The 54,435-nt window shown below is 60.3% G+C and carries 59 protein-coding genes and 1 riboswitch; of the genes, 35 read left to right on the top strand and 24 right to left on the bottom strand.

Translation table 11 applies throughout. From position 1 onward, the window contains the following. Window positions 1-95: 95 nt before the first annotated feature. The 7 genes from hutI (at window position 96) to ACW9UQ_RS04495 (ending at window position 8,466) form a co-directional block, all read left to right on the top strand. Complete coding sequence (gene hutI / locus ACW9UQ_RS04525; RefSeq protein ID WP_458929835.1) at window positions 96-1,256, top strand: imidazolonepropionase; 1,161 nt, start codon at window positions 96-98, stop codon at window positions 1,254-1,256. Then, window positions 1,250-2,773, top strand: a complete 1,524-nt coding sequence (hutH, locus tag ACW9UQ_RS04520) for a histidine ammonia-lyase (protein ID WP_458929811.1) — start codon at window positions 1,250-1,252, stop codon at window positions 2,771-2,773. Before hutI ends, hutH begins: the two co-directional genes overlap by 7 nt. Continuing rightward, on the top strand, window positions 2,770-3,558 hold the full coding sequence (hutG, locus tag ACW9UQ_RS04515) for an N-formylglutamate deformylase (protein ID WP_458929810.1): 789 nt from the start codon (window positions 2,770-2,772) through the stop codon (window positions 3,556-3,558). Before hutH ends, hutG begins: the two co-directional genes overlap by 4 nt. Continuing rightward, window positions 3,558-5,231, top strand: coding sequence for a urocanate hydratase (gene hutU, locus ACW9UQ_RS04510; RefSeq protein ID WP_458929809.1), 1,674 nt, complete (start codon window positions 3,558-3,560; stop codon window positions 5,229-5,231). The genes hutG and hutU overlap by 1 nt, the downstream gene beginning before the upstream one ends. A 41-nt stretch (window positions 5,232-5,272) precedes the next feature. Next, window positions 5,273-6,358: a TRAP transporter substrate-binding protein gene (locus ACW9UQ_RS04505; protein WP_458929808.1), complete on the top strand. Its 1,086-nt coding sequence runs from the start codon at window positions 5,273-5,275 to the stop codon at window positions 6,356-6,358. Window positions 6,359-6,439: 81 nt separating this feature from the next. Beyond that, window positions 6,440-6,919: a TRAP transporter small permease subunit gene (locus tag ACW9UQ_RS04500; RefSeq protein WP_458929834.1), complete on the top strand. Its 480-nt coding sequence runs from the start codon at window positions 6,440-6,442 to the stop codon at window positions 6,917-6,919. After that, window positions 6,916-8,466, top strand: coding sequence for a TRAP transporter large permease (locus ACW9UQ_RS04495; RefSeq protein ID WP_458929807.1), 1,551 nt, complete (start codon window positions 6,916-6,918; stop codon window positions 8,464-8,466). Before ACW9UQ_RS04500 ends, ACW9UQ_RS04495 begins: the two co-directional genes overlap by 4 nt. Window positions 8,467-8,493: 27 nt before the next feature. On the opposite strand, the gene ACW9UQ_RS04490 is transcribed toward ACW9UQ_RS04495, so the two are convergent. The 7 genes from ACW9UQ_RS04490 to ACW9UQ_RS04460 are packed head-to-tail and all read right to left on the bottom strand — an operon-like array spanning window position 8,494 to window position 15,689. After that, window positions 8,494-9,624, bottom strand: coding sequence for a RuBisCO large subunit C-terminal-like domain-containing protein (locus ACW9UQ_RS04490; RefSeq protein WP_458929806.1), 1,131 nt, complete (start codon window positions 9,622-9,624; stop codon window positions 8,494-8,496). Then, complete coding sequence (locus ACW9UQ_RS04485; RefSeq protein WP_458929805.1) at window positions 9,624-10,628, bottom strand: transketolase family protein; 1,005 nt, start codon at window positions 10,626-10,628, stop codon at window positions 9,624-9,626. Before ACW9UQ_RS04485 ends, ACW9UQ_RS04490 begins: the two co-directional genes overlap by 1 nt. 12 nt (window positions 10,629-10,640) lie before the next feature. Then, window positions 10,641-11,564, bottom strand: a complete 924-nt coding sequence (locus tag ACW9UQ_RS04480) for a transketolase (protein ID WP_458929804.1) — start codon at window positions 11,562-11,564, stop codon at window positions 10,641-10,643. Window positions 11,565-11,601: 37 nt separating this feature from the next. Beyond that, the gene (locus ACW9UQ_RS04475; RefSeq protein ID WP_458929803.1) at window positions 11,602-12,045 is read right to left on the bottom strand and encodes an RbsD/FucU family protein; all 444 of its coding nucleotides are present in this window, start codon (window positions 12,043-12,045) and stop codon (window positions 11,602-11,604) included. Between the two features lie 59 nt (window positions 12,046-12,104). Beyond that, window positions 12,105-13,127: a substrate-binding domain-containing protein gene (locus ACW9UQ_RS04470; protein WP_458929802.1), complete on the bottom strand. Its 1,023-nt coding sequence runs from the start codon at window positions 13,125-13,127 to the stop codon at window positions 12,105-12,107. A 43-nt stretch (window positions 13,128-13,170) separates the two neighbouring features. Further along, window positions 13,171-14,181 (bottom strand): ABC transporter permease, encoded by a 1,011-nt coding sequence (locus tag ACW9UQ_RS04465; protein ID WP_458929801.1) that lies wholly within the window; start codon window positions 14,179-14,181, stop codon window positions 13,171-13,173. Next, on the bottom strand, window positions 14,178-15,689 hold the full coding sequence (locus tag ACW9UQ_RS04460) for a sugar ABC transporter ATP-binding protein (protein WP_458929800.1): 1,512 nt from the start codon (window positions 15,687-15,689) through the stop codon (window positions 14,178-14,180). The genes ACW9UQ_RS04465 and ACW9UQ_RS04460 overlap by 4 nt, the downstream gene beginning before the upstream one ends. Window positions 15,690-15,827: 138 nt before the next feature. On the opposite strand from ACW9UQ_RS04460, the gene mtnK reads away from it, so the two are divergent. The 4 genes from mtnK to ACW9UQ_RS04440 are packed head-to-tail and all read left to right on the top strand — an operon-like array spanning window position 15,828 to window position 19,846. After that, window positions 15,828-17,087, top strand: a complete 1,260-nt coding sequence (mtnK, locus tag ACW9UQ_RS04455) for an S-methyl-5-thioribose kinase (protein WP_458929799.1) — start codon at window positions 15,828-15,830, stop codon at window positions 17,085-17,087. Continuing rightward, window positions 17,084-18,187, top strand: coding sequence for an S-methyl-5-thioribose-1-phosphate isomerase (gene mtnA / locus ACW9UQ_RS04450; RefSeq protein WP_458929798.1), 1,104 nt, complete (start codon window positions 17,084-17,086; stop codon window positions 18,185-18,187). The genes mtnK and mtnA overlap by 4 nt, the downstream gene beginning before the upstream one ends. Window positions 18,188-18,194: 7 nt before the next feature. Beyond that, the gene (locus ACW9UQ_RS04445; RefSeq protein ID WP_458929797.1) at window positions 18,195-19,193 is read left to right on the top strand and encodes a sugar-binding transcriptional regulator; all 999 of its coding nucleotides are present in this window, start codon (window positions 18,195-18,197) and stop codon (window positions 19,191-19,193) included. Beyond that, window positions 19,190-19,846, top strand: coding sequence for a class II aldolase/adducin family protein (locus ACW9UQ_RS04440; RefSeq protein WP_458929796.1), 657 nt, complete (start codon window positions 19,190-19,192; stop codon window positions 19,844-19,846). The genes ACW9UQ_RS04445 and ACW9UQ_RS04440 overlap by 4 nt, the downstream gene beginning before the upstream one ends. 73 nt (window positions 19,847-19,919) lie before the next feature. Here ACW9UQ_RS04440 and ACW9UQ_RS04435 read toward each other — a convergent pair whose 3' ends face one another. Then, entirely contained in the window at window positions 19,920-20,597 is a 678-nt protein-coding gene (locus ACW9UQ_RS04435; protein ID WP_458929795.1) for an ArsR/SmtB family transcription factor, read from the bottom strand. Between the two features lie 72 nt (window positions 20,598-20,669). Between ACW9UQ_RS04435 and ACW9UQ_RS04430 the strand changes: the two genes are divergently transcribed. Next, a complete protein-coding gene (locus tag ACW9UQ_RS04430) occupies window positions 20,670-20,993 on the top strand; it encodes an NIPSNAP family protein (RefSeq protein ID WP_458929794.1) in 324 nt (107 codons plus the stop codon). Beyond that, entirely contained in the window at window positions 20,990-21,349 is a 360-nt protein-coding gene (locus tag ACW9UQ_RS04425) for an antibiotic biosynthesis monooxygenase family protein (protein ID WP_458929793.1), read from the top strand. Before ACW9UQ_RS04430 ends, ACW9UQ_RS04425 begins: the two co-directional genes overlap by 4 nt. Here ACW9UQ_RS04425 and ald read toward each other — a convergent pair. Both ald and pyrF read right to left on the bottom strand, forming a co-directional pair. Further along, entirely contained in the window at window positions 21,346-22,458 is a 1,113-nt protein-coding gene (ald, locus tag ACW9UQ_RS04420) for an alanine dehydrogenase (protein WP_458929792.1), read from the bottom strand. The two genes, ACW9UQ_RS04425 and ald, sit on opposite strands and share 4 nt — an antisense overlap. Before the next feature lie 174 nt (window positions 22,459-22,632). After that, window positions 22,633-23,319 carry an orotidine-5'-phosphate decarboxylase gene (gene pyrF / locus ACW9UQ_RS04415; protein WP_458929791.1) on the bottom strand — a complete coding sequence of 229 codons (687 nt, stop codon included), beginning with the start codon at window positions 23,317-23,319 and terminating at the stop codon, window positions 22,633-22,635. A gap of 124 nt (window positions 23,320-23,443) precedes the next feature. Here pyrF and ACW9UQ_RS04410 point away from each other — a divergent pair, with 124 nt between their 5' ends. The 6 genes from ACW9UQ_RS04410 to clpB all read left to right on the top strand — a co-directional run bounded on the left by ACW9UQ_RS04410 (window position 23,444) and on the right by clpB (window position 29,774). Beyond that, complete coding sequence (locus tag ACW9UQ_RS04410; protein ID WP_458929790.1) at window positions 23,444-24,016, top strand: phosphatase PAP2 family protein; 573 nt, start codon at window positions 23,444-23,446, stop codon at window positions 24,014-24,016. After that, window positions 23,974-24,624 (top strand): outer membrane protein, encoded by a 651-nt coding sequence (locus ACW9UQ_RS04405; protein WP_458929789.1) that lies wholly within the window; start codon window positions 23,974-23,976, stop codon window positions 24,622-24,624. The genes ACW9UQ_RS04410 and ACW9UQ_RS04405 overlap by 43 nt, the downstream gene beginning before the upstream one ends. A 54-nt stretch (window positions 24,625-24,678) precedes the next feature. Next, window positions 24,679-24,984: a hypothetical protein gene (locus ACW9UQ_RS04400; protein WP_458929788.1), complete on the top strand. Its 306-nt coding sequence runs from the start codon at window positions 24,679-24,681 to the stop codon at window positions 24,982-24,984. An 82-nt stretch (window positions 24,985-25,066) separates the two neighbouring features. Beyond that, window positions 25,067-25,660: an OsmC-related (seleno)protein gene (locus ACW9UQ_RS04395; RefSeq protein ID WP_458929787.1), complete on the top strand. Its 594-nt coding sequence runs from the start codon at window positions 25,067-25,069 to the stop codon at window positions 25,658-25,660. A gap of 49 nt (window positions 25,661-25,709) precedes the next feature. Beyond that, window positions 25,710-25,855, top strand: a riboswitch (FMN riboswitch). A gap of 83 nt (window positions 25,856-25,938) precedes the next feature. Then, on the top strand, window positions 25,939-26,823 hold the full coding sequence (locus ACW9UQ_RS04390) for a DMT family transporter (protein WP_458929786.1): 885 nt from the start codon (window positions 25,939-25,941) through the stop codon (window positions 26,821-26,823). Between the two features lie 341 nt (window positions 26,824-27,164). Continuing rightward, window positions 27,165-29,774: an ATP-dependent chaperone ClpB gene (gene clpB, locus ACW9UQ_RS04385; RefSeq protein WP_458929785.1), complete on the top strand. Its 2,610-nt coding sequence runs from the start codon at window positions 27,165-27,167 to the stop codon at window positions 29,772-29,774. 193 nt (window positions 29,775-29,967) lie between these two features. Here clpB and ACW9UQ_RS04380 read toward each other — a convergent pair whose 3' ends face one another. Genes ACW9UQ_RS04380 through ACW9UQ_RS04355 form a run of 6 tightly spaced genes read right to left on the bottom strand, consistent with a single transcriptional unit; the run spans window position 29,968 to window position 34,814 of the window. After that, window positions 29,968-30,723 (bottom strand): HesA/MoeB/ThiF family protein, encoded by a 756-nt coding sequence (locus ACW9UQ_RS04380; protein WP_458929784.1) that lies wholly within the window; start codon window positions 30,721-30,723, stop codon window positions 29,968-29,970. After that, the gene (locus ACW9UQ_RS04375) at window positions 30,720-31,391 is read right to left on the bottom strand and encodes a GNAT family N-acetyltransferase (RefSeq protein WP_458929783.1); all 672 of its coding nucleotides are present in this window, start codon (window positions 31,389-31,391) and stop codon (window positions 30,720-30,722) included. The genes ACW9UQ_RS04380 and ACW9UQ_RS04375 overlap by 4 nt, the downstream gene beginning before the upstream one ends. A gap of 1 nt (window position 31,392) precedes the next feature. Then, entirely contained in the window at window positions 31,393-31,872 is a 480-nt protein-coding gene (gene dut / locus ACW9UQ_RS04370; protein ID WP_458929782.1) for a dUTP diphosphatase, read from the bottom strand. Then, window positions 31,869-33,062: a bifunctional phosphopantothenoylcysteine decarboxylase/phosphopantothenate--cysteine ligase CoaBC gene (coaBC, locus tag ACW9UQ_RS04365; protein ID WP_458929781.1), complete on the bottom strand. Its 1,194-nt coding sequence runs from the start codon at window positions 33,060-33,062 to the stop codon at window positions 31,869-31,871. Before coaBC ends, dut begins: the two co-directional genes overlap by 4 nt. Before the next feature lie 60 nt (window positions 33,063-33,122). Next, the gene (locus tag ACW9UQ_RS04360) at window positions 33,123-33,932 is read right to left on the bottom strand and encodes a ChaN family lipoprotein (protein WP_458929780.1); all 810 of its coding nucleotides are present in this window, start codon (window positions 33,930-33,932) and stop codon (window positions 33,123-33,125) included. Beyond that, window positions 33,933-34,814: an RNA polymerase factor sigma-32 gene (locus ACW9UQ_RS04355; RefSeq protein WP_458929779.1), complete on the bottom strand. Its 882-nt coding sequence runs from the start codon at window positions 34,812-34,814 to the stop codon at window positions 33,933-33,935. Window positions 34,815-35,012: 198 nt separating this feature from the next. Here ACW9UQ_RS04355 and ACW9UQ_RS04350 point away from each other — a divergent pair, with 198 nt between their 5' ends. Both ACW9UQ_RS04350 and ACW9UQ_RS04345 read left to right on the top strand, forming a co-directional pair. Further along, on the top strand, window positions 35,013-35,876 hold the full coding sequence (locus ACW9UQ_RS04350; RefSeq protein WP_458929778.1) for a glutathione S-transferase: 864 nt from the start codon (window positions 35,013-35,015) through the stop codon (window positions 35,874-35,876). 112 nt (window positions 35,877-35,988) lie between these two features. Next, window positions 35,989-37,509, top strand: coding sequence for a YifB family Mg chelatase-like AAA ATPase (locus ACW9UQ_RS04345; protein ID WP_458929777.1), 1,521 nt, complete (start codon window positions 35,989-35,991; stop codon window positions 37,507-37,509). On the opposite strand, the gene ACW9UQ_RS04340 is transcribed toward ACW9UQ_RS04345, so the two are convergent. The 4 genes from ACW9UQ_RS04340 to ACW9UQ_RS04325 all read right to left on the bottom strand — a co-directional run bounded on the left by ACW9UQ_RS04340 (window position 37,473) and on the right by ACW9UQ_RS04325 (window position 40,647). Further along, window positions 37,473-38,393 (bottom strand): alpha/beta hydrolase, encoded by a 921-nt coding sequence (locus ACW9UQ_RS04340; protein ID WP_458929776.1) that lies wholly within the window; start codon window positions 38,391-38,393, stop codon window positions 37,473-37,475. The two genes, ACW9UQ_RS04345 and ACW9UQ_RS04340, sit on opposite strands and share 37 nt — an antisense overlap. Continuing rightward, the gene (gshB, locus tag ACW9UQ_RS04335; RefSeq protein ID WP_458929775.1) at window positions 38,390-39,328 is read right to left on the bottom strand and encodes a glutathione synthase; all 939 of its coding nucleotides are present in this window, start codon (window positions 39,326-39,328) and stop codon (window positions 38,390-38,392) included. The genes ACW9UQ_RS04340 and gshB overlap by 4 nt, the downstream gene beginning before the upstream one ends. 72 nt (window positions 39,329-39,400) lie before the next feature. Beyond that, window positions 39,401-39,664, bottom strand: a complete 264-nt coding sequence (locus ACW9UQ_RS04330) for a hypothetical protein (protein ID WP_458929774.1) — start codon at window positions 39,662-39,664, stop codon at window positions 39,401-39,403. Next, window positions 39,661-40,647 (bottom strand): 2-hydroxyacid dehydrogenase, encoded by a 987-nt coding sequence (locus ACW9UQ_RS04325; RefSeq protein ID WP_458929773.1) that lies wholly within the window; start codon window positions 40,645-40,647, stop codon window positions 39,661-39,663. Before ACW9UQ_RS04325 ends, ACW9UQ_RS04330 begins: the two co-directional genes overlap by 4 nt. A 93-nt stretch (window positions 40,648-40,740) precedes the next feature. On the opposite strand from ACW9UQ_RS04325, the gene ACW9UQ_RS04320 reads away from it, so the two are divergent. Further along, on the top strand, window positions 40,741-41,235 hold the full coding sequence (locus ACW9UQ_RS04320) for an SH3 domain-containing protein (RefSeq protein WP_458929772.1): 495 nt from the start codon (window positions 40,741-40,743) through the stop codon (window positions 41,233-41,235). 45 nt (window positions 41,236-41,280) lie between these two features. Here ACW9UQ_RS04320 and ACW9UQ_RS04315 read toward each other — a convergent pair whose 3' ends face one another. The 3 genes from ACW9UQ_RS04315 to ACW9UQ_RS04305 form a co-directional block, all read right to left on the bottom strand. Next, complete coding sequence (locus ACW9UQ_RS04315) at window positions 41,281-42,480, bottom strand: hypothetical protein (RefSeq protein WP_458929771.1); 1,200 nt, start codon at window positions 42,478-42,480, stop codon at window positions 41,281-41,283. 33 nt (window positions 42,481-42,513) lie between these two features. Further along, window positions 42,514-43,476 (bottom strand): malate dehydrogenase, encoded by a 963-nt coding sequence (mdh, locus tag ACW9UQ_RS04310; protein WP_458929770.1) that lies wholly within the window; start codon window positions 43,474-43,476, stop codon window positions 42,514-42,516. 393 nt (window positions 43,477-43,869) lie between these two features. Next, entirely contained in the window at window positions 43,870-44,172 is a 303-nt protein-coding gene (locus ACW9UQ_RS04305; RefSeq protein WP_458929769.1) for a hypothetical protein, read from the bottom strand. 292 nt (window positions 44,173-44,464) lie between these two features. Between ACW9UQ_RS04305 and ACW9UQ_RS04300 the strand changes: the two genes are divergently transcribed. The 13 genes from ACW9UQ_RS04300 to ACW9UQ_RS04240 all read left to right on the top strand — a co-directional run bounded on the left by ACW9UQ_RS04300 (window position 44,465) and on the right by ACW9UQ_RS04240 (window position 53,672). Continuing rightward, complete coding sequence (locus ACW9UQ_RS04300; RefSeq protein ID WP_458929768.1) at window positions 44,465-45,331, top strand: HpcH/HpaI aldolase/citrate lyase family protein; 867 nt, start codon at window positions 44,465-44,467, stop codon at window positions 45,329-45,331. Between the two features lie 6 nt (window positions 45,332-45,337). Continuing rightward, complete coding sequence (locus ACW9UQ_RS04295; RefSeq protein WP_458929767.1) at window positions 45,338-45,898, top strand: NnrU family protein; 561 nt, start codon at window positions 45,338-45,340, stop codon at window positions 45,896-45,898. Beyond that, window positions 45,899-46,102 carry a DUF1737 domain-containing protein gene (locus tag ACW9UQ_RS04290; protein WP_458929766.1) on the top strand — a complete coding sequence of 68 codons (204 nt, stop codon included), beginning with the start codon at window positions 45,899-45,901 and terminating at the stop codon, window positions 46,100-46,102. Beyond that, entirely contained in the window at window positions 46,099-47,133 is a 1,035-nt protein-coding gene (locus ACW9UQ_RS04285; RefSeq protein ID WP_458929765.1) for a MaoC family dehydratase, read from the top strand. The genes ACW9UQ_RS04290 and ACW9UQ_RS04285 overlap by 4 nt, the downstream gene beginning before the upstream one ends. 147 nt (window positions 47,134-47,280) lie before the next feature. After that, on the top strand, window positions 47,281-47,769 hold the full coding sequence (locus tag ACW9UQ_RS04280; RefSeq protein ID WP_458929764.1) for a hypothetical protein: 489 nt from the start codon (window positions 47,281-47,283) through the stop codon (window positions 47,767-47,769). Between the two features lie 232 nt (window positions 47,770-48,001). Beyond that, window positions 48,002-48,388, top strand: a complete 387-nt coding sequence (gene sdhC / locus ACW9UQ_RS04275) for a succinate dehydrogenase, cytochrome b556 subunit (RefSeq protein ID WP_458929763.1) — start codon at window positions 48,002-48,004, stop codon at window positions 48,386-48,388. 14 nt (window positions 48,389-48,402) lie between these two features. Then, window positions 48,403-48,783, top strand: coding sequence for a succinate dehydrogenase, hydrophobic membrane anchor protein (gene sdhD, locus ACW9UQ_RS04270; RefSeq protein ID WP_458929762.1), 381 nt, complete (start codon window positions 48,403-48,405; stop codon window positions 48,781-48,783). Window positions 48,784-48,794: 11 nt separating this feature from the next. Beyond that, window positions 48,795-50,603 (top strand): succinate dehydrogenase flavoprotein subunit, encoded by a 1,809-nt coding sequence (gene sdhA / locus ACW9UQ_RS04265; RefSeq protein WP_458929761.1) that lies wholly within the window; start codon window positions 48,795-48,797, stop codon window positions 50,601-50,603. A gap of 32 nt (window positions 50,604-50,635) precedes the next feature. Next, window positions 50,636-51,616 carry a hypothetical protein gene (locus tag ACW9UQ_RS04260; RefSeq protein ID WP_458929760.1) on the top strand — a complete coding sequence of 327 codons (981 nt, stop codon included), beginning with the start codon at window positions 50,636-50,638 and terminating at the stop codon, window positions 51,614-51,616. Window positions 51,617-51,690: 74 nt separating this feature from the next. Next, window positions 51,691-51,945, top strand: a complete 255-nt coding sequence (locus tag ACW9UQ_RS04255) for a hypothetical protein (protein WP_458929759.1) — start codon at window positions 51,691-51,693, stop codon at window positions 51,943-51,945. Between the two features lie 10 nt (window positions 51,946-51,955). Continuing rightward, window positions 51,956-52,366 (top strand): hypothetical protein, encoded by a 411-nt coding sequence (locus tag ACW9UQ_RS04250; RefSeq protein ID WP_458929758.1) that lies wholly within the window; start codon window positions 51,956-51,958, stop codon window positions 52,364-52,366. 30 nt (window positions 52,367-52,396) lie between these two features. Next, complete coding sequence (locus ACW9UQ_RS04245; protein WP_458929757.1) at window positions 52,397-53,176, top strand: succinate dehydrogenase iron-sulfur subunit; 780 nt, start codon at window positions 52,397-52,399, stop codon at window positions 53,174-53,176. Between the two features lie 166 nt (window positions 53,177-53,342). Next, window positions 53,343-53,672, top strand: coding sequence for a hypothetical protein (locus tag ACW9UQ_RS04240; protein ID WP_458929756.1), 330 nt, complete (start codon window positions 53,343-53,345; stop codon window positions 53,670-53,672). A gap of 240 nt (window positions 53,673-53,912) precedes the next feature. Here ACW9UQ_RS04240 and ACW9UQ_RS04235 read toward each other — a convergent pair whose 3' ends face one another. After that, the gene (locus ACW9UQ_RS04235) at window positions 53,913-54,317 is read right to left on the bottom strand and encodes a hypothetical protein (protein ID WP_458929755.1); all 405 of its coding nucleotides are present in this window, start codon (window positions 54,315-54,317) and stop codon (window positions 53,913-53,915) included. Window positions 54,318-54,435: the final 118 nt, after the last annotated feature.

The following is a 54,435-nucleotide window of genomic DNA, read 5'->3' as shown; positions in this document are numbered from 1 at the left end:
ACATAATATGTGCGTACTTAATACGGTTTTACGTAGCGTTAATCAAGTGACCTGTCCTCGTGCCCACTGTTCTGACCCATATCGATATCGCCACCATGGACCCTGCGCACGGCGCGGCCTACGGGCTGCTGCGCGATGCGGCATTGGTGGTCGAGGACGGCCGGATTGCTTGGGTTGGGGCCCGCGCGGACTGCCCGGACAGCGGCAACAGCACTGATCTTGGCGGACGGCTGATCACGCCTGCGCTGATTGATTGCCATACCCATCTGGTGCATGGCGGCAATCGCGCGGCAGAATTTGAAATGCGTCTGAACGGTGCGACTTATGAAGAAGTGGCCAGGGCCGGGGGCGGCATCGTCTCGACCGTGCAGGCGACCCGCGCGGCGTCCGAGGCTGATCTGCTGGCCCGTGCTCTTGCCAGTGTTGACCGTTTCATCGCCGAGGGTGTGGCGTCGGTCGAGATCAAATCCGGTTATGGTCTGGATATCGAGACCGAGCTGAAAATGCTGCGGGTCGCCCGGCAGGTCGCGGCGTCGCGCGATATCACCGTCAGAACAAGCTTTCTGGGTGCCCATGCCGTTCCCGCCGGGGCAGAGGCGGACGCGTATATCGACACGGTCTGTATCCCCGCCCTCCATGCCGCTCATGCGATGGGTCTGGTCGATGCGGTTGATGGCTTCTGCGAGGGGATCGCGTTCTCGCCCGATCAGATTGCCCGTGTGTTTGATGCTGCGCAGGCACTTGGTCTGCCGGTCAAGTTGCATGCCGAACAGCTGAGCCATATCGGCGGCACGGCCCTTGCCGCGCGGTTCAATGCGCTTTCGGCGGATCATGTGGAATACGCGACCGAAACGGATGCGCATCTGCTGGCCGAGGCGGGAAGTGTTGCGGTTCTGTTGCCCGGGGCGTTCTATACGCTGCACGAAACTCAGGCCCCGCCGGTCGCGGCGTTTCGCGCCCATGGCGTACCGATGGCGGTGGCGACAGATTTGAACCCGGGGTCGTCGCCGATGGGCTCTTTGCTGCTGGCGATGAACATGGCCTGCACCCTGTTCCGCTTGACCCCGGAAGAGGCCCTTGCAGGCACAACCCGCCATGCCGCCCGCGCCCTTGGGTTTCAGGATCGCGGTGTGGTCAGGCAGGGCACGCGCGCTGATCTGGCGGTTTGGGATGTCGAAAGCCCGGCAGAGCTGAGCTATCGCATCGGCGTCAATCCATTGCACACACGCATATATGAAGGAAAAGGCCCATGGTAACGCTGTCGCCCGGCCAGGTTTCACTGGATCAGTTAGAGGATATCTGGCGCGGCACAGGGGAAGTTGGACTTGATCCTGCGGCCCGGGCCGGGGTCGACGCATCCGCCGCATTGGTGGCGCAGGCGGCGGAGGGCAGCGTGCCTGTTTATGGTGTTAACACCGGCTTTGGTAAGCTGGCCTCGGTTAGTATTCCGGCCAGTGATACGGCGACCCTGCAACGCAATCTGATCCGCTCGCATTGCGCCGGGGTCGGCCCGGCGTTGGAGGCGGATACCACACGGCTGATGATGGCGTTGAAGCTGATCTCGCTGGGGCGCGGCGCATCTGGTGTGCGTTGGGATATTTGTGCATTGCTTGAGGGGATGCTGGCCACAGGTGTGGTGCCGGTTATTCCGGTGCAGGGCTCTGTCGGGGCATCGGGCGATCTGGCCCCGCTGGCGCATCTGGCGCTGGTGATGATCGGTGAGGGGAAGGCGCTGGTCAGCGGCGAAAGGATGGACGGCGCACAGGCGCTACGCCAGGCCGGTCTTACGCCCGTCACGCTTGGCCCGAAAGAGGGGCTGGCGCTGATCAATGGCACGCAGTTTTCCACCGCGCAGGCGTTGGCCGCATGGTTCGCTACGCGACGGCTTTTGCGCGGGGCGCTGGTGACCTCGGCCCTTTCTACGGATGCGATCATGGGCTCAACCGCGCCGTTTGAGCCTGCAATCCACGCGCTGCGCGGCCATGCGGGCCAGATCGAGGTGGCGTCCGAGATGCGCCGCCTGATGGAGGGAAGTGAAATCCGCGAAAGCCACCGGGAAGACGATGCAAGGGTGCAGGATCCCTATTGCATTCGGTGTCAGCCGCAGGTGACGGGTGCGGCGCTGGACCTGCTGCGTCAGGCGGCCCGCACGCTTGAGGTTGAGGCGAATGCCGTCACCGACAACCCGCTGGTCATTACCGATAGCGGTGACATCCTGTCGGGTGGCAATTTCCACGCCGAGCCGGTCGCCTTTGCCGCTGACCAGATGGCGCTGGCCCTGGCCGAAATCGGTGCCATCGCGCAGCGGCGGGTGGCGCTTATGGTGGACCCCGCGCTCAGCCATGATCTGCCGCCGTTCCTGACACCTGACCCGGGCCTGAATTCCGGCCTGATGATTGCCGAGGTCACCTCGGCCGCGCTGATGAGCGAGAACAAGCATCTGGCCAATCCCTGCTCGACCGACTCGACCCCAACCAGCGCCAATCAAGAGGATCATGTCAGCATGGCCGCCCATGGTGCGCGCCGGCTGATACGCATGGTCGACAATCTGTCTATGATCCTGGGGGTGGAGGCAATCTGCGCCGCCGAGGGTGTCGGCCATCGCGCGCCCTTGGCGACCTCACCCGCCTTGCAGCGGGCGATAGACGCCCTTCGCACCCGCGTCGCCGTTCTGGGCGAGGATCGTGTGGTATCTGGCGATATCGAAGCTGCGGCTGCCCTGATCCAGAGCGATCACCTGGCGCAGGCGGCGGGTGTGGAGCTGCACCCGTGAGTTTTCTGGAGATCACACAAGGCGACAGCCCGCTGATCCTCGGTTTGCCGCATACCGGAACGGAATTGCCAGAACAGGTGGCTGAGGCGTTGAACGAGCGGGGACGCGCACTGGCTGATACCGACTGGCATATTCATCAGCTGTATGACGGGCTGGTGCCGGATGTTACGACCGTCCGAACTTGCATCCATCGTTATGCAATCGACGTCAATCGCGACCCGGCGGGTGTCAGCCTGTACCCCGGACAGAACACCACAAGCCTTTGTCCGCTGACGGATTTTGACGGTCAGCCGATCTATGAAGCTGACCGGGAACTGGATGCGGCTGAGATGGAGCGGCGGCGTCAGGCCTATCACGCGCCCTATCACGCAGAGCTCGAAGCAGAGATGCAGCGCGTGTCTGCCCGGCACGGCTTTGCGGTGCTGTATGATTGTCATTCGATCCGTGGACATATCCCGTTCCTGTTCGAGGGGACCCTGCCGGATTTCAACATCGGCACCAATGATGGCAAGACCTGCGCTCAGACCATCACCAGCGGCGTGCGGGCCATCTGTGACGGGGCGGATGGCTATACCAGTGTGTTGAACGGGCGCTTTCGGGGCGGCTGGACGACACGCCATTATGGACGGCCCGAACAGGGATGGCACGCTATTCAGATGGAACTGGCGCAATCCACCTATCTGCAGTCCGAAATGCCGCCCTGGACCTATGACCCGGGCAAATCTGACCAGCTGCGCAGCTATTTGCGCCCGATCCTGCAGTTTCTAACCGAATGGAGACCCTGATGCCTGATCCGCGAAAGAACATCCGTGAGATCTACCCGCCGACCGGTCCCGAGCTGAACGCCAAAAGCTGGCAGACCGAAGCGCCGCTGCGGATGTTGATGAACAATCTGCATCCCGATGTGGCAGAGAACCCGCATGAACTGGTGGTCTATGGCGGGATCGGGCGCGCGGCCCGGACCTGGGACGATTTCGACAACATTGTTGCCGGGCTGAAAGATCTGGAAGCGGACGAAACCCTGATCGTGCAGTCCGGCAAACCGGTTGCCATCATCCGCACCCATGAGAATGCCCCGCGTGTGCTGATCGCGAATTCCAACATCGTGCCGCATTGGGCCAATTGGGATCACTTCAACGAACTCGATCGCAAGGGCCTGATGATGTATGGCCAGATGACCGCCGGGTCGTGGATATACATTGGCACCCAAGGCATCGTGCAGGGCACCTATGAAACCTTTGCTGAAGCCGGGCGTCAGCACTATGACGGCGATCTGAAAGGACGCTGGATCCTGACCGGCGGGTTGGGCGGCATGGGCGGCGCGCAGCCGCTGGCGGCGGTTTTTGCCGGGGCCTGCTGTCTTGCGGTGGAATGCAACCTTGACAGCATCGATTTTCGTCTGCGCACCAAGTATCTGGACGAAAAGGCCGATAATCTGGACGACGCACTGGCCATGATCGAGCGTTGGACCAAGGCCGGAGAGGCGAAATCCGTTGGCCTTCTTGGCAATGCTGCCGAGATATTCCCCGAGATATACGCCCGCGGCGTCCGCCCTGACATTGTGACGGACCAGACCTCGGCCCATGACCCGATCAACGGATATCTTCCGCTTGGCTGGACTCTTGGGGAATGGCGCAGCCGCCGTGAAAGCGATCCGAAAGCGGTGGAACAGGCCGCGCGGGCCAGCATGAAACAGCATGTCGCCGCGATGGTGGATTTCTGGAATGACGGTGTGCCAACCCTGGACTATGGCAACAACATCCGGCAGGTCGCCCAGGATGAGGGGCTGGAAAACGCCTTTGCCTTTCCCGGTTTTGTCCCGGCCTATATCCGTCCGCTATTCTGCCGCGGCATAGGCCCGTTCCGCTGGTGCGCGCTATCCGGCGATCCCGAGGATATCTACAAGACAGATCAGGCGATGAAGGAGCTGTTTCCGGACAACGCGCATCTGCATAATTGGCTGGATATGGCACGGGATCGGATTGCCTTTCAGGGGCTGCCCGCCCGGATTTGCTGGATCGGGCTGGGGGATCGTCACCGTGCCGGGCTGAAGTTCAACGAGATGGTGGCCAGCGGTGAATTAAGCGCTCCGGTTGTAATTGGGCGGGACCATCTTGACAGCGGCTCTGTTGCGTCGCCCAATCGGGAAACCGAGGCGATGAAGGACGGTTCGGATGCGGTCAGTGACTGGCCGTTGCTGAATGCACTTGTGAACACGGCCAGCGGGGCGACATGGGTCAGCCTGCACCATGGCGGCGGGGTCGGTATCGGCTTTAGCCAGCATGCCGGTGTTGTGATCGTCGCTGACGGAACCGACGCCGCTGCCCGCAAGCTGGAGCGGGTCTTGTGGAACGATCCGGCCAGTGGCGTCTGGCGCCACGCTGATGCCGGGTATGAGGAGGCCATAGATTGCGCCCGTGCGCACGGGTTGCGTCTGCCGGGGATATTGGGGACCTGATCCCGGCCATCGTTAAACGTAGCAGAAGGGAGAGACCGCATATGAAACGCAGAGACTTTATTCGCGTCGGCACGGCGGGTGCCGCAGCAACAGCCCTGGCAAGCCCGGCCATCGCGCAGGATAAGCGACAATGGCAGATGGTCACCGCATGGCCCAAAAACCTGCCCGGACCGGGTGTGGCTGCCCAGATGCTGGCCGACCGCATCACCGCATTGTCCGGTGGTCGGATCGAGGTAAAGCTGTTCGCCTCGGGCGAATTGGTGCCGGGCCGCGGTGTCTTTGATGCCGTCAGCGAAGGCACGGCGGAGCTTTACCACGCGGTTCCGGCCTATTGGGGCTCCAAGTCAAAGGGCATTCTGTTGTTCGGATCGCAGCCCTTTGGCCTGCGCGCTGACGAACAGTTCGGCTGGCTCTATCATGGTGGGGGGCAGGCGCTTTATGACGAGATGTATGGCCGCTTTGGCATCAAACCGTTCCTTTGTGGCAATTCCGGTCCGCAATGGGCCGGGTGGTTCAAAAATGAGATCAACTCGGTCGAAGACCTTAAGGGCATGCGCTATCGCACCACTGGCCTGGCTTCAGAGATGGCCTCCAAACTTGGTATGGCGGCGCAGGCGATGAGCGGCCCGGATATGTTTCAGGCGCTGCAGACCGGTGCTTTGGACGCGGGCGAGTTCATCGGTCCCTGGACCGACAGCGCGCTTGGCTATGTCCAGGTGGCGAAAAACTACTACTGGCCCGGCGTTGGCGAGCCGTCCTCGGCTGAGGAATGCGGCGTGAACGCTGATGCCTATAATGACCTGCCCGATGATCTGAAACAGGCGGTCAGTCTGGCCTGCGAAAGCCTCTATAACCCGGTCTGGACCGAATACACCACCAAGCACGCCGCCGCCTTGCAAAAGATGGTCGCGGATGAGGGGGTTCAGGTCAAAAAGCTGCCCGATGACGTGATCGCGGCGATGGGTCAGGCCGCCAAAGAGGTGATTGATGAGTTGCGTCAGGACGAGGACGACCTGGTCAAGCGCATCACCGAAAGCTTTGTCGCCTACCGCGACAGCGTCGGGGGATACATGACCTATGCCGATAACGGCCAGATGAACGCCCGTGCCTCGGTCATGGGTTACTAAGGCTTTGGTCCGGCCGGGTGCAACTGTAGCGCCCGGCCGGACTGCCAGGTAACGGGAACGCGTGTGCAGAAATTTGCCAACATGATTGATGCGATCAACCGCCTGATCGGCCAGGCGGTGCGCTGGCTTGCGCTGTTGATGATGCTGGTCCAGTTCGCCATCGTTGTCGGGCGCTATGTTTTTGGGGTGAATGTCATCGCGGCACAGGAAAGCGTGCTTTATATGCACGCGACCCTGTTCATGCTGGCCGCGGGCTATGTCCTGCTGGTCGATGGCCATGTTCGGGTGGATGTGTTCTATGCTCGGCTTGGTTCGGCGGGGCAGCGGCGAGTCGACATTTTTGGCCATCTGTTTCTGCTGATCCCGTCAATGCTGGCCCTGCTGTACTGGTCCTGGCCGACAGTGCGCAATTCATGGGCCATCCTTGAAGGCCCGATATCCGTTGGTGGCATCAAGGCGGTCTTCCTGTTGAAATCGCTGATCCCAGCTTTCTGTATCCTGTTGCTGATCCAGTCGCTGTCATCCCTGATCCGGCTGTTTGCGGGGCCAGCTGAGACGTGACCGAGTATCTTGATCTGCTGATGTTCGCAGCGCTGATTGTGGCGGTGCTTTCGGGATTTCCGGTGGCGTTCTCGATCGCGGGGGTAGCGATCGGCTTTGCCTATCTTGGCTGGGCAACCGGGGTGATGAAGATCAGCTTGCTTGGGGCGCTAAGCCAGCGGGTGTTTGGCCTGATCTCGAACGAGGTTCTGATCGCCATCCCGCTGTTTGTGCTGATGGGCGCTGTGCTTGAGAAAAGCCGCATCGCCGAGGATCTGCTGACCATGATGGGCCGCGCGTTTGGCGGTCTGCGGGGTGGGCTGGGGATTTCTGTCGTGCTGGTGGGTGCATTGTTGGCCGCTTCCACCGGGATTGTCGGGGCCACCGTGGTGGCCATGGGCATGATCGCGCTGCCGACCATGTTGCGCAGTGGTTATGATCCGCGTGTTGCCTCGGGGATTGTCTGCACCGCCGGAACGCTTGGCCAGATCATCCCGCCATCGACCCTGCTGATCATCCTGTCGGATGTCATGTCGAATGCCTACCAGCAGGCACAGTACGAGCAGGGGAAGTTCTCGGTCGAGGCGTTATCGGTCGGGCAGTTCTTTGCCGCGGCTTTGATCCCGGGACTGGTCCTTGTGGGGCTTTACCTGATCTATATCGTGCTGCGCGGACGGTTGCGCCCGCAGGACATGCCGCCCTCCCCCGATACGCAAGGACCGCCGACAATCAAGGAGGTGATTTCAGCCGTCGCCCCGCCCGTCATCCTGATCATCGCGGTTCTTGGTGCGATCCTTGGCGGCGTCGCAACCCCGACCGAGGCGGCCTCAGTCGGTGCGGTGGGGGCATTGCTGCTGGCCGGGTTGCGGTTGCAGTCCGGCGCGCGCCTGATCCTTGTCGGTGCGCTTTCGCTGGTCTTGCTTGGGATAGCCTCGGGCCTGTACCCGGTCCGGTTCCAGCGTAACGATCTTGGAGTGGCCCAGATGGTCGCTGGCGGGGTATATGTGGTGTTGGCGCTTCTGGGATTGGCCGCCATCGTGCAAACCTTGCGCGTTGGTCTGCGCGAGCGGGTTCTGCAACCGGCGCTCGATGCGACCATGACCATGACGGCGATGATCTTCGCCACCATTCTGGCTGCGGGTTTTTTCTCACTGGTGTTTATCGGGCTGGGCGGCGAGGACCGCGTTGCCGCCATCCTTGGTAACCTGCCGGGCGGGGCTACCGGTGCGTTGATCTTTGTCCTGCTGTTCGTCTTTGTCCTGGGGTTCTTTCTGGACTTTGTCGAGATTTCGGTGATCGTGCTGCCCCTCGTTGCACCGGCGCTGATCCTGATGGGGCATGACCCGATCTGGCTGGGCATCCTGCTGGCCGTCAACCTGCAAACCAGCTTTCTGACGCCGCCTTTCGGGTTTTCGCTTTTCTATCTGCGCGGTGTCGCGCCCAAAAGCGTTACGACAACGCAAATTTATGCGGGGGTTGCGCCGTTTATAGGGCTGCAGCTGGTTGGGATCGGGTTAATTTATGCCCTGCCGGTTTTGGCGACATGGTTGCCATCTGTGCTGTTCTGATCTGCCGTCTGTGGGGTCTTACACGCGCTACGCGGGGCTAAGCACCGCACGCATCTCGCGGATGGCATCGCCGATCCGTTCGCCATATCGCAGCAGGCTGCCGCCCAGCAGATAGACGCAATCCGGCCCGTAAAGCTGCATCATGTCGGGCAAACGCTCGATCGACATGCCGCCGCCGGGGCTGGGAAGGATGGAGCGGCCGATGCCATCGGGGGTATGACAGGCGGCGACGATTTGTTGGCACTCTGCAACCGAAAAGCCAAAGCGTCCGCCGTGATTGGGAAAGACCGAGATATCGGCACCGGCCAGCCGCATCATCTGCCCGAACAGCATGCCGTGGCTGTAGCCATGATCAGGCGACAGAACATAAGGACCCAAATGACTGGGATGCGCCATGATCGGCAGATCGAAATCCGGGTCCTGCGCCAGCCGGTTCATGGCGTCAAAGCCATAAAGCCCCGGGATCAGCAATGCGCCATCGGCACCCGCCTCTTTGGCAAAAAGCGCAAGATCACGCACTTGATCACCATGCCCACCGATATTCGGCAGATAGAGGGCGCGTGACCTTTCCCCCTCGGCGGCGCGTTCTTCGTTGGCGCGCGCGACGGCCCGGGCGCAGGCGCTGACCCGCGCGCGGAACGGGGCAGCGTCTTGATTGGCCAATCCGTGGTCTTCCTTGACGATATCGGCACCCGCCCTCGCGGTCAGATAGCAAAGGCGCGCAAGCGCTTCGGTGGAGGATCCCTGCGGCTTGATCACCGGGCAGACATAGCCGCCAGTGGTGCGCCCAGTCAGGCGGCGCAAACCCTCCACGCCATAGCGCGCGCCGGGGAAGCGTCTGGTAAGGTCGGGGTTCGGGGTCAGCTCCACGGCCTTCACCCCTTTCAGGATAGAGGCATTGCCCAGCACAACATTCAACAGTTGCGGCAATTCCCGCCCGACCGCATCGATGTGATAGGCGATCCGGGCGGTCCACGCCGCGTCATCCGCGGCCTCTACCGTCTCGACTCGGCCCAGGATCGTATCCTCGATATAACCGGCGGGCACCACGTCGCGGGGGATTTCGAGGGTGTCTTCCAAGGCAATGGCATCGGCCAGAGCCTCGGCATCTTCGCGTGTTTCAGCCACCAGACGATAGGTGACGACAAAGCGGTCCATCACAGGGCCTCGGCCTTGACGAGGGAATGGACGTCATCAATGCGGGCGGCAGACAGATCATCCTCGGTAATACCGAAATCCTGCCCCATCAGATACTCGATCCCGCGCACCAGCGCGGTGGCATCCAGACCGTAATGCTGCATCAGATAGGGGCGAGAGCCGCCATGGGCATAAGTATCCTTCAACCCCAGCCGCACCAGCCGCTTTCCGACACCGGCATCGGCCATGGTTTCGGCCACAAGGCTGCCAATGCCGCCCTCGGTCACATGGTTTTCCAGCGTCACAACGCCGTGCTTCACGCTGCCGATATGGTCCAGCAGCGCCGCTGCGTCGAAGGGCTTTATCGTGTGCAGATGCAGGTGCCGGATGCTCAGCCCGGCCTTGGCGAAGGCCGCGCGGGCGCGCATTGCCTCTTCGGTGCAAATGCCTGCTGTGACCACCAGAACGTCGTCACCTTCGGACAAGACCCGCATTTCACCAACCTTGATCGGCGTATCGAACAGCCGTGGGACAGAGCCGCGCAACACCCGGCACCAGACAGGGCCGTCAATGCTGTCGGCGGCTTCGCAAATGCTCTCGACCTCGGTCGCATCGCCGGTTTCCAGAATGGTCATGTTGGGGATGGAGCGCATGACGCTGATATCCTCAATCGACTGATGCGTCATACCGCCGGGCGTCGTGACACCTGGCAAAAAGCCCATCAGCCGCACCTTGCGCCTTGGGTAGGCGACGGAGGCCATCAACTGATCATACGGACGGCGGTACATGAAGACGCTGAAGGTATGAATAAAGGGCCGGAACCCGGCCAGGCCCAGCCCACCGGCAAAGCTCATCATATTCTGTTCTGCCATGCCAAGGCTTATGAACTGATCCGGATGCCGGTCGCGGAACCCGTCCACCTCACACGAGGAGGTCAGATCGGCGCTCAGGCACAGGATATCGGGATTTCCCGCGGCGAATTTCTCGAATGCGGCGGCATAGGGGCGGTTGACCATTTCGACCATGTTGAGCCTTCGTCAGTGCGCGTAGTCAATGGGATCGACGCCCAGATCGGCGGCGATGGACGTGTTGAAACGGGCGCGTTCGTCAGCGGATTTGAAGCGCACGTAATGCAGGCGCGGGAAGCGTTCCTCAAGGATTGGCATGGTGTGGAACGGGCTGGTCCGGGCCAGAATGATCAGCGGTTTTCCGTCATGCGGTTCAGCTGCGGCATCGCGAATGGCACCAAGGTCATGACCATCCACTTCGATACAAGCAGCCCCGAAGGTCAGGAATTTCTGCCGGATATCGCCAACCTCCATCACGCTGGACATCGCGCCATCGCATTGCTGGTCATTAACATCCATGATCGCCTTGACCTCGACCCCATGATGGGCACAGGCCTGAACGGCCTCCCATGTCTGGCCTTCCTGCACTTCGCCATCGGACATGAAAACCCAGGTTTTGCCGGTCTCGCCCCGGCGTTTACGGCCATAGGCAAGACCTGCGGCTGTGGACAGCCCAATGCCCAGCGTGCCGTTATGCACCTCCATCCCCGGAGAATGCTCGGCCCCGATCATCTCGACGCTGGAGCCATCCTTGTTGAACATCTCAAGGCCCTCGGGTGCCATCCGCCCGACCTCAATCAGGGTGGCGTAGGCGACCAGCGCGTAATGCGCAGGGGCGATAAACAGCCGATCGTATTCCGGAGCCGCCGGGCCGTTGTAGCCTGCGCCAGTGTGGTAATCGGGATTGTCGGCAGAGGGGACACCGGCAAATGGCTTTGGGATCAACGGCAGTGTTGGCGCGCCAAGATTAAGCGCCTCGTTATAGAGCCAGGCCAGCTGCTCGGCGGCAGAACATGCCTGACTGAGATAGCCGCCATTATTGCGGATCGTGTGTTCAAACACCCGGCGGCGGATGCCTTTGGCGACATCCTCGGTCTGTCTTTCGTTGCGCATGCGGCAGGTCTCCTCAAGAGCGGCAGGGCGCGCTGGGTCAGAAAATGACGCCTTTGCGCAGGATAAAGCAGCCAAAGGGCCGCGCTTCGCTGCAATGCACGACGGCAAAGCAGGTGGCGGCGTGGCGATAAAATGCGTGCCGTTCGATACTCGACAGTTTTGCGCCCTCGGGCAGGCGCGGGGTCAGGACATCCCAGACGGCGGTATGCACGTCGCTCATTTTATCTGGGGCATCGTCGATTTGCATGCGCAGGGCGGCATAGTCGTGAAAGCCGTCCAGAGGCATCAGCTTGGTAATCAGGTTGGCCACCATAGCCGCGTCATGACCGGGATACGTGATCACACCACAGATTTGACAGCCATGCGCGCTGCGCGCTGCCGGATAATTCGCATCCGCAATCACAACCTCATCGCCATGGCCCATACGTGCCAAAGCGGCCAGAAGGTCAGGTGTGGTCAGCGGGTCAATTCCGTTCAGCATCCGAGGTCTTTCCTGTAAGGTCGCCCGCCCCCCGGGGAAAAGGGGCGGGCGCGCTCGCTTCAGCGGGATGGCAGCGGCATCCAGTCAGCCATCGCCACGTCAGCGTGTTGGAACTGGGGCATCTTCGCGCCCAGATCATCCATGTTCTTGATGTCCTGTTCGTTCAGGAAATCCTGAGTGATCAGGGTTGGCGGAACCACCACTTGCTTGCCCGGATCCTCACCGGCCAGCATCAGCGCTAGTGCACGCACCGAAACCTCGCCGACCACTGCCGGGTTGGTGGCAACGGTTGCAACCCAGGCAGAGCCGGGTTCGCGCATGGCCGAGATATCAGCGGTTGAGACATCGGCAGAGTAGATGTCGATATCGTCGGTCAATCCGGCCTCATCCACAGCGATCTTCACACCCTTGGCGAATTCATCATAAGGGGCGAAAACCACGTTGATATTCGGGTTTGCCTGCAGCACAGCGCGCGCCTGGTTGGCGACCGAGTTGGCAATCGGGTTGTCGAGCGTGCCGAACATCGCAGCCTCGGTGATGTCGGGATTGGCTTCCTTGACCTCTTCCCAGGCGACATGCCTTCGATCCAACGGGGCTATGCCCGGGACATAGACATAACCGGCGGTGAAATCAGTGCCGTTGTCCTTGACCGCTTGCTCCAGCGCCAGCTTGCCAAGCATATAATCAGACTGTTCGATCTGCGGGATCGCATCATTTTCGACATTCACATCAAAGGCCACAACCTTGATGCCCGCATCCACCGCCCGTTGGGCTGCGTCTTTCATGGATTCAGTCAGACCATGCTGAATGATGATCCCATCCACACCGAGCGAGATCGCCTGATCCACCATATCCGCCTGCAAGGCAGCATCCTGACGGCTGTCCAGCACGCGCAATTCGACACCCAGTGCTTCGGCTTGTGTCTCAACGCCTGACAGATAGGCCTGAAAGAAGTCACCGGTCGATAGATACCGAACCAATGCGATGGTGACTTTGTCGGGCTCGTCAAACGGGGTGGGGCGGTCTTGTGCAAGGGCTGCATGTCCGCCCAGTGCCATGGTTGCGGCACTGGCAAGTGCCATGAAATTCCGTCTTAGCATTTTGTAGTTCCTCCCTTTTGTTGCTTTAGTGTCCCGCGCCGCTGCGGCGCGACGACAGGTAGAAGGTGAAGACCAGCGCTGCGACCAGCACCACGCCTTTCACGAAGTCTTGGGTATAGTAGGGCGCGTTCATCATCGTCATGCCCTGCAAGAGAATGCCGACAAACAGCGCACCGATAGCCGTGCCAAAAGCGTTGGGCCGGGCTGCCCCCAATACGGCAAAGCCGATCAGGGCGGCGGCGACGCTGTCCAGTAGGAGGTTGTTGCCGCTGGCGATATCTCCGCGTCCCAGCCGGGCGGCCAGCAATATCCCACCGATTGAGGCGGTGACGCCCGAGATCATGTAAGCCACCACCTTGTAGGTGTTGACCGGCGTGCCCACCAGCGCGGCCGCACGCTCGTTCGAGCCGATGGCGTACATCAGCCGCCCGTGCCGGGTGAGCCCGAGGAACACCCAAATCAGCAGGGCGATGACCAGGAAAATCACCACCGGTACGGGCACAAGACGTTCGATGTACAGATCGAATCGGTGCCGCCCCAGCCAGAGGAAGGCCTGCGAAAACGTGCCTTCCGCGTTTTGGCCATCGGCCAGCGCCATTCCGGTGGCGATGGAATTGCCCTGCGTTGGGATGCGCTGCAGCCCGATCAGCAGGAACATCATGCCAAGTGTTGCCAACAGATCCGGCACCCGGAACTTCACGACCAAAAGCCCGTTGATCAGCCCGACCAATGCCCCCATGCCAAGGCACAGCAGCACCGCCACATAGGCGGGGTGTTCCAGAATGACCATGGAATAGGCCGACAGCATCAGCGCTGAGGTTGCGACCGCCCCGATCGATAGATCAAACCCGTCCACCACCAGCGTACAGGTCACGCCAAGCGCCAGAATGCCGGTGATCGCCACGGATTGCAGGATAAACGCCGCAGAGCGTGCATCGTAGAAACCGGTTGCTGCGATACTGAAATAGATCACCAGCCCGGTCAGCAGGATAAGAAATCCGTATTTGATGGCAAAGTCGAGAACGCGGTCATTCATAATCCTACACCCGCCTGATCCGCACCAGAGATATCCGCAACCAGCGCTGTCAGGTCTATGTTATCGTTGATATGTTCCGCGGCGATCTGTCCTTCGTTCATCACCACGATGCGGTCGGCGACTTCCAGCGCCTCGTCAATCTCGGCCAGGAAAACCAGGGTTGCCCGCCCGTCGGCTGAGGCGCGGATATGCCGCCCGATGTCTCGTCTTGCGCCGATATCGACGCCCTGAAACGGCTCATCCAGCAACAGCACCCGGCAAGGCTCCATCAGCCAGCGGGCGATCATCACCTTTTGCTGGTTGCCGCCGGAAAGCTGTCCGATCCCGTCCCGTTCGCTTTGGCAGACGATACCAAGCTGATTGACCATCTGACTTGTCGTCATACGCTGGCGGGTTTGTCTCAGGAACGGGCCGGTGCTGAAGCTGCCGAGGAAGGGCAGGCTCATATTGTTGGTAATGTCAAAACTTGGGATGACGGCGTTGGTACCGCGGGCCTTGGGGGACATGAAAACGCCGCCCGCGACGGCCTGCTTGACCGTGCGCGGCGCATAAGGTTGGCCGTCAATCCGCATCGTGCCGCCATCGGCCGGGGCCATGCCAAAAATGATCTCGGCCAGCCGGGTCTTGCCGCTGCCAAGCAGACCGACAAGGGCGACTACCTCGCCGTCGCGGGCGGTCAGGGTCAGGGGCGGGCCACCGGGTGCCAGCTGCAAGGCGTCCAGTTCCAGCACCGGGTCGCTACCGTTCTGCACATCGATATCAACCTCGGTCATCCGGTGGCCAAGCATTGCGGTGACAGCGGCCTCGTAGTCCAGTGGTGCGGTATCGAAAACGCCTGATACGGTGCCATCACGCATGCAGATGATCCGGTCGGCAATGCGCCGGATATCCGACATCCGGTGCGAGATATAAAGGATAGCCACACCTTGATCGCGCAGCCGGTCAATCAGGGCAAATAGACGATCTGCTTCGGTCGCCGATAGGGATGAGGTCGGCTCATCCAGGATCAGCACCTTCGGCGAGCGTGCCATGGCGCGGGCAATCGCAATCATCTGACGATCCGCCACCGACAGATCGGCAACGCGGCGGCGCATATTGACCTCAATCCCCATCGAGGCCGCGACCTTCTGCGCCTCAGCCCGCAGACGTCTTTCGCGCACGATAAGGCCGCTGCGCCCGTCAACCAGACGGTCAAGCATCAGGTTGTTGGCCACGTCCAGTTCCGGGATGACACCGTCATCAATGGATTGATGAACCGTCACTACCCCTTGGGCGATGGCATCGGCCGCATCAACCGGTGCGAAGCTTTGCCCATCCAGCTGCATCGCACCGCCATCGGCGGGGTGATAGCCACAGATCACTTTAACAAGGGTGGATTTCCCAGCGCCATTTGCGCCCATCAGAACGGTGACGCTGCCCGGAGACAACGACAGATCGATCCCACGCAGAACGTGGTTTCGGCCAAAGGACTTTTGCAGCCCTGTTATATCAAGCGCCTCACCGGCCAAGCCAGCCCTCCCCAGGGGGTTTTTGAGGAACGATAGGCACGGGCTGAGAAAAATGTCAAACGGTTTGACAAATGTTGATATCATGCAGTAGCCAAGAGAAAACAAAAGACGATATCATGAAGGGAGGGGAGGCCTTTTATGAGCCAGAGCGCAGAATACGAAGCCCTGACAACCGACAGCCTGCCCGGGCGTTTGGGCAAAATCGCAGCGCTTCAGGCGCGCGCCGGACAGGATGCCAGCGCCTGGCAGGTGCAGGAGGTTGGCGATGGCAACCTGAATCTCGTCTTCATCGTCAGTGGCCCGGATGGCAAAGTCATTGTCAAACAGGCCCTGCCATATGTCCGGTTGGTCGGGGATAGCTGGCCACTGCCGCTTTACCGTGCCTTTTACGAATATCACGCGCTGACCAGGCAGGCGGCGCGCTGCCCCGGTTCAGTGCCCGATATCCTGCATTTCGACGAGGCGCAGGCGCTTATCGTCATGGAGTTTCTGAAGCCGCACGTCATCTTGCGCCGAAAGCTGATCGACGGCCAGCGGGTCGAGGGGCTGGCGGCGTTTCTGGGCCGGTTCTGCGCCCGAACCGCCTTTCGCGGCTCAGAACTGTTCATGACAAGCGCAGAGAAGAAGGCGGATGTCGGCCTGTTCTCTGGCAATGTCGAAATCCCCGCAATCACCGAGGCGCTGGTGTTCACCGACCCTTACTACAAGGCCGAGATGAACAGCCACACCGAAGGGCTGGATGTGGTGGTTGACCAGCTTCGTTCGGATGTCGCACTGAAGGTGCGCGCGCAGCAGATGCTTCAGCGATTTGCCTCTAATAGCGAAACCATGGTGCATGGCGATCTGCATTCAGGCTCGATCATGTCGACCGCGAACGATAGCCGCGTGATTGACCCGGAATTCGTGCAATACGGGCCGCTCGGTTTCGATATCGGAATGCTATGCGCCAATTTCCTGATGGCCTATTTCAGCCAGCCCGCGCATCGCAGCGATAATTTGCACGACTATCAGGACTGGATCCTCAGCATCATCGAAGAGACCTGCGCGACATTCGAGGCAGAGTTTCGCCAGCTTTGGCAGACAGAGCGGATGGGGATGCTGTATCCGGCGGCTCTGTTCGAAGATCAGGGTCATGACAGTACACCTGCCTGCGATGCCGTGCTGACTGGGATTTGGCGCGATGCCTGGGCGATTTGCGGGATAGAGATGCATCGCCGCTGCCTGTCGCTGGCGCATAACGCCGATTTCGAGGATATCGAGGACAGCGCAATCCGCGCCCCGTTGGAGGCGCGGAACCTGATGATGGGGGCTGAATTGATCCACAAGGCCGATACGATCACCGACGCAAGCGCGATTACCGCGATGGCGCGGGACTTTAACGGAAAGGATTTCCTATGAAGATTGACGGAAAGCACTACCGCTCTCTTTGGTGGAACGCTGACAGCGATGTACTGGAAATCATCGACCAGCGCTGGCTGCCGCATGAACTGCGGATTCAGCCGGTGGCGACGATGCAGGATTTTGCCGATGCCATTGTGCAGATGCGGGTGCGTGGGGCACCGCTGATCGGGGCAACCGCCGCCTATGGCATGGCGCTGGCTATGGCCGAGGATCCGTCGGATGCAAATCTGGACGCCGCCTGGACTTTTCTGGAAAAAACCCGGCCTACCGCGATCAACCTGCGTTGGGCGCTGGACCGCTGCCGCAACGCGCTGCGCCCATTGCCACAGGATCAGCGGGGTGCGGCGGCGCTGCAATTGGCGCATGATATCGCCGACGAGGATGTTGAGATCAATCGCCGGATTGGCGAGAACGGTTTGGCCCTGATCCGCGAGATTGCTGCCAGAAAACCCGCAGGCGAACCGGTGCGTCTGCTGACCCATTGCAACGCAGGCTGGATCGCCACGGTTGATTGGGGCACGGCCACCAGCCCGATGTATCAGGCACATGATGCCGGCATTCCACTGCATGTCTGGGTCGACGAAACCCGTCCCCGCAATCAGGGTGCTTTGACCAGTTGGGAACTGGGCAGTCACGGGGTGCCACATACTTATATCACCGACAATGCCGGGGGCCATCTGATGCAGCATGGCCAGGTCGACATGGTGATCACTGGCACGGACCGGACCACCCGCAGCGGCGATGTCTGCAACAAGATCGGCACCTATCTGAAGGCGCTTGCCGCGCAGGACAACAATGTTCCGTTCTATGTCGCCCTGCCATCACCAACGATTGACTGGACCGTCAGCGACGGCGTTGCCGAAATCCCGATTGAGGAACGCGACGCGCTTGAGGTCACGCATATTCAGGGCCGCACAGATGCGGGTCAGATCGATCTGGTTCAGGTGACGCCCGATGGCACGCCAGGCGGCAACCCCGCCTTTGATGTGACACCAAACCGGCTGGTGACCGGTCTGATCACCGAACGCGGGGTTTGTGAGGCCTCAGCCGAGGGGCTAGCCGGGCTGTTCCCGGAATTTGCCAAAGCAGCCGGGTAGACCAGCGGTGCCCGCCAGCCCACTCGGCAAACCGCGCAAGGCCATGGCGGATTTGGCCCGCGCGTCCTTGCGGGATGATGCTCTGCTGGTCGAAGCGGCATGGCTTTATTATCATGACGGGCTGAACCAGACCGATATCGCCGAGCGGATGCAGATCAGCCGGGCCTCGGTCGTGAACTATCTGGCCGAGGCGCGCAATCGCGGCTGGGTCCGGGTGCATCTGGACAGCGATGTATTCTTGGGTCATCGGCTGGCCGAAGCGCTATGCGCTGCCTATGGGCTAAGCGAGGCATTGGTCGTGCCCGATGATCCCGCTGCACCGGGGGCAGAGGTGGCGCGTGTGACCCGCGCTGCCGCCGATTGGTTGCCGCGTCTTCTGGCACCCGGCGATCGTTTGGGCGTCTCCTGGGGGGCGACTGTCTATCAGATGGCCGAGCAGGTGGCGCAACAACCTGCCGAGGATCTGACCGTCGTGCAGTTGCTCGGCTCGCGCCCGGCCTCCCTTGGCTTTGCGGCCGAAGCCTGTACCTCAATCCTGGCGCAAAAGCTTGGCGGGCAATGTATCAACCTGCATGTGCCGCTGTTGCTGTCGGACAAGGCCCTACGGGATGCGCTGTGTCAGGAACCTGTGGTCGCGGATCAGTTGCAGGCGCTTGCTTCATGCAACAAGACAGTGCTGGCCTGCGGCACCTGCGAGGGAGACGCGCATATCGTGCGCGCCGGAATTCTGGACGCGGACAGCGTTGCCGCCTATCGCGATCAGGGAGCAACCGGCGTGATCTGCGGTCGCCTGATTGATGCAGAGGGCGCGCCTGTCGTGGCCGCCATAGAGGACCGGATGATTGGTGTGACACTGGACCAGATGCGCGGCAAGGACATGGCGCTACTGGTCGCGGCAGGGGCAGGGCGCGCCGTTTCGGCCCGCGCGGCGATCCAGGGCGGCTATGTCACCCATCTTGCGACCAGCGCCCGCATCGCCGAGGAATTGTTGGAGATGATAAAATGACCGCCCCATTGGACGACACATCAAAGATCCGGCAAGCCATGGTGGATGCCTGTCTGTGGATGAATGAGCGCGGGCTTAATCAGGGAACCTCAGGCAATATCAGCGTTCGGGTTGCATCCGGCGTGCTGATCACCCCGTCAGGCGTGCCTTATGACCAGCTGAAACCCGAGGCCATGGTGTTGATCCCGGTAAAGGGTATGCCCAAGGGCAACGGCCCGCTGAAACCCTCAAGCGAGTGGCCGTTTCACCAGCGTCTGCATCAGGCTCGCCCGGACATGCCCGTGGTTCTGCATGCCCATCCGCCCTATTGCAGCATTCTGGCGGTTCAGCGCCGCGCCATTCCGGCCTGTCATTACATGATTGCCGCCTTTGGTGGCTCGGATGTGCCGCTGGCCGACTATGCCCTTTATGGAAGTCAGGCGCTGGCCGATAATCTGGCCACTATCCTGAAGGACCGGCACGGGTGCCTGATGGCCAATCACGGAGCGACCGTCCTTGGCGAAAGCATCGCGCGGGCGCGCTGGCGTCTGGAAGAGCTTGAAACACTGGCACGGACCTATCTGTTCGGCCAGATCGGCGGCACACCGCATATCCTAAGTGACGAGGAAATCGCTAAGGTCGCCGTCGCATTTTCCAGCTATGGGCCAAGATAGGAAGGCACGGGACGCACCGGGTTCTTTTGCAGCGATTTTTCATTCGGCATCGTGCGCTTCCCGCCCACATCGCTTAGGCAAACAGCTCCCGAAACTGCACTTCGCCCGTTGGCGAGAACCGGATCACCCGGCTGCCGCTGTCGCGTTTGGCCCAGCCCAGAACCTCAAACCGGCTTAGAAAGGCCCGGCCCAGACTGCCTGCCAGATGCGAGCGCCGTTCGCTCCAGTCCAGGCATTCGCGGCAGACCGGGGCGCGTGCCGTGCGCAGGGCGGTAAGGTCAATTCCAAACCCTGTGACAAAATCGGCACCGTCCGGCGATAGGTCGATCCCGTCCGAGCCCAGCACCAGATGCCCCCGGTCGACAAGCGTGTCATACATGCGCGTGGCCATGTCACCAGCCAGATGATTGTAGCAGACCCGCGCCTTGCGCAGCGCGTCATCTTTTGGCCCGGTCCGGCTGCGCAGATGCCCGGCCCCGGCAGCCAGCCCCATCAACGCCTCTAACAAATGCCCGACATCGTCAGAGGCCAGCGCATAGTACCGGTGCCGCCCCTGTTGGCGCAGCCTGATCAGCCCGCCATCTTTCAGCTTGCCCAAATGGCTTGAGGCAGTTTGCGGCGTGATGCCTGCCTCGCGCGCCAGTTCAGCCGCAGTCAGTGCCTTGCCTGCCAGCAGGGCCGTCAACATGTTGCCGCGCGCCGGATCACCGATCAGTGCAGCCATGCGGGAAATATCAGGGCCTTCTTTCATGCTTCGATCCTAGTCGAAGCATTTGAGCGGAGCAATGCGCTAAGCAATCCCGAGTAACTTAAGGAGAACGCCATGCTTACCTGCATCATCCGTTACCGGATCGACCCGACAAAGAAAGCGCAGTTTCAGCAATATGCCCGCAACTGGGGGCAGGCCATCCCGCGCTGCGGGGCGGATCTGATCGGCTATTTCGCGCCGCATGAAGGGTCCACGACGCTGGCCTATGGCATCTACAATGTCGCCAGCCTGTCGGACTATGAGGCGTATCGCACCCGACTGGCCGAGGATTCGCTGGGGCGGGAGAATTATGAGTTTGCGCAGAAAGAGAAATTTCTTCTGCAGGAAGACCGGACCTGGCTAAAGCGGGTCTCGGCACCGCATGGAGACGGCACATGATCGCCGTGATCTTCGAGGTGACACCGGCCAAAGGGCGCAAACAGGACTATCTGGATATCGCCGCTGACCTTCGGCCTTTGTTGGATAAGGTTGACGGATTTGTATCGGTTGAGCGGTTTCAAAGCCTGACCAACCTGGAAAAAGTGCTGTCGCTGTCCTTTTTCCGCGATGAAGCGGCGGTGCAGCGCTGGCGGCAGCTTCAGGCGCATCGCAATGCCCAATCACGTGGGCGGTCTGGAATTTTCTCCGATTACCGCCTGCGTGTTGCCAGTGTCATCCGCGACTACGGCCTGTCAGACCGCGCCGCTGCGCCGGAGGATAGCCGACGGGTGCATGCAGAGCAGCCCGGCGATTAAAGCAGCGCGTCGCTTGGCGTGTAGTCGTAGCCCAGATCGCGGGCTACGGCCTCGTAGGTTACCTTGCCAAGTGCCACATTCAGCCCGTTGGTCAGATGGCCGTCTGCGGCCAGCGCTGCCTGCCATCCTTTGTTGGCAATCGCCAGCGCATGGGAAAGCGTGACGTTGTTCAGCGCATAGGTTGATGTGCGGGCCACCGCGCCGGGCATATTGGCCACGCAATAATGCACCACATCGCCGACCATATAGGTCGGGTCCGCATGGGTGGTCGCCTTTGACGTCGCAAAGCAACCGCCCTGATCAATCGCAACATCGACAACCACGGCACCGGGTTTCATTGCAGCGATCAGCTCTTTTGACACCAGTTTGGGTGCGGCGGCCCCAGGCACCAGCACCGCGCCAACGACCAGATCGGCATTGCGAACCTCGTCCTCAAGCGTGGCGCGGGTGGAATAGAGAGCACGGGCCGAAGTCTCAAAATGATGTTCCAGACGTTCCAGCACATCGACGCTGCGATCAAGAATGGTCACATCGGCATGCAGTCCGACCGCCATCTGAGCCGCGTTAAACCCAACCACGCCGCCACCGATGATAACCACCTTGGCAGGGCTGACCCCGGGCACACCGCCCAGCAGCAGGCCGCGCCCGCCATGGGCCTTTTCCAGCGCCGTCGCGCCAGCCTGTATCGACATCCGGCCAGCCACCTGGCTCATCGGTTTCAACAAGGGCAGGCCGCCATTGCGGTCAGTGACGGTTTCATAGGCGATGCAAACGGCCCCGCTGTCCACAAGATCCTTGGTCTGCTCCGGGTCCGGGGCGAGGTGCAGGTAGGTATAAAGGATCTGGCCCTCGCGCAGTTTGGCACGCTCTGCCGCTTGCGGTTCCTTTACTTTCACCACCATGTCAGCGCGGGCGAAGACATCATCTGGCGTCCCGACAATCTCGGCCCCTGCGGCGGTATAGGCGGCATCCTCTGCGCCAATGCCCTGACCCGCATTGGTTTCCACAATAACGCTGTGGCCGTTGGCAACCAGTTCGGTCACGCTTTCCGGTGTCAGGCCGACACGATACTCATGATTTTTGATTTCCTTCGGTACACCGATCAGCATGTTTTACTCCTCTGTTGTCGGAAGACCTGCACATTTTTTATGCGCTTGGCCTGTTGCGAGGACGATCGGCACCGACCGCCCCTGCGATGAGTCGAAGCGATTGTTAGTGCAAGTTTGCGATATGGTCCATTGGTCTAATGACCTTGCGGAAAGGAACGCCCGAAAAACGCCAGCTTAGCTGCTTGCAAGCACCGCTTTGGCCGCTGCCGCAGGGTCCTTAGCGCCAGTGATCGGTCGACCGACCACAACATGGTCCGCGCCCGCCGCGAAGGCCTCAGCCGGGGTGGCGATACGCTTTTGGTCGTCGCGGGTTCCGCCCTCGGGCCGGATGCCGGGGGTTACGATCAGCTTATCTTTCGCCTCGACCAGGGCGCGGATCGCTGCGGCTTCCCAGGCGGAGGCAATGACGCCATCAGCCCCGGCCTCAAACGCCAGTCGCGCACGCTCTGTGACCAGATCAGCAATATCGCCCGGCTGGATCAGGCCAAGATCCAGATCGTTTCGGTCGACCGAGGTCAGAAACGTCACCGCCATGATTTTCGTTGGTGCCGCCCCGCGCCCCGCGACGGCGGCGCGGACCACATGCGGATCGCCATGAACAGTCAGAAAGTCCAGTTCGTACTGCGCCAGACCGGCCACCGCAGCCCGGATCGTATTAGCGATATCGAACAGCTTCATATCCAGAAATACCCGGAGCCCCTGCGATTTTAGCTGATCCGCCAATGCCAGACCGCCGCCGGTCAACATGCCCAGCCCGATCTTGTAGAAGCAGGCAGCATCACCGATCCGATCCACTGCGCGCATCGATTCCAGTGCGTTGGGATAATCCAGGGCAACAATCAAGCGGTCATCAGGGGTCATGGTCGGCTCCTTTCCGCCGGTGATGCAACGCTACAGCGATGGTTGCAAGAGCAAAGGCTAGGACGTAGCAGAGCCACGCGAAGCTTCGCTTGCAATCGTGCGCGCCCCGTCTAGGTTGGCCGCCATGTTTCAAATGCTGCGCCTTCGCCTTGCGGCGGTTGTCTTGGGTCTACTTCTGGTGCTGGGCACCGGGGGGCAGGTGCGTGCTGAAAAATCCAGCGAAATCGTGGGAGATTACCTGCAGATCGCTCTGCCGGTGGCGGGGTTGGTCTGTTCGTTCGGCAAAGAGGCTGTTACCGACTATTTCGCCCGGTTCTGGGCACATTGGGCTGTGGTACATGGGTTCAAGAACGGGCTGGGCGAGGCCGAGCCGAACCTGCGCCCCCATGGCGGTGACCGGGGGTTCCCATCCGGCCATACGGCGGCTGCGTTTTACGGGGCATCCTATCTGGCGCGCGAATGCGTCAGCCGGTCGCCCCTTGGCCAGTTGGCAGTCTGGGGCGGGGCGATGTATACGGGCGGCAGCCGGATTGAGGCCGGGGCGCATTTTCTGTTTCAAGTCGTGTTCGGCGCGCTTGTCGGTATCGGAGCGGATCGGCTTTTTGGCCGCCGCAGACTACGTGATTCAAAGCGATTGCATCTATGGAGGAAGACGTGGAGACCATTAAACTGGCTGCGGTCGCGGCGCTTGCCGTAAGTGCGGGCACCGCGCAGGCAGAAACCGAGCTGAATTTCTATCTGGGCTACCAGACAGCCCCGCACAGCGTTGTTGAGGGCGATGATGGTGCCGGAACGCCGTTCCGCTTTACGGCTGAATGGGAAGGCAAATCCTTTGAGATGCCACCCTATTACGGGCTGCGCGGCACCTATTGGATGGACAATAACTGGGGCTTTGGCGCGGAATTCACCCACAACAAGGTGTATGCCAGCGATCAGACACTCGCCGATAGCGGCTTTGCCACGCTAGAATTCACCGATGGCATCAATGTTCTGACCGCAAACGTCATGCGCCGCTTTCCCGGCGATCGGCGCTGGACCCCGTATCTGGGCCTCGGCGCAGGCGTTGTGTTGCCGCATGTAGAGGCAACCCCGCCCGGTGCCGCGGAAACCTATGAATATCAGTTCGCGGGCTTTGCTGCGCGGGCCATCGCCGGTGTCAGCTATTCGCTGACGGATCGTTGGTCGGTTTTTGGTGAATATAACGGGACCATAAGCTTTATCGACGCTGATCTGGTCGGCGGCGGCAGTCTGGAGACCACGCTGATCACCAATGCGCTGAATGTGGGTGTCGGGTTTAGCTTCTGAATTGGGAACGGCCTAGTGCTGTGCTATGCGTCCCGTGATGGAAAGGGGGATCACATGATCCGCAGTTTTGCTATTGCACTTGGCCTGATGCTGGCCAGCTCTGCGCTGGCCGGTCAGGGAAACCAATTGCGCCTGGGCGTCGTCAATCACGTCCGCCAGCTGGATCACCGCATCGTGATACCGGAGCTGAACAATTATGAACTGGCACAGTTGAAGTTCATTCTGGATGACGGGTCCCTGCGCGACGATGAAAAACGCGCCATGATCCGCAATCACCTGCGTCTGGTCGAGAAATTTGATGGTGACACGCGCGGCGTGATTTTCGGATTTGGACGTCTCGGCATTCGCGGTAACAACTGACCACCGAAGACCCCGCAAGTATCACCTTGCGGGGCATCGCAAATAGCATTCTGATCCTGCCTGTATGAAAGGGAGGATCAGAATGAGCGAAGACAAATTTTTTCATGTTGGTGAACGGTCGGAAAAACTGCCGGATCCGACACAGTTTGGCCTTGCCCCGTTCCGCAAGTCGCGCCCGCCCGAGCCGTTGCAGTTCGAGGTCTGCCTGACGGCAGAGGCGCATAACCGGCAAAAGAAATCGGGTGTGGTGCAGGTCAGTATCCCCGGCTTTTCCTCGGTGAAGCTATATTGCGACGAACAAACCCCGGTGGGCGATGACACGGCACCGCCTCCGCTAGCGTTCTTTTGTGCCGGGATCGGATTCTGCCTAATGACCCATCTGACCGATATCTACACGGCGCGCGGCATTCGCATCGACAGCCTGAAGCTGGAACAGAAAGTCCGGTTCAAGACCAATCTTGGCACCATGCGCGAGTTGGGCCACACCACCGAGGGTGAGACCGAGCATATCGAAACCCATGTTCTGATCGACAGCCCTGAACCGCCCGAGCGTATCCGCGCGTTGCTGGATGAGGCCGAAAATGCCTGCATGGCGCATCATGCCCTGCGCAATCCGATCCCCTGGTTCTCGCGCCTGATCCATAACGGGCAGGAGGTGGTGCAGCGTCAGGGCTAGACGTCGCCCTGCGCTTATATCATAGTGTTCCACGCGGTCGCTAAGGCCGCATCGTTCTCAGGGCGGGGTGAAATTCCCCACCGGCGGTAAGCAGGGTAACCTGTAAGCCCGCGAGCGCCCCTGCCAGTCAGGGGGTCAGCAGATCTGGTGAGACTCCAGAGCCGACGGTCATAGTCCGGATGGAAGAGAACGGGAAATGCGCATGGGCCCATTGGGTGCCCGTGACTGCCTCTGTCCTGTTTGCCTTGAGTTGTGAGCGTAAGGGAAAGGACAGCGCCATGACTCGACTTTTTGCAAACCTGACACCCGCCACCTCTGGCGCGGTGTTGATGGTTTCTGCCGGGGCCTTGTTTGCCCTGGTCAATACACTGGTGCAGCACGGCACCATGAATCTGGGCATTCCGCCCGCACGAATAGCCTTCTGGCAATATCTTATCGCACTGGCATTCGCCGTTCCCTGGGTGCTGAGCACCGGGATTTCTGCGATGCAGACCAGCCGCTGGCCGCAGCATCTGTTGCGCGTGGCCATGGCCGCTGGGGGGGTGCAGCTTTGGGTGATGGGGCTGGCGCATGTGCCGATCTGGCAGGCAATTGCCTTGATCATGCTATCGCCCTTCTTTGTCACGCTGGGTGCGGCCCTGTTGCTGCGAGAGGCCGCGACGCTGGATCGTTGGTTTGCAGTGGCTGCGGGTTTTGCGGGTGGAATGATTATCCTTGCGCCGTGGTCCGAAAGCTTCAGCCTTTATGCGCTTTATCCGGTTGGGGCCGCCGCCCTTTGGGCAGGTGCGTCGCTGATGACCAAGCTGATGACCCGGACCGAAGCGCCCGAGACGCTGACGGTGTATCTGTTGTTGTTGCTGACCCCGATCAATGCGCTTGTCGCGGTTCCCGATGGTCTGACGCTGGAAGGCGGCAGTGTTGCCCTGCTGCTGGCGGCAGGTCTGATGACCGGTGTTGCGCAGTATTTTCTGGCCAAGGCGTATAGTCTGGCGGATGCCGCTTATCTGCAGCCCTTTGACCATGTCAAACTGCCCTTCAATGTCGGTCTGGGTCTGCTGGCCTTTGGCTTCGTGCCGCCCGGGTCAATGTGGATTGGCTCCGCCCTGATTGTCGGGGCATCGGCGTTCTTGCTGCAGCGGGAGGGGCGGTCGGCTGTCGCCTAAGCCCCCCAGCGCGGAGCAAAGGCCGCAGGCCGCCGCGCATCGCCGAGCCGTCCCGTCGCACGGCGATTGGGTTGGTCTTGGTGTGTGCATTGAGTGGTGCGCGCCGGTGGTGGGCATAAAGCGCATTAACCGAAAGGCGGTTCGCCGCGCCACAGCTCGGCGATGCGCAGCTCCACGCAAAAGGGCGGGTTTCCGCTCCATATCGCTTGCAACCAACTTAATCACTCCCCATCTCTGTTAAGGACAAAAGACCCGCTTTGGGCTGTCCTTAACACTCTGGGCCGAACCGTCCTGTGCCGCTTCGCGGGCAGGCATTGAGGCGCCGAAAAGGAGATATGATTATGAACTATGAAAAGTTCACCGAACGGTCACGCGGCTTCGTTCAGGCTGCCCAGACCATCGCATTGCGCGAAAACCACCAACGCCTGCTGCCCGAGCATCTGCTGAAAGCGCTGCTCGATGATGAAGAAGGCCTGTCCTCCAACCTGATCAAGCGCGCAGGCGGCGATCCCGTCCTTGCGCTGCGTGGCGTCGAAGACGCGCTGTCGAAACAGCCGCAAGTCGAAGGCGGCGGCGATCAGATGTTTATGGACAATGCCACCGCCCGCATCCTGACCGAGGCGGAAAGCCTGGCCGAAAAAGCCGGCGACAGCTATGTCACGGTCGAACGCCTGTTGACTGCCATGGCGATGTCGAAATCCGATGCAGGCAAAGCCCTGAAAGATGCGGGCGTCACCCCGCAAGCGATCAACGAAGCCATCAATGATATCCGCAAGGGCCGCACGGCCGACAGCGCCAGTGCCGAGGACACGTTCGAGGCGCTGAAAAAATACGCTCGCGACCTGACCGAGGCGGCACGCGACGGCAAGATCGACCCGATCATCGGTCGGGACGAGGAAATCCGCCGTTCCATGCAGGTGCTGTCCCGGCGGACCAAGAACAACCCGGTGCTGATCGGGGAACCCGGCGTCGGCAAAACCGCGATTGCCGAGGGCCTTGCCCTGCGCATCGTCAACAAGGACGTTCCCGAAAGCCTGCAGAACAAGCGGCTGATGGCGCTGGATATGGGTGCGCTGATCGCTGGCGCGAAATATCGCGGTGAGTTTGAGGAACGCCTGAAATCCGTCCTGAATGAGGTGACCGCCGCTGCCGGTGAAATCATCCTGTTCATCGACGAGATGCACACGCTGGTCGGCGCGGGTAAAACCGATGGGGCGATGGATGCCTCCAACCTTTTGAAACCTGCCCTTGCGCGCGGCGAATTGCATTGTGTCGGTGCGACAACCCTTGATGAATACCGCAAGCATGTGGAGAAAGACGCCGCCCTGGCCCGCCGGTTCCAGCCGGTGCTGGTCGAGGAACCGACCGTGCCCGACACCATCTCCATCCTGCGCGGGATCAAAGAGAAATACGAGCTGCATCACGGCATCCGGATCAGTGACCGGGCGCTGGTGGCCGCGGCCACCCTGTCGGACCGCTACATCACCGACCGCTTTCTGCCCGACAAGGCCATCGACCTGATGGACGAGGCTGCCAGCCGTCTGCGGATGGAGGTGGACAGCAAGCCCGAGGAGCTTGACGCGCTTGACCGCGATATCATGCAAAAGCAGATCGAGGCCGAGGCGCTGAAACTTGAGGATGATGATGCCTCCCGCGATCGGTTGCAAAAGCTTGAGGCGGAACTGTCCGACCTGCAGGAAAAATCCGCAGGCATGACCGCGCAATGGCAGGCCGAGCGGGACAAGCTGGCTGGCGCGCGCGACATCAAGGAAAAGCTGGATCATGCCCGTGCCGAGCTAGATCAGGCCAAGCGCGAGGGCAACCTGGCCAAGGCAGGCGAACTGCAATTCGGTGTTATCCCCACGCTGGAAAAGCAACTGGCCGAGGCCGAAGCTGCAGAAGAAACCGACGTCATGGTCGAAGAGGCCGTGCTGCCCGAGCATGTCGCCGCTGTGGTCGAACGATGGACCGGCATCCCCGTCGACAAGATGCTGGAAGGCGAGCGCGACAAGCTGCTGCGCATGGAAGAGGAAATCGGCAAACGCGTCATCGGCCAGATCGAGGCTGTTCAGGCGGTTTCAAATGCTGTGCGCCGTGCGCGGGCTGGCCTGAATGATCCCAATCGGCCCATGGGTAGTTTCCTGTTCCTTGGCCCCACCGGCGTCGGCAAGACCGAACTGACCAAAGCGCTGGCGGAGTTCCTGTTTGACGACGACACGGCGATGATCCGGGTCGATATGTCCGAATTCATGGAAAAACACTCCGTTGCCCGCCTGATCGGCGCGCCTCCGGGCTATGTCGGTTATGACGAGGGCGGGGTGCTGACCGAAGCGGTGCGGCGCAAACCCTATCAGGTGATCTTGTTTGACGAGGTCGAAAAGGCGCATTCGGATGTTTTCAATGTGCTGCTTCAGGTGCTGGATGATGGTCGCCTGACCGATGGGCAGGGGCGCGTCGTGGATTTCAAAAATACCCTGATCATCCTGACCTCGAACCTTGGTGCGCAGGCGCTCAGCGAGTTGCCTGACGGGGCCGATACCGAAGAGGCGCGCGAACAGGTGATGACGGCGGTGCGGGCGCATTTCCGCCCCGAGTTTCTGAACCGCCTGGATGAGATCGTCCTGTTCGACCGGCTGAGCCGCGCCAATATGGATGGCATCGTGGATATCCAACTTGGCATCCTCGGCCGCCGCCTGGCCCCGCGCAACATCACGCTGGCGATTGACGAGGCCGCGCAAACCTGGCTGGCCGATCAGGGCTATGACCCGGTCTATGGCGCGCGGCCCCTGAAACGGGTGATCCAGAAAGCGGTGCAGGACCCACTGGCCGAGATGCTGCTAGCCGGCGACGTCCTGGACGGCCATACCATCCCGATCACCGCCGGAGCCGACGGCCTGATCATCGGCGACCACAGCACTGAGGACCGGCCCGAAAGTGCGGCGGTGCATTGATTGGCCGTTATGTGAGTTAAGGTGGCGGCGCGTCCGCGCCGCCCTTTCCCAGTTTCCGTAAGCTTGCATATTTAGACTTTTCCCGAGGTCCCAGCTGGCGCTACGAAAGCACAATATGTTGGCAGCGTTGTGTGCTTTGCTACGAGGGCTTGAAAGAAAGAATCACATATCTAAACCGAAGGTCGGTTAGATTCTATCGTTTGCCATCGCAAACCAAGCACCCCTCCCGGGCCTTCATTCCGACCACCCGTGACTCTCCATACAGCGCATCGAAGATCAGCATGCGGCCAGACAGGCGGGTTCCGGTGTTTGTCAGGTGTTTGATGGCCTCGCCTGCCATCATTGACCCCATGACCCCGGCAAGGGCGCCCATGATGCCGGCCTCGGCGCAGCTGGGGGCAAGGCCGTCTGCGGGGGCTTCGGGGAAGATGCAGGCGTAGCAGGGGGTGCCGTTGGACGGGTCGTAGAGGCTGATCTGGCCTTCCCATTGGCTCATCGCGGCGGCGATCAGCGGGATTTTCAGGCGGGTGGCGGTGGCGTTGACCAAGTACCGCGTGGCAAAGCTGTCCGAGCCATCGAGGATCAGGTCATGACCGGCCAGCAGGTCGGCGTTCGCCTCGCTCAGGCGGGTCTGGTGCTGGGTGACTTTGACATGGGGGTTGACCTCTGCCAGGGCCAGGGCGGCGCTTTCGGTCTTGGCCATGCCGATGCGGGATGTGGCGTGCAGGATCTGGCGTTGCAGGTTGGACAGGCTGACCGTGTCGTCGTCGATCACGCTTAGATGGCCGACCCCGGCGGCGGCCAGATACGTCAGGGCCGGGCAGCCCAACCCCCCGGCGCCGACAACGGCGACCTTTGCTGCCTTCAGCTTCATCTGCCCCGGGCCGCCGATCTCGCGCAGAACGATATGGCGGGCGTATCGGTCCAGTTCTTCGGGCGTCAGGCTCATTCCAGATCCTTGGTGTATATGGTGCGCGTCGGCCCGGCGGCGCAGGGCAGGGTGGCCAGCGGGCGGTAGCCCAGTTCGGTGCAGAACGGGTTCGCCTGAGGGTCAGGGCAGGACAGCATCATCGTGCCCGCCCCGCGCGCTTTGGCTTCGGTTTCCAGCCGCGTCAGCAGCTCCCGTCCCAGCCCTTGCCTGCGGTGGGTCTGCGCGACCCAAAGCGCGCGAATTTCGGCAAGGCCAAGGCCATGCTGTACCTGCCCTCCGGCCATGATCTTGCGATCCGGGCCGTAGGAGGCGATTGCGAACGTATCACGCCCGGACTGGGCCGCCTGAGGGGCGATCTCTGCTGCGATCCTCGCCTCCAACCTGCGGGCCAGCGCTGTGTCATTCTCCAGCAGTTCAAATCCGCCTTGGGCCTTGGCGGTGCGTTTGCGACGGGCAATCTGGCGGAACAGAAGCCGATAGCCCGCGATAACAGCGACGACAAAGGCCAGTTGGACGAAGCCCTGAAACTCCGCAATGCCGGGGCGGGCGGTTGGCTGTGCGATCCAGATCATCGCCACCATCCCGAGCGTGCCAATCCCTATGCCGATCATCAAAGCACGTGGCGCATCCAGCGCACGGGCGATCAGAAGCCCCGCACCGCCGATCAGCAGGAACCAGATGGTCATGTCATTGCCCGGTGGAGCCGAAACCACCCTTGCCGCGCCGCGTTTCGCTGAGCGACGCCGCCTCAGACCAGCGGACCTGCAACACCGGTGCCAGAACCAGCTGTGCGATGCGTTCGCCATGGGTGATGGTAAAGGGCTGTGCGCCATGGTTGATCAGGATCACACCGACCGGCCCGCGATAATCGGCATCAATCGTACCGGGCGCGTTCGCCAGCGTTACCCCGTGTTTCAGGGCCAGGCCAGAGCGCGGTCTGACCTGCATCTCGAACCTTTCGGGGATTGCGACGGCAAAACCGGTTGGGATTAGGGCGCGTTCATTTGGGGACAGGGTGATACCATCGCTGCGGTTCTCTGCGGCAAGATTGGCATGCACGTCCATGCCTGCGGCCTGATCTGTCTGATAGGCGGGTAGGGGAATCAGGGGATCGGCCCCGTCGAGACGGGTGATTTCGACCGAGATCAGGGGTTGGGTGCGGATCATGAAAGTGCCTCGGCGATGCGGGCGGCCAGTTGGCGCGCGGTTTGGTCCTTGGACATGCGTGGCCAGGGCTCGGCCCCTTGCTCGGTAATCAGGGTGACGGCGTTTTCGGTGCCGCCCATGATGCCGGTTTCGGCGCTGACATCATTGGCCAATATCCAATCGCATCCCTTGCGCTGGCGCTTTGCGGTGGCATGCGCGACCACCGTATCGGTTTCGGCGGCGAAACCGATCACAAGCGCGGGGCGCTTGTCGGCATGCTGTGACAGGCCCGCCAAGATATCCGGGTTTTCCGAAAACTCCAGTTTGGGCAATCCACCTGCATCCTTTTTGATCTTCTGATCTTTCGCGCCCAGCACATGCCAGTCTGCCACCGCTGCGGCGCATATTGCGGCATCTGCGGGCAATGCGCCCTCAACCGCGTCAGCCATCTCGGCTGCGGTTTTCACTTCGATCACGGCGCAGCCTTCAGGGCGTGGTGCCTCTGCCGGGCCAGTCACAAAGGTCACCCGTGCGCCCAGCCCGATCAGAGCTTGCGCAATCGCCAGCCCCTGCCTGCCAGAGGACCGGTTGGCAATATAACGCACCGGATCAATAGGTTCATGGGTCGGGCCAGAGGTCACAAGGATATGTTTCCCCCTAAGCGGCCCACTGATCATCGCATCCGTGATGGCCGCAATAATCTCATCCGGTTCCGCCATCCGCCCGGGGCCAAATTCGCCGCAAGCCATGTCGCCCTCATTCGGACCAACACAGAGGATCCCGTCATCCGTCAAAGTCGCCAGATTGCGCTGCGTTGCGGGATGCTGCCACATGCGCACATTCATCGCCGGGGCCATCAGGACTCGCTTGTCCGTTGCCATCAGCAAGGTTGATGCGAGATCATTCGCGATACCACCCGCCATCTTGGCCATCAGATCGGCCGTCGCCGGGGCCACAACCACAAGGTCCGAGGCACGGCTGAGTTCGATATGCCCCATCTCAGCCTCATCGGTCAGGTCGAACAACTCGGAATAGAGCTTTTCACCCGCAAGCGCCGACACGGAAAGCGGCGTGACAAATTCCTGCCCGGCGCGTGTCAGCACCGGCGTGACTTTTGCGCCCGCTTTCTTCAGGCCCCGGATCAGTTCCAGAGACTTATAGGCCGCGATGCCGCCGCCAATGATCAGAAGGATTTTGCGTCCTGCCAGCATGATACCGCCCTTATCCATTGCGCTGAAATTAGGGGGAACGCGCGGGCAGGGCAAGCCGCGTCAGGACTTCTCGAAGGCCTTGCACGGATCGTCGCGCTCTACAGGCAGGGTAACGTGATACCCATCATAGGGAATGTCGCCAGCGGGCGCGGCCTCTAGTTGCGCAAAGGTAAAAAGCGTCACGGATGGCGCGGCGTGGCCCAAAGCAGCGGGCGCCCCCCAATCCAGACGGGCGTGCCCGTTGCCGGTCACGACCAGAACTGTCCCGCCCGTGTCTTTCAGCGCCCGCAACACCGCCGCGGCCAGCGCGGCATCGCGCAACCGTTGCGCTTCGACCATGCCGGGCAGCATTTCGGCGGATAGCGCCCGACAATGCGCCTCATCCTGCAAGACTTCGCGGGTGGTCTGCTCACGCACGGGCAGGGGCTGATCCAGCCCGAACAGCACAGCACCATCCCCAAGAACCCGTGCGGCCCCTTCCCGGACCGCCGCCTGCGCCTTGTCGCGCGGCACGGCTGCCCCGTAAACAATCGCGTCAGCACTCCGCATGATCTGAGCGTAATGCGCAATCGACGGCCAACCGGATTGCCCCCAATCCAGCGCCGCCGCAAGCTCAGCATCGCTGGCACCAGAGCGCAAAAGGCGGTTCAAGGTATCCTCCTGCTCAGGGGCAACCATTTCAAAAACAATCGCTGACGGTTGCAGGGCGGCAGCAAATTCGCGCTGCACGAAGTGATGTATCGGGTTGTCATGCACCTCGCCCACGATCACCACGTTTTGCCGTTTGGCAATATTGATGGCAGCACTGACCGTAAGCTCGGCCGCCCCTGCCGGGACGGCCAGCATCATCAGCAGCAGCGCCGCCCGCATTCAGCCCCCGGCCAGATGCTCGGCAGCAAGCCCGCTTTTATCCTCCAGCGCCTTGCGCAGTTTTTTCAGCGCCTGCGCCTCAAGCTGGCGGATACGTTCCTTGGACAGACCCAGCTCATTGCCAAGGCTTTCCAGTGTGCGGGGCTGATCCTTCACCTGCCGCTCCACAATGATCATGCGCTCGCGGTCGTTCAGGTTTTGCATTGCATCGGCCAGCCAGTCGCGGATCTTCGACAGATCGCGATCCCGGGCCACGGTCTGATCGGCACCAGGGGTTTCATCCTCCAGCGTTTCGACCCATTCGCGGCCCTCTTCGCCCGCCTGCTGCGCGTTCAGTGAAAAATCCCCGCCCGACAGCCGCGCATCCATCATTTCCACGTCGCGCAGTGGCACGCCGACCTCGATGGCGATTTTCTGGCGCAGGTCCTCGCCATTCAATTCCTCGCCCCGCGCGCCCGCCTCACGTTCAAACTTCGCCCGGACCCGACGCAAATTGAAGAACAGCGCTTTCTGGGAAGAGGTCGATCCCGTGCGCACCATCGACCAGTTGCGCATCACATAATCCTGGATAGACGCCTTGATCCACCATACGGCATAGGTCGAGAACCGCACGCCGCGATCCGGATCGAATTTCTCGGCCGCTTTCATCAGGCCAACACCCGCCTCCTGCACCAGATCGGGCATCGGCGCCCCATAGCGCCGATATTTCCCCGCCATGGACACCGCAAGGCGCATATAGGCCTTGACCAGTCGGTGCAGCGCGGCCTCATCCCCCTTGTCGCGCCAGGCGCGGGCCAGTTCCAGTTCCGTCTCGGCATCCAGCATCTCGGCAGCCATGGCCTGCCGGGTGACCGATTTCAGGGCGTCGATATCTGTGCTCATGGCAAGTTCCCCCGGGGTCTTTGGTGACGGATCGGTCTGATCCATTCTCTGAGTATGTGTACTGTGCGCCGCAAAAACCAACTCCTCAACTCAAGAAAATGTTTCATTCCACTATGAAATAGTCAGGATCACAAAGCCCAATTGGACGCGAATTGCCTGCCGTCGCACAGTCAGGCGGTACAAAACGAAGGGATGCCAATGTCTTACGACCTCGCCATCGGTGACCGGATGTTCTCCAGCTGGTCTTTGCGCGGCTGGCTGCTGTTTGCCGGCTTTGATCTTCACGTAAACGTGTCACATGCCTTCATGCGGACGCCGGGCTTTTCAGAGATGTTGCAGGGATTCGCCCCCGCACGCCTGGTGCCTGCGGTGCGCCTTGACGGCGACGTGGTCTGGGACACGCTGGCCATCGCAGAAACCCTGGCCGAACGAAACCCTGGGGCTGGGCACTGGCCCGCCAACCCCACTGACCGTGCCCGCGCCCGATCGCTGGTGGCCGAAATGCACTCCGGTTTCACAGCTCTTCGCGGTGCCTGTCCGATGGATCTGCGCTGCACCTACCCCGATTTTGTTGCCAGCGAAGCAGTGCGCGCCGACCTTGAGCGCCTTGAAACCCTCTGGGCGCTCGCCGGTGACACAACCTGGCTGTTCGGCGATTATTCTGTCGCGGATGCGTTCTTCGCACCGGTCGCAGCCCGCATCGCCACATACGCCCTGCCGGTCGGCCCGCAGGCGCAGGCCTATGTCGCCCGCCACCTGTTTCATCAACCCTTCCGGCAATGGCGCGCCATGGCCTTCGCCGCATTCCGCACGCAACCTCAGTATGAAACCGATCTCACACCCGGCCCATGGCCCGGTCCGGCCCCACGCCTAGCCTCTGCGGCAGTTCATGTCACCCCGATAAACCAAAACTGCCCCTTCTCCGGCGCGCCGGTGGACAAGGGATCGCTTGCCGAAATCAACGGCACACCTATCGGTCTATGCAACCCCTTCTGCCGGGACAAAACCGTCGCCGACCCCGATGCGTGGCCCGAAGTCACCGCATTGCTGAACTCCGTATAGCCTTCATTGTTCCCCAGATATCCCCGCCGGAGGCATCCAACATCCAAATACCAACCGACCATTAACCCCAAATTTACCCAACCTGCGCCCAATGCCGTCAGGAGGATCGCATATGGTCGCGCGCGCCTATTCCGTTGCCTTTCATGGGATGGAGGCCAAGCTGGTTGAGGTGCAATGCGCCGTCCAGCCGGGCCTGCCAGCCTTTAACCTTGTTGGCCTGCCGGGCAAAGCGGTGTCCGAGGCCAAGGAACGGGTCCGGGCGGCTCTGACCTCGCTTGGGCTGGCGCTGCCCGCCAAGCGGATCACCGTCAACCTTTCGCCGGTTGACCTGCCCAAGGATGGCTCCCATTTCGACCTGCCCATTGCACTGTCGGTACTGGCCGCGATGGAGGTGCTGCCTGCCGAAGATATTGCCGCACAGATCGCCATGGGGGAACTGTCGCTTGATGGCAAGCTGCTGCCCGTGCTGGGCGCTTTGCCCGCCGCTCTGGCTGCTGGCGAAAACAACCTGTCCCTGGTCTGCCCTGCCGCCTGCGGGGCAGAAGCCGCCTGGGTCGGCGCAGTGCAGATCATTGCCCCGGACAGCCTGTTGTCGGTCATCAACCATTTTACTGGACGCACCGTTCTCAACCCTGCCGAACCGGGGGAGGTTGCCACGCCCAAGGCCGGGCCGGATATGCGCGATGTCAAAGGACAGGAAAAAGCCAAACGCGCGCTAGAGATCGCGGCGGCAGGGCGTCATCATCTTCTGATGGTTGGCCAGCCGGGGGCGGGCAAATCCATGCTGGCCGCGCGTCTGCCCGGGATCTTGCCGCCGCTTGACGCGTCCGAGGCGCTGGAAACCTCCATGATCCATTCACTGGCCGGGCTGTTGGATGAGGGGGGGATCAACCGCGAACGGCCCTATCGCGCGCCGCATCACACCGCCTCGATGGCGGCAATTGTAGGCGGTGGACGCTGTGCGAAACCGGGGGAGATCAGCCTGGCGCATCACGGGGTTTTGTTTCTGGATGAGTTTCCGGAATTTCCGCGCCCGGTGCTGGAAACCCTGCGTCAGCCGATTGAAACCGGTGATGTCGTCGTAGCCCGCGCCAATGCCCATGTCACCTATCCCTGCCGCTTCATGCTAGTGGCCGCCGCCAATCCCTGCCGCTGCGGCTATCTGGGCGATGCCAACCGCGCCTGTTCGCGCGCGCCGATCTGCGGTGAAGATTACCTTGGCCGCATCTCGGGCCCGCTGATGGACCGGTTCGATCTGCGGATTGAGGTGCCCCCGGTGGGCCTGCGCGATCTGGCGACCGCCCCGGCCGGCGAGGCCTCGGCTCAGATCGCGGATCGCGTCGCCACAGCCCGCGCCCTGCAGACTGCCCGCTATTCCAGTGAAACCGGCATACGCGTCAATGCGGATATCGACGGCGATCTTCTGAAGGATGTCTGTCAGCTAACCTCTGAGGCCACCGCACTGATCGACCGCGCTGCAGAACGGCACGCCATGTCCGCCCGGGGCTATCATCGCGTCTTGCGTGTCGCCCGCACCATCGCCGACCTAGCCGGGGAAGAGGTAATAGGCACACCGCATCTGGCCGAGGCAATCGGCTATCGGCTGGCTGCCCGCGTCGCGATGGCGGCCTGATCCTGCGCAAGGGCTTGTGACAGAAACGTATCGACCTTTCGCAAGGCGTGATTGGCTTCGGGCAACCATCCCCAAATCACCTGAAACCCATGAATACCATGCGGTAAGACATCCAGTTCCGCCGCCACCCCGCAGGCCCGCAGCCGAGCCACCGCGGCCTCGGCATCGCTGCGCAAAATCTCGGTCTGTGCGACTTGCACCAGCACCCGCGGGGCACCCTTGAAATCGCCGAAAACCGGCGAGGCATCGGGCAATTTCGGGTCTGCATCGCCCAGATACCAGCCCCGGATTTCCTTCATCCGGCTGGCTGGCAGCAAGGCGTCCGCCTGCTCATTTTCGGAAATAGAAGCCCCGGACAGGGTCAGATCGGCCCATGGCGAGAACGCGACCACCGCTTGCGGCATGGGTAAGCCTTTCGTGCAGATCCGATGCAACAACCCCAGGGTCAGACCGCCCCCGGCACTTTCGCCCGCGATGATCACTGGCCCCTCAGCGACAAGCGCGCGATAAACTGCTTCCACATCGTCAAGCGCATCGGGATATTGATTTTCCGGCGACCGGCGATAGTCCGGCAACACCGCGCGGTAGCCCAGCGGTTTGGCCAGCCGCGCGGCCAGCCCCTGATGCGTTCGCGCCGAACACAGCACATAAGCGCCGCCGTGGATATACATCAATGTACCGGGTCCGGTGCCGCCACTGCGCACCGACACCCCCGCCAGCGCCGATGTGCGGAACCGATAAATCCAGCGCCCCCGCAGAAAAACCCGCGACAGAACCTCCCATCGCGCACGGGCAAAGCCGACATTCTGCATCCGGGCAAGAATCGGCTTATAGCCCCGCCGCATCGTGGCCATTGCAATCCGAAGCAGAATCGAGGGTTTCATGCCCGCCGCGCCTCAATCGCTTCCCAAATCTTTGCGGTGATGTTGGTGCCGTCGAAACGCTCAACCTCCTGCAGCCCGGTGGGCGAGGTTACGTTGATCTCCGTCAGCCAGTCGCCGATCACGTCGATGCCAACAAAAATCTGACCTTTCGCGCGCAGCAACGGTCCGATCCGGGCGCAAATCTCCCGATCCCGGTCGGTCAGCTCCACCTTTTCAGCCCGCCCGCCAACATGCATGTTGGAGCGCGTCTCGCCCGCCGCCGGAACCCGGTTGATCGCGCCAACCGGTTCCCCGTCGACCAGAATGATCCGCTTGTCGCCGTTGGACACGTCGGGCAGGAATTTCTGCGCGATCAGAGGCTCGCGGTTGATGCTGGTAAACAGCTCGTGCAGCGAGTTCAGATTGCGATCCTCGGCCGTCAGCCGGAACACACCGGCCCCGCCATTGCCGTAAAGCGGCTTGAGGATGATATCGCCGTGCTCCTCTTTGAAGCCTTTGATCGTATCCAGATCGCGGGCGATCATGGTGGGCGGGGTCAGTTCCTGAAACTGCAGGACCAGCAGCTTTTCGGGATAATTCCGCACCCAGAACGGATCATTTACCACCAATGTATCGGGGTGGATCATATCAAGAATATGGGTCGTGGTGATATAGCCCATGTCAAAGGGCGGGTCCTGACGCAGCCAGACGACATCCCAGTCGGCCAGATCGGTGACCTGCTCTTCCCCCAGCGTGTAGTGATTGTCAAGTTCGCGTCGCACGGTCACAGGCCAGCCACGGGCCAGAACCCGGCCCCGGTCAAAGCTAAGCTTATCGGGGGTGTAGTAAAACAATTCATGCCCGCGCGCCTGCGCTTCCTCCATGATGCGGAAACTGCTGTCGGCCTCGATATCAATCGGGGCAATAGGGTCCATCTGGACGGCGACACGAAGCATTGGAAGGACCCCTTTTCTGGTGTGGTACGGGCAGATTTGGTGCAAGTTGGCGGGTGTTTCAAGTTTCGCCGGTCACAGGTTTTCCGGATCCTTGCCCAGCTTTCGCCGCGCCTCTTCTGCCATGGCGTCGCGCTTTGACTGTTCCTTTTGGAATATTGTCAGCCATTTGGGCGTGATCTTGCCCTTGTAGTGGCCGCCCCGGATGGCGCGTTCCCGCTCTACCTTTGTTGTGCCAAGCCACCAAATTGTCAGAAAGACGACCGCCACTATCCCGGCGATGAACCAGATCACATGTTCGGCCGCGAAAGCCCGGGTTGTCGCCAGAAGCTCTGTCATAGCATTGCGGGGACCACCTGATCCGGCGGTCGGTGCCCATCGGCAAAGGTTTTGATGTTGATGATGACCTTTTCGCCCATCTCAAGCCGCCCCTCAACAGTGGCCGAACTCATATGCGGCAACAACAGCACGTTATCCAGATCGCGCAGACGCGGGTTGACGGTATGGCCGTGTTCAAAGACATCCAGCCCCGCCCCGGCCAGCTCACCCGCCCGCAGCATCCGGGTCAGCGCGTTTTCATCGATCACCTCGCCGCGAGAGGTGTTGACGATAAAGGCACTTGGTTTCATTAGCTTCAGCCGCCGCGCGTTCAGAATATGAAAGGTTGAGGGCGTGTGCGGCAGGTTGACGGACAGGATGTCGACCCGCGCCAGCATTTGATCCAGGCTTTCCCACCAGGTTGCCTCCAGCGTTTCCTCGATATCGGAATGCAGGCGGCGGCGGTTGTGGTAATGCACCTGCAGGCCAAAGGGGCGGGCGCGCCGGGCGACGGCCTGTCCGATGGATCCCATGCCAAGGACACCCAGCCGCTTGCCGCCAATCCGGTGCCCCATCAGCGCCGTCGGCGACCAGCCCGGCCATGCGTCGGTGCGGATCAATGCCTCGCCTTCCTTCATCCGGCGCGGCACGGCGAGGATCAATGCCATGGCCATATCGGCGGTATCCTCAGCCAGAACGCCGGGGGTATTCGAGACCATGATGTTACGGCTAAGCGCGCTTTCGACGTCGATATGATCGAAACCGGCACCATAATTGGCAATCAGCCGCAGGTTTTCGCCTGCGCGAGCCAACAGGTTGGCATCAATCTTGTCGCCCAGCGTGGACACCAGCACATCGGCGCGCGCCATGGCGTCGGCCAGCGCATCCCGCCCAATGGGGACGTCACTATCCGAGAGTTCTGCGTCAAACAGCTCATGCAGCCGGGTTTCGACCGGTTCTGGTAGCTTTCGGGTCACAATGACTTTCAATTTCTGGCCGGGCATGCGGGGTCCTGTTTCGATGCGCGCGATTTGCGGCTATTTTCATAGCATAACAAAGCAAAGGGGCTGGGCAACAGCCACCACATGAGGACGAGCATGAGACTTTTGGCGATCACGCTGCTATTGGCGCTGACCTCTGGTGCTGCACAGGCGCAGGAGGTTGCGTTCGGGTCAGAGACCAATCTGCCGGTGCCGCGGTTTGTGTCCATCAAAGCGGCCAAAGCAAATGTACGGCGCGGACCATCGCTGGACCATCGCATTGACTGGGTGTTTCAACGCCGCCACCTGCCGGTACAAATCACGGCCGAGCATGGCCACTGGCGGCGTATTCGTGACGCAGAAGGTGCGGGTGGTTGGGTCCACTATTCGCTGTTGTCTGGGTCGCGCTATGTGCTGATCACGGGTGACAGGGTTGGTCTGCACCGACGCCCGCGCACAGATGAGCCGCTGGTGGCTGTGGTAGAAACGGGCGTGGTTGCACGGCTTGGCGAATGCAGCGCGGATTGGTGCGAAGTGACCGCGGACGGGTATTCCGGCTGGACCGCGAAAACCAGCCTTTGGGGTGTCTTGTCCAACGAATTGCGCGACTGATCTGACGGCCCGCAGGTAGGGTGGGTTTAAACCCACCCTACACCCTCAGTTCAGAAGCAGGGCGAATAACATACCGCGGCGGCCTATTAGTTGTTCGAAGGCCTGCCAGCTTTGTCCGCTGATGACCGGACCAGGTTTCATGTAGTCCAGCGCGTCCATCCCGTGCACCCACCCCAGCAAATCCAGCGGTGCTGGATCATCAAGGAACTTCGCCACATCAATCCCATAAGCATTGCTATAACGCCAATGTGGGATAAGGAGTTCCCCGTTCAGCATGGCCTCGACATCGTCCAGAACCGCCACCCAAGTCGGACCAGCCCCGTCCGGCAGCTCAAATCCTAGCGCCGCATCCTGTCCGTCTGCCGGGATCCACTCCGCCTCGTTATCGGTTTCTTCCGCGACACGCGCCCAGAACACCCGATTTGCAGCGACCATCTTCAGCAGATGCTGCCGGGCCGAGCGGGTTCGTTCCGCATCGGGTTGCTGGCGCAAAACCTGGATCTGGATCGCAGCCAGATCCAGCCAGCGAAGCTCATCAATGTCAAGGTAAGCCCTGAAACGCAAGCGCCCCATTTGCATCTCTGATGCACGCGCGCTTGCCGCCTCAACCTTTTCGATGACCGAGGTTGTATCAAAGGCCAGCACCAGTTCAGACGCCCCGGAGATCAGATGTGTATAGGCCTGCAACCAGGCCACGTCTGCGGCATCGAAGCGCACTATTGTGCTTGGCTCCTCAGCTTCCATGCCCGGCGGCGTATCCAGGGCGATCTCCATCAGGCCTTCAAACGGCTCGCGCGTGCCGTTGCTGTTCAGATCAAACCACAGATCATTCAGATCAATAACAAGCCCGGGGTCGGCACCATCGGGGATGGCGGCCAGTGCATCCGCGGCACGGGTCATATCGCTAAGGGTTCGTTGGAAAATCTCTTCTACCATTGCCGGGTTGGCGGGTGTCGGATCTGAGTTCTGCGGCAGCAACAGGCGCAGAATGGGGATATAGTCAAGGCTGGGTGCGGTATTGTGATCCCAGCGCGTCTGCAGCGCGTTTTCGACACCCCGCAAAAAGCGAACGCCGCCCAGTGCAAAGGACTGGGTGGCGTCAGGTACCGAGATGGCGGCGAGTTCAGCTTCCGCTGCAGCCAATCCCTTTTCGCCGATCATGGCAGAGATCGGATTGACCTGCTGAGCGATCAGCGGCGATGCCATCACCGCGCTGACCGCCAATACCTGCGCAAACAGCTTCATTCCCTCACCCCCCAGTGTTGACTAAGCTGATCCTCAGCTCAGGCTGTCATCGATGCCCTTACAGGCCTCAACCAGGCCCTTCACGGCGTCGACGGATTTGTCGAACATGGCCTGCTCATAGCTGTTCAGCGTGATCTCGACAACCTTTTCGATACCACCGGCACCGATCACGGTCGGCACGCCGACATAGAGCTCTTTCAGGCCATAGGCACCTTTGACATTTGCCGCACATGGCAGCACGCGCTTTTGATCTTTCAGATAGGCCTCGGCCATCTCAATGGCTGACGTAGCTGGCGCATAAAAGGCCGAGCCGTTGCCGAGCAGGCCAACAATCTCGGCACCGCCATCACGGGTGCGCTGGACGATGGCATCCAGTTTGTCTTGGCTGGTCCACCCCATCTCTACCAGATCAGGCAGCGGGATACCGGCAACGGTCGAATACCGAGTCAGCGGGACCATGGTGTCGCCGTGGCCGCCAAGGACAAAAGCCGTAACATCCTTGACCGAAACTTCGAACTCTTCCGCCAGGAAATAGCGGAAGCGGGCGGAATCAAGCACGCCTGCCATGCCGCAGACCATATTCTTGGGCAGGCCGGAAAATTCGCGCAGCGCCCAGACCATGGCGTCCAGCGGGTTGGTGATGCAGATCACAAAGGCATTCGGTGCGTGAGCTTTGATGCCCTCACCAACGGCTTTCATGACCTTCAGATTGATGCCCAGCAGATCGTCGCGGCTCATCCCCGGTTTGCGGGGGACGCCAGCAGTGACGATACAGACATCCGCGCCAGCGATATCAGCATAGTCATTGGTGCCTTTCAGCGCCGAATCCATGCCCGACACCGGCGTGCTTTCGGCAAGGTCCAGTGCCTTGCCTTGCGGGGTGCCTTCGGCAATGTCGAACAGAACGACATCACCCAGTTCTTTTAGTGCTACAAGATGGGCCAAAGTGCCCCCGATCTGCCCAGCGCCGATCAGGGCAATTTTTGCGCGTGCCATGTTCAATCTCCTCATGGTGCGATTTGGCATTGGCCTAAAGGCTAATGCCCGACACCGCAAGGGCGAAGGTGCGGTCGGTGGCTTCGCTTCGAAAAATTTACTTTAATCACAGTGCGTTGATCGCATACTTCCTGCGGCCACCGCCTTAGCAGCCGAGTTTTTCAGGTATTTGAAATGCCGCAGAATGGATTCGCGGTGAGCATAGCCAAATCCAGCACCCATTTCGGAATGGTGCTGCAAAAGCCCGGACGACGCGCTGATCGGAACTTTGGGGGGATGTTCCGTCAGTGTGTCGCCCGGGCTGGTCAGTCCGGCCCGGATCAGGTCAACCCTGATCCGGGCCTTTGGCGGACTGAAACTGGGGTAGCGACCGATGTCGCCACCGTTAAAACCTTAGGTCGGCTGGCCCGAGCGTTTCACCAGACCTATGGGCGCATCCCAGTATTCACCGGCGGCCACCAGGCAGGTCTGGCCCGAGGGCATGGTGATCAGGATCGTCCAGGTGCCGGTTTCCTGCGAGGCGAAAACCTCGACCATCGAATTGCTGTTTGACAGCCCCATACCCGCAGGCTGTTCGCCGTATTTGCTGTCCAGTCGCTCAACAATCGCGGTGCGATTGCCACAGGCGCGCTGTTGCGCCAGTGCAGGTAATGCGAAGGCCAGCGTCAGGGCCGATAATGCGACAAGCGTTTTCATTTTATCCGAACCTCGTTTCATGCGGTCCCGATGTGGCCGCCGGATTGCCCGGCATCGGAAGTTCGCGTTTCCAAGTCCTTCACAGGTGCGACCGACATCTGCATCTTCTGGCCGTAGTCCCGGTGCCGTCGACTTTCCCCGTGCGCCAAGTATTTGCAGGTTCAGCCTGCGCCCAAAGTCGAAAAAAATGGTTAACGCTGCGTTCGCTGCCGACCTGCGGCGTCCAGACCCCTTGTGATGCCTCGACTTTTGCCGTTACTTTTGCAGCGCACAACAAAGGGGAGGCCGGATCATGCCCACCGAAATTGCGCCTTACAGGTCGGTTCTTTACATGCCCGGCTCCAATCAGCGGGCGTTGGAGAAGGCCCGCACCCTGGCCGCAGATGCGCTTATCCTTGACCTTGAAGACGCCGTCTCACCCGATCAAAAAGCAGCTGCGCGGGATCAGGTTGCGGCAACCGTGGCCGAAGGTGGCTTTGGCGCGCGCAAGGTCATCGTTCGGATTAATGGGCTGGATACGGAGTGGGGTGCGGGTGATCTGGCGGCGGCCCTGCGCGCGCGCCCGGATGCGATCTTGTTGCCCAAAGTCAGCATCCCCGAGCAACTGCGGGAGATAGACAAAGACATCCCCCAAGGCGTGCGTCTTTGGGCCATGATGGAAACCCCTTTGGGCATGCAGAATGCGCAGGCCATCGCCGCAGCCACACCGCGCCTGCAAGCCTTTGTTCTGGGGACAAATGATCTGCTGAAGGATCTGAACGCCCTGCCAACGCCGGACCGGCTGGCGCTGCAGCCGGGGCTGGGCCTCTGTATGCTGGCTGCCCGGGCGCATGGTCTGATTTGCATTGATGGCGTCTATAACGCCTTTAAGGACGAGGACGGTCTGCGTGCAGAATGTATTCAAGGGCGCACCATGGGCTTTGATGGCAAAACGCTGATCCATCCATCGCAAATCCCGCTGGCCAACCAGATATTCGCCCCGGATGCCGCGGCGGTCGACCTGGCCCATGCGCAAGTCGCTGCCTTTGAAGAGGCGCAGGCCAAGGGGCAGGGCGTTGCGGTGCTGGACGGGCGCATTGTAGAAAACCTGCATGTCGAAACCGCGCGCCGCACGCTTGCGCTGGCGGCGGCCATCGATGCGCGTAACTCGGAGGGATAGGCGATGATGGGACTTCTGATCGCGGGACTGGCGCTGTGGATCGCAGCGCATGTCTTCAAACGGCTGGCACCGGGCGCGCGTGCAGCCTTGCAGGAAAAGCTGGGGGATGGATCGAAGGGGATTGTCGCGCTGGTGTTGCTGATTTCGGTCGTGCTGATGGTGATCGGCTTTCGCGGCAGCGATTTCGAACCGGTCTATGACCCGCCCTCCTGGGGGACACATCTGAACAATCTGCTGATGGTGATAGCTGTTATCCTGATGGGAATGGGCAGCTCAAAAGGCAGGATGCGCAGCTGGCTGCGCCACCCGATGCTGACCGGTGTTATGGTCTGGGCAGCAGCGCATCTTTTGGTGAACGGCGATCTGTCCTCGGTCATTCTGTTTGCCACCATAGGGGCCTGGGCCCTGGCCGAGATCGTGCTGATCAATGCGCGCGAACCGGTTTGGGATCGCCCCGCGCCGGGACCGGCTGCAGGGGATATCAGATTGCTTGTGATTTCGGCGGTTGTCTTTGCCGTTATCGCGTTCATCCATAACTGGCTGGGCTACTGGCCGTTCGGAGGGTAAATGAAGCTTTATCGCCTGCTGACCGAAGATGACACAGCGGCCTTCTGCCATAAGGTGTCCGAGGCGCTGTCAAACGGCTGGACCCTGTATGGAGAGCCAAAATACACCTTTGACGCGGCGCGCGGTGTGATGCGCTGCGCACAGGCCGTGACCAAGGACGCTGACGGCACATATTCCCCTGACATCAAACTGGGCCAGCAATGAGCAAAACCGATCCGGGCCGCTTTTTCGAGGATTACACACTTGGGCAGAAGATCGCCCATGCCACACCGCGCACAGTGACCGAAGGCGACAAGGCTCTTTATCAGGCGCTGTATCCCAGCCGCTTTGCCTTTCAGTCATCGGACGAGTTTGCCCGCGCCTGCGGGTTTCCGCGCAGCCCGGTGGATGATCTGATCACCTTTCACATCGTGTTCGGAAAATCGGTGCCTGATATCTCGATCAATGCGGTGGCCAATCTGGGCTATGCCGAGGCGCGGTTTTTGAACCCGGTTTATCCCGGTGACACCTTGTCTTCATCGTCCGAGGTGATTGGGCTGAAACAAAACTCCAATGGCAAAACCGGTATCGTCTGGGTGCGCACCACCGGTGTGAACCAGCGGCAGGAAACGGTGCTGGAATTCTGCCGTTGGGTGATGGTGCGCAAGCGCAATGCAGATGCGCCCGCGCCTCAGGCGGTCGTGCCCCAGTTGGCCGAGGTCGTCGCGCCAGAGGCCCTGGCCCTGCCCGAAGGTCTGAATTTCGCAGCCTATGACTTCGCCGCATCCGGCAGTCCACATCGCTGGGATGGTTTTGAGCTGGGCGAGGTAATCGACCACGTTGATGGCGTCACCATCGAAGAAGCCGAACACATGATGGCCACACGCCTGTGGCAAAACACTGCCAAAGTGCATTTCGACGCAACACTGCGCGAGGATGGCAAACGCCTGATCTATGGGGGGCACGTGATCTCAATGGCGCGTGCGCTTTCGGGCAACGGCCTGACTAATGCGCCGCTGATCGTCGGCATAAACGCCGGCGCCCATGCGAACCCCTGCTTTGCGGGTGACACTGTGTTCGCCTGGTCTGAAATTCTGGACAAAGCCGAAACCGCCGATCCAGACACCGGTGCGCTCCGCATGCGGCTTGTGGCGACAAAGGCCCGCGGAACGGCGGGCCAGCTGCGCGGCGCAGATGGCAAATACCTACCCGAGGTGCTGCTGGACCTGGATTTCTTGGCGCTGGTGCCGCGATGAGCCCGCTCTCGTTTGAGTGAGCACGAGACTGATTGTGCTCAGATGGAATAGGCCGCTTTGGCATAAAGGTGATCAGCTACTAAAGTCGTTGTCGGCCTCGTGGCTGGTTAAGATGCGCATTTGCGCGAACAAACAGGAGTATTGGTTGTGAGCTATGATCTGGAGTTTCTTCCAAGAGAGAACGAGACAAAACAAGAAGCAGAAACAGGCCTCAGAACGGTACTGGCGGAATTGGAACACTGCACGCTGACCGAAAACCAGTTCTGGTTCGAGAAGCCAGGAATAGACGACGGCCCGGTCGGCGATTTTGCTGGGGAGAATGAGGATGCGGAGGACGATCTGGATTACGAATATCCGGGCGCAAACGCCTTCGCTTGGATCAATATCAACTATTTTCGATCGCCACCATACTACGACTTCTGCGGAGAGGTCATCGCGAAGGTTTTAAATGAGGGTGGATTTGATGCGTACGATCCGCAGACCAACGAAATTCTTAAGAAACCATTCGATGCGGTAAGCTTTTCCGCGCGATTGAACACACAGAATGAAGCTTATGGTACGCCGCAAGAGTTCATGGAGCGGTTCGAGACTAAAGGGTCATGGTTCTCTAGGCTGAGGAAGCGCCTCAGGTTTTGACATCGCCCTGACATGGCCAGAGACAGGGTTGCTCAAGGCTGGGATTGGACCTCGATGCGCTGCTTGATCCCGAATAAGTCCTCACTTGTGATCACAAAAGCGGTTTCGCCTATCATTCTCGGTTCTGAGGGCCTAAAACCGACGCAAACAGCTAGGACTTTGGTTCCATTCCGATCAGGTTTGCGTTAACCCAAACCTGTTCCACTGGGTCGGACCACAAAAGAGGTACCGCATGGCAGACGTCAATCGGGGCAATCGCCCGCTTTCGCCGCATCTGACGGTGTTCAATCAATCCTATACCGGCACATTGTCCATCCTGCATCGCATCACCGGTGTCGGCCTTACGCTGGCGGCGCTTCTGATCGTGTGGTGGTTCCTTGCGGCCTCTACCGGGGCCGAGCATTTTGCACTGGTGGACGGGCTGCTGAATTCCTGGATTGGTGGGCTGGTGATGATCGGCTCGCTCTGGGCGCTTTGGTATCACTTCTGCAACGGCATTCGACATCTCTATTGGGATACGGGTCGCGGCTTTGAGCTGGCCTCGGTCTCGAAATCCGGGGTTGTGGTGCTGGCGGCTTCGGTCGTGCTGACCGTGATCACATTGATTGTCGCGTTCTGAGAAAGGGGCAGAGTATGGATTTCCGCACTGATCGCGCCCGTGTTTCGGGTCTTGGTTCGGCCAAGGACGGCACGCATCACTTCTGGGTTCAGCGGGTCACCTCCGTGGCGCTGGTGCCGCTGACGCTGCTGTTTATTTTTACCTTCGCAGGGGCGCTTGGCGGCGAATATGAGGCTGTCCGCGCAACCTATGCGAACCCCTGGAATGCCATTGTGGCGATCCTGTTTCTGTTGACCGCCTTTTACCATTTGCAGATGGGTTTACAGGTGGTCATCGAAGACTACGTGCATGGCACAGCCATGCGCACCGGCCTGTTGCTGGCCAATACCATCCTGACCTGGGCGCTGGCACTGACCGGTGTCTTCGCCGTCGCCAAAATCGCCTTTACGGCCTGATCGGAGCTTACATGTCGGCTTACGAATATATTGACCACACCTATGACGTTGTCGTTGTTGGCGCCGGTGGCGCAGGCTTGCGGGCAACCCTCGGCATGGTTGAACAGGGGCTGCGCACAGCCTGTGTCACCAAGGTCTTTCCGACGCGATCCCACACCGTTGCCGCACAAGGCGGGATCGCGGCCAGCCTGAGCAATATGGGTCCTGACAACTGGCAGTGGCATTTGTACGACACAGTCAAAGGCTCGGACTGGCTGGGCGATACCGATGCGATGGAGTATCTGGCGCGTGAGGCACCAAAAGCCGTCTATGAGCTGGAACACTACGGCGTGCCATTCAGCCGCACCGAAGAGGGCAAGATCTATCAGCGTCCCTTCGGCGGGCATACAACCGAATTCGGCGAAGGCCCCCCAGTGCAGCGCACCTGTGCAGCGGCGGACCGGACCGGTCACGCGATTTTGCACACGCTTTATGGCCAAAGCCTGAAGAACAACGCGGAATTCTATATCGAGTATTTCGCCACCGATCTGATCATGACCGAGGATGGTGTCTGTCAGGGTGTCATCGCGTGGAAGCTGGATGACGGCACAATCCACCGGTTCAACGCCAAGATGGTGGTTCTGGCCACCGGTGGCTATGGCCGGGCCTATTTCAGCGCGACCTCTGCCCATACCTGTACCGGCGACGGTGGCGGCATGATCGCGCGTCAGGGCCTGCCATTGCAGGACATGGAATTCGTGCAGTTCCACCCCACCGGGATCTATGGCGCTGGCTGTCTGATCACCGAGGGCGCGCGCGGGGAGGGGGGCTATCTGACCAACTCCGAAGGCGAACGGTTCATGGAGCGCTACGCGCCGACCTACAAGGATCTGGCGTCGCGCGATGTGGTCAGCCGCTGCATGACAATGGAAATCCGCGAAGGGCGTGGTGTTGGCGCCGAGAAGGACCACATCTTCCTGCATCTTGATCACCTGCCGGCAGAAGCGCTGGCTGAACGCCTGCCGGGCATTTCGGAAAGCGCAAAGATTTTTGCCGGTGTCGATGTCACCAAGCAACCGATCCCGGTTCTGCCCACCGTACATTACAACATGGGCGGTATCCCCACCAATTATTGGGGCGAGGTGCTGAACCCGACCGCCACGGATCATGACCGTATTCAGCCCGGCCTGATGGCTGTGGGCGAGGCGGGCTGTGCCTCGGTCCATGGGGCGAACCGTCTGGGGTCAAACTCGTTGATCGATCTGGTGGTGTTTGGCCGCGCCGCCGCCATCAAGGCGGGCGAGGTTGTGGACCCGAACGAGCCGAACCGTCCGCTGAACGAAGCATCGGTCGAGCAGGCGATGGACCGGTTTGAACGCATTCGCTACGCCGATGGCCAGATGCCGACCGCTGATCTGCGCCTGAAGATGCAGCGCACCATGCAGGAAGACGCTGCAGTCTTCCGCACCGACAAGACGCTGAAAGAGGGCGTCGGCAAGATGGACAAGGTTGCTGCAGAGATGGCCGATATCAAGGTCACCGACCGGTCACTGATTTGGAACTCTGACCTGATGGAGACGCTGGAACTCGACAACCTGATGCCGAACGCCCTGACAACGATCTATTCAGCAGAGGCCCGCAAGGAAAGCCGCGGTGCGCATGCGCAAGAAGATCATCCCGACCGCGATGACAAGAACTGGCGCAAGCACACGCTGGCGGTCGTCAGCGATGACAATAAGGTCACACTCAGCTACCGCGATGTTCATCTTGACCCCCTGACCACAGAGGACCAGGGCGGTATCGATCTAAAGAAGATTGCACCGAAGGCGCGAGTGTATTGAGCACGCTGCACTATGTTAAGGAAAAGGCACGTATGAAATTCAACATATACATGATTGCCCAGCCAGGCAGGCTAGAATACGAATCCCTGCTGCTGGTAAAATCGCTGCGCAAATTTTATAGCGGCGATGATATCGGGGTATATGTCTGTACGCCGGAAAACTCCGGTTTCTGGAGAACGAATCCCAACATGGCGGACGGCGAAGTCGCCGACAAACTCCGCGATCTTGGGTGCCATGTGGTCAACTTCAAGAACGAGCGCTTCGGTAGCCGCTATCCGCATTCCAACAAGATTTACGCACTGTCAGCTTTGCCACCGGATGAACCCTTTGTGTTTTTTGACAGCGATCACATCTTTTTCGACGATATCGCAAATGTTCGGGTCGATTTCGACCGCCCAACGGCGCGGCGTGCGGGATTTGTCTGGCCAGGGAAACAGATGAAATGCCAGACGCGCAAAGCTTGGTGGGATGCGCTTTACGCAAAGATGGGCGTGGAAACCAACGGCTGGTACCAGGAAAGGTACGGCCCTGAAAGCGAACTCTACTACCCATATTTTAATGGTGGCTGCTTTTACTATAGTTCGGCCGGTCGATTTCATGAGCTTTATCGCAAGGCTATCCATGAAATATCGGAAAGCACGCCTGAGGTTGTCGATTCGAGGAGCCTCTATCCTTGGTTGGATCAGATTTGCCTTCCGATTGTCATGGCGCAACTTGATGGCGACGGATCAGTCTACCGCACTGATTTTGCATTTTCGCAGGTTGCTACACACTATTTCTTTTTGTCAAATCTATTCCTCAACGTGAACGAGGATATTCTGATGATCGCTCGCGAAATCATTACTGACCCGGAATACTGCAGCATTTTCGCCCGCGAACAGTCCTACAATCACAGCTTTCTTGGGGAGGGCTGGGCAGAGATACGTGCGATAACATCCAAAGAGACCTATAACTGGATGAACTCTCCGGTGCTCCGCGAGAAACTGTCTGAGATGGGTCTGTGGTATAAATAGTGGATGACCTTTGGGTTTTTTGCGAAGCTGTGAACTGACAGTAACTTAAGCCTGATGAATAGGGAGACATCGAAATGAAAACGCGTGTTCTTTTGATATGTGCTGCGTTCAGCCTTGTCGCGTGTGACGAGACCGCGACCAATGGCGCTGCCAAGCCGGCAGACCCAGCTGAACCTGTGGTGGCCGCAAGTGGTGATATTGCACCGCCCGCGACCCTGACCGCCAACGAGCGCAAGAATATCTGGTCGTTCCTGACTGACGCGGCCAAGCGCGATGCCATTGCGTTCATCAAGAATGGCGGAACGTTGACCCAATTTGTGAACAGCTGAGGGGCGTGCAATGAAACGACTGCTTGCAATCTCTGTTATGGCCCCGGTTTTTCTGGCGGCTTGCGACGAACCCCAAACCGGCCCGTCCTTCAAATCCGAGAAAGAGCGCGCCTGCTACAATACGGCGTCGGCCAATCTGAAAAGTGCCAATCAATCGCTGGAACGCGCCCAAGATGATGCTTTCGTGGTTGTGACGCGCATCAATGGCTTTGTGCGCGATATCGACCCGTCGGAAGAGTTTGAGCGCTGCATGATCAGCACGGGCAGAGTGAACACAGACCCCGTGGTTCAGGACTCTGCAATTTCACTGACCAAGGCGGAAAAAGCCCAGTGGGACAAGCTGTCTGATGCCGACAAGCGCGCTGCCCTGATATTTATTCAGAAAGGTGGCACGCTGACCCAGTACCTGGCACAGCGATAAACCGCCAAGACGCGTAACAAAGGACCTGACATGGTTGAACTGACCCTGCCAAAAAACTCCCGCATTGTGGTGGGCAAAACCTGGCCCAAGCCGGACGGCGCAACCAATCTGCGGACGTTCCGCATCTATCGCTATGATCCCGATGGCGGGGCCAATCCGCGGCTGGATACATATTTCGTCGATATGGGCAGCTGCGGCCCGATGGTTCTGGATGCGCTGATCAAGATCAAGAATGAGATCGACCCGACCCTGACATTCCGTCGTTCCTGCCGGGAGGGGATCTGCGGCTCTTGCGCGATGAATATCGACGGGATCAACACGCTGGCCTGTATCTGGGGGCTGGATGAGATCGAGGGTGATATAAAAATCTACCCCCTGCCGCATATGCCGGTGGTCAAGGATCTGGTGCCGGACCTGACGCATTTCTATGCGCAGCATGCCTCCATCATGCCATGGCTGGAAACCAAGACTAACCGCCCCGCCAAGGAATGGCGCCAGTCGATTGAGGATCGCAAGAAACTGGACGGTCTTTATGAATGCGTAATGTGCGCGTCCTGCTCAACCTCCTGCCCCAGCTATTGGTGGAACGGCGACCGCTACCTGGGACCAGCCGCCCTGCTGCATGCCTATCGCTGGATCATCGACAGCCGGGACGAGGCCAAAGGGGAGCGTCTGGACGATCTGGAAGACCCGTTCAAACTCTATCGCTGCCACACCATCATGAACTGCGCCCGGACCTGCCCCAAGGGCCTGAACCCGGCCAAGGCGATTGCCGAGATCAAGAAAATGATGGTGGAACGGCGGGTCTGATCTGACGGGACTGGTTTTTGGGGTGTTCGACTGCCGGACCTATGCCGGCTTCAATGGACAAGCGATGAATGGCTGGTCTGAGCCAAAGTCTACCGGATGACGCCGCGGTGATCGCGGTGTATGACATATTGGCATTTCGGAATGGGTATCGGGTTTGCAGGCGCTTTTGTTAATTCTGATGCTATTGTTGATTGCTGGCATCGCTTGCGTTGCTTTGACCATCTATTGGCTAGCCCGCGGCTTCATCTGGGACCCCAAAATTCGTGAAGAGGCTGTTAAAAACGCCAAAATCGATGCCGTGCTCGCGCTGTTTTTATTGGTTCCAGTGTACGCGATTGCCGCGCTCAATCACCAGAATTGTTGGGTTGATGGATCCGTGGAACTGCCCGGCTTAAAATATCGTTGTGATGATGGCGTTCGGAAAAAGCATTGGAGTCAATATGACTGGGAAGAAAGTGGCCTGCCGGTTCCACTAGTGGAGCCTTCTCAGACATAGCTGTCAATTCTGACCAAGGCTGGCTTCGTCTACTGATCGGAGCTTCAACGTATCAACAGCCGCATGTCTTCATAGCGCAGTATTAGCGCAAAGGCCCTGCGAGTACTAATAGAATAGCAACGGTGTTTTTGGGCGTTCTAGTGTGCATGGCGTTAGATGTGAGCGTTCTGCGATCATCCCGCAGCGCAACCAGAGCGTAGCTGACTATTCATCTTATAACTTGAATGCTTCGGTCCCGGCTCATAGGCTCGTCCGTTGATCAATCAACCGAAGCCTGAAGAACGCCAGAATTTCATCACGTGCGGTCAGCGTGGGTTGCCCGTCTTCGTCGATCAGGTGGGCAGTGACAACGCTATGCGGGGTTGGGACGTGTTTGGCAAAGAATGGCGGTGGGTTGGGGTTTGCGGCACTGTCGGGCAGCACCCGCCCGTCAAACCGGTCGCCCAGGGCCTCGGAATAGGCGGCAAAGCGCTGTGCCTGGCAGAACTGATCGCCCTCGAACCGATAGGCCAGAACCGTCAGGTCGTCTTGCTCTAGCCGCTGGCGTATGGCGGCCAGTTCGTCTGCGGGGCTTTCGACCTGATCCGGGGCGTCGAGTGGCAGGGAGGGTTGGGCCAGGACCGGGGCCAGCATCGACGGTTCCATGACCTGCCCCCCGAAACTTCCCTCGTTCTGATGTAGAGTTTGCTCAACCTTTTGAAGGAGCAAACGAATGCGAAAGAGCCGTTTCACGGAAGTCCAAATCATTGGGATGATCAAAGAA

The sequence above is a fragment of the Halovulum sp. GXIMD14793 genome (assembly GCF_054457435.1).
The sequence above is the reverse complement of the archived record's forward strand: the minus strand, read 5'-3'. Positions and strand labels throughout refer to the sequence as shown.

What these genes read in the sequence shown, in the direction of transcription:
- ACW9UQ_RS04440 (WP_458929796.1), top strand. Translation starts at nt 19,190, where the DNA reads ATGACCGCCCCATTGGACGACACATCAAAGATCCGGCAAGCCATGGTG.
- ald (WP_458929792.1), bottom strand. Translation starts at nt 22,458, where the DNA reads ATGCTGATCGGTGTACCGAAGGAAATCAAAAATCATGAGTATCGTGTC.
- ACW9UQ_RS04285 (WP_458929765.1), top strand. Translation starts at nt 46,099, where the DNA reads ATGAGCAAAACCGATCCGGGCCGCTTTTTCGAGGATTACACACTTGGG.
- ACW9UQ_RS04330 (WP_458929774.1), bottom strand. Translation starts at nt 39,664, where the DNA reads ATGACAGAGCTTCTGGCGACAACCCGGGCTTTCGCGGCCGAACATGTG.
- ACW9UQ_RS04500 (WP_458929834.1), top strand. Translation starts at nt 6,440, where the DNA reads ATGATTGATGCGATCAACCGCCTGATCGGCCAGGCGGTGCGCTGGCTT.
- ACW9UQ_RS04470 (WP_458929802.1), bottom strand. Translation starts at nt 13,127, where the DNA reads ATGGCACTTGCCAGTGCCGCAACCATGGCACTGGGCGGACATGCAGCC.
- ACW9UQ_RS04465 (WP_458929801.1), bottom strand. Translation starts at nt 14,181, where the DNA reads ATGAATGACCGCGTTCTCGACTTTGCCATCAAATACGGATTTCTTATC.
- ACW9UQ_RS04430 (WP_458929794.1), top strand. Translation starts at nt 20,670, where the DNA reads ATGCTTACCTGCATCATCCGTTACCGGATCGACCCGACAAAGAAAGCG.
- ACW9UQ_RS04320 (WP_458929772.1), top strand. Translation starts at nt 40,741, where the DNA reads ATGAGACTTTTGGCGATCACGCTGCTATTGGCGCTGACCTCTGGTGCT.
- dut (WP_458929782.1), bottom strand. Translation starts at nt 31,872, where the DNA reads ATGATCCGCACCCAACCCCTGATCTCGGTCGAAATCACCCGTCTCGAC.
- ACW9UQ_RS04390 (WP_458929786.1), top strand. Translation starts at nt 25,939, where the DNA reads ATGACTCGACTTTTTGCAAACCTGACACCCGCCACCTCTGGCGCGGTG.
- gshB (WP_458929775.1), bottom strand. Translation starts at nt 39,328, where the DNA reads ATGCTTCGTGTCGCCGTCCAGATGGACCCTATTGCCCCGATTGATATC.
- sdhC (WP_458929763.1), top strand. Translation starts at nt 48,002, where the DNA reads ATGGCAGACGTCAATCGGGGCAATCGCCCGCTTTCGCCGCATCTGACG.
- ACW9UQ_RS04345 (WP_458929777.1), top strand. Translation starts at nt 35,989, where the DNA reads ATGGTCGCGCGCGCCTATTCCGTTGCCTTTCATGGGATGGAGGCCAAG.
- ACW9UQ_RS04325 (WP_458929773.1), bottom strand. Translation starts at nt 40,647, where the DNA reads ATGCCCGGCCAGAAATTGAAAGTCATTGTGACCCGAAAGCTACCAGAA.
- ACW9UQ_RS04435 (WP_458929795.1), bottom strand. Translation starts at nt 20,597, where the DNA reads ATGAAAGAAGGCCCTGATATTTCCCGCATGGCTGCACTGATCGGTGAT.
- ACW9UQ_RS04250 (WP_458929758.1), top strand. Translation starts at nt 51,956, where the DNA reads ATGAAACGACTGCTTGCAATCTCTGTTATGGCCCCGGTTTTTCTGGCG.
- ACW9UQ_RS04300 (WP_458929768.1), top strand. Translation starts at nt 44,465, where the DNA reads ATGCCCACCGAAATTGCGCCTTACAGGTCGGTTCTTTACATGCCCGGC.
- coaBC (WP_458929781.1), bottom strand. Translation starts at nt 33,062, where the DNA reads ATGCTGGCAGGACGCAAAATCCTTCTGATCATTGGCGGCGGCATCGCG.
- mdh (WP_458929770.1), bottom strand. Translation starts at nt 43,476, where the DNA reads ATGGCACGCGCAAAAATTGCCCTGATCGGCGCTGGGCAGATCGGGGGC.
- ACW9UQ_RS04340 (WP_458929776.1), bottom strand. Translation starts at nt 38,393, where the DNA reads ATGAAACCCTCGATTCTGCTTCGGATTGCAATGGCCACGATGCGGCGG.
- clpB (WP_458929785.1), top strand. Translation starts at nt 27,165, where the DNA reads ATGAACTATGAAAAGTTCACCGAACGGTCACGCGGCTTCGTTCAGGCT.
- ACW9UQ_RS04235 (WP_458929755.1), bottom strand. Translation starts at nt 54,317, where the DNA reads ATGGAACCGTCGATGCTGGCCCCGGTCCTGGCCCAACCCTCCCTGCCA.
- ACW9UQ_RS04505 (WP_458929808.1), top strand. Translation starts at nt 5,273, where the DNA reads ATGAAACGCAGAGACTTTATTCGCGTCGGCACGGCGGGTGCCGCAGCA.
- ACW9UQ_RS04375 (WP_458929783.1), bottom strand. Translation starts at nt 31,391, where the DNA reads ATGACCATCTGGTTCCTGCTGATCGGCGGTGCGGGGCTTCTGATCGCC.
- ACW9UQ_RS04380 (WP_458929784.1), bottom strand. Translation starts at nt 30,723, where the DNA reads ATGAGCCTGACGCCCGAAGAACTGGACCGATACGCCCGCCATATCGTT.
- sdhA (WP_458929761.1), top strand. Translation starts at nt 48,795, where the DNA reads ATGTCGGCTTACGAATATATTGACCACACCTATGACGTTGTCGTTGTT.
- ACW9UQ_RS04490 (WP_458929806.1), bottom strand. Translation starts at nt 9,624, where the DNA reads ATGGACCGCTTTGTCGTCACCTATCGTCTGGTGGCTGAAACACGCGAA.
- mtnA (WP_458929798.1), top strand. Translation starts at nt 17,084, where the DNA reads ATGAAGATTGACGGAAAGCACTACCGCTCTCTTTGGTGGAACGCTGAC.
- ACW9UQ_RS04295 (WP_458929767.1), top strand. Translation starts at nt 45,338, where the DNA reads ATGGGACTTCTGATCGCGGGACTGGCGCTGTGGATCGCAGCGCATGTC.
- hutH (WP_458929811.1), top strand. Translation starts at nt 1,250, where the DNA reads ATGGTAACGCTGTCGCCCGGCCAGGTTTCACTGGATCAGTTAGAGGAT.
- ACW9UQ_RS04485 (WP_458929805.1), bottom strand. Translation starts at nt 10,628, where the DNA reads ATGGTCGAAATGGTCAACCGCCCCTATGCCGCCGCATTCGAGAAATTC.
- ACW9UQ_RS04425 (WP_458929793.1), top strand. Translation starts at nt 20,990, where the DNA reads ATGATCGCCGTGATCTTCGAGGTGACACCGGCCAAAGGGCGCAAACAG.
- sdhD (WP_458929762.1), top strand. Translation starts at nt 48,403, where the DNA reads ATGGATTTCCGCACTGATCGCGCCCGTGTTTCGGGTCTTGGTTCGGCC.
- ACW9UQ_RS04350 (WP_458929778.1), top strand. Translation starts at nt 35,013, where the DNA reads ATGTCTTACGACCTCGCCATCGGTGACCGGATGTTCTCCAGCTGGTCT.
- pyrF (WP_458929791.1), bottom strand. Translation starts at nt 23,319, where the DNA reads ATGACCCCTGATGACCGCTTGATTGTTGCCCTGGATTATCCCAACGCA.
- ACW9UQ_RS04260 (WP_458929760.1), top strand. Translation starts at nt 50,636, where the DNA reads ATGAAATTCAACATATACATGATTGCCCAGCCAGGCAGGCTAGAATAC.
- mtnK (WP_458929799.1), top strand. Translation starts at nt 15,828, where the DNA reads ATGAGCCAGAGCGCAGAATACGAAGCCCTGACAACCGACAGCCTGCCC.
- ACW9UQ_RS04410 (WP_458929790.1), top strand. Translation starts at nt 23,444, where the DNA reads ATGTTTCAAATGCTGCGCCTTCGCCTTGCGGCGGTTGTCTTGGGTCTA.
- ACW9UQ_RS04395 (WP_458929787.1), top strand. Translation starts at nt 25,067, where the DNA reads ATGAGCGAAGACAAATTTTTTCATGTTGGTGAACGGTCGGAAAAACTG.
- ACW9UQ_RS04305 (WP_458929769.1), bottom strand. Translation starts at nt 44,172, where the DNA reads ATGAAAACGCTTGTCGCATTATCGGCCCTGACGCTGGCCTTCGCATTA.
- ACW9UQ_RS04475 (WP_458929803.1), bottom strand. Translation starts at nt 12,045, where the DNA reads ATGCTGAACGGAATTGACCCGCTGACCACACCTGACCTTCTGGCCGCT.
- hutI (WP_458929835.1), top strand. Translation starts at nt 96, where the DNA reads ATGGACCCTGCGCACGGCGCGGCCTACGGGCTGCTGCGCGATGCGGCA.
- ACW9UQ_RS04255 (WP_458929759.1), top strand. Translation starts at nt 51,691, where the DNA reads ATGAAAACGCGTGTTCTTTTGATATGTGCTGCGTTCAGCCTTGTCGCG.
- ACW9UQ_RS04290 (WP_458929766.1), top strand. Translation starts at nt 45,899, where the DNA reads ATGAAGCTTTATCGCCTGCTGACCGAAGATGACACAGCGGCCTTCTGC.
- hutU (WP_458929809.1), top strand. Translation starts at nt 3,558, where the DNA reads ATGCCTGATCCGCGAAAGAACATCCGTGAGATCTACCCGCCGACCGGT.
- ACW9UQ_RS04315 (WP_458929771.1), bottom strand. Translation starts at nt 42,480, where the DNA reads ATGAAGCTGTTTGCGCAGGTATTGGCGGTCAGCGCGGTGATGGCATCG.
- ACW9UQ_RS04355 (WP_458929779.1), bottom strand. Translation starts at nt 34,814, where the DNA reads ATGAGCACAGATATCGACGCCCTGAAATCGGTCACCCGGCAGGCCATG.
- ACW9UQ_RS04245 (WP_458929757.1), top strand. Translation starts at nt 52,397, where the DNA reads ATGGTTGAACTGACCCTGCCAAAAAACTCCCGCATTGTGGTGGGCAAA.
- ACW9UQ_RS04480 (WP_458929804.1), bottom strand. Translation starts at nt 11,564, where the DNA reads ATGCGCAACGAAAGACAGACCGAGGATGTCGCCAAAGGCATCCGCCGC.
- ACW9UQ_RS04400 (WP_458929788.1), top strand. Translation starts at nt 24,679, where the DNA reads ATGATCCGCAGTTTTGCTATTGCACTTGGCCTGATGCTGGCCAGCTCT.
- ACW9UQ_RS04360 (WP_458929780.1), bottom strand. Translation starts at nt 33,932, where the DNA reads ATGCGGGCGGCGCTGCTGCTGATGATGCTGGCCGTCCCGGCAGGGGCG.